The organism is Curtobacterium sp. ME26 (assembly GCF_903970945.1).
Taxonomy (GTDB): domain Bacteria; phylum Actinomycetota; class Actinomycetes; order Actinomycetales; family Microbacteriaceae; genus Curtobacterium; species Curtobacterium citri.
On sequence record NZ_CAJCKG010000008.1, the window covers coordinates 1 to 56,819 of the forward strand.

Consider the following 56,819-nt stretch of genomic DNA (forward strand, 5'->3'; position numbering starts at 1 on the left):
CCCCACGCGCCTCGCTCGCCGGCTCTCGCACGCCCGGGCGCCCGCCCCGCCGGGGCACCCGAGCCCCATGCCGCGGTCTGCTTCGGCTTCGCCAGGAACAGCGCCGCCACGATCGCCGCGACGAGCACGACGGCCGGCAGCACGAGCGACTGCCCCATGGCCGTGGCGAACGGCTGCTGCAGGAACGCGGGCAGTGCCCCGACCTGCTGCTCCGCGCCACCGCCGGAGGTGGAGCCCACACCGGACGGGAACTCCGCCGTGATCCGGGCCTCGATCAGCGCGGCGATGCCGGCCGAACCGAGCACGGCGCCGATCTGCCGCGTGGTGTTGTAGACGCCCGACCCCGCACCGGCGAGCGCCGGCGGCAGGTTGCGCGTCGCGGAGACCGAGAGCGGTCCCCACATGCAGGCGTTCGCGAGCCCGAGGAGCGCACTCGGCAGGAGCGTCCAGCCCCAGTCGGCACCCGACCAGAGGAGCGACCCGAACCAGAACAGCGCACCCGAGAAGCACGCGAGACCGAACGAGCCGACCCACCGCGGGTTCCACTTGTTCAGGTTCTTGCCGACGTACGGCGCGAGTCCCGCGGAGATGACCGCCTGCGGCACGAGCAGCAGGGCGGCCTGGGTCGGGCTGAAGCGCAGCACGTCCTGCGCCCAGAGCATGATCGGCAGCGCGAACGACGAGATCGCGACGCCGACGGCGGTGATGGCGATGTTCGCGAGCGTGAAGTTGCGGTCCTTGAACAGCCCGAGCGGCAGCAGCGGCTCGCCCTTCTGCACGCCCTGCCAGACGACGAACGCGGCGAGCACGACGATGCCGGTCACGATGAGCGACCAGACCGAGATCGGACCGGTGATGGTGCCCCAGTCGTAGGTCTCGCCCTCCTGGATGCCGAACACGAGCAGGAACATGCCGACGGCCGAGAGCACGATGCCGAGGTAGTCGAAGCGGTGTCCGTTGCGCTCGAACTGCGGCACGAAGCGCTGCGCGAGGACGAACGCGACGATGCCGACGGGGACGTTCACGAAGAAGATCCACTCCCAGCCGAACCCGTCGACGAGCAGCCCGCCGACGATCGGACCGACGAGCGAGGCGACACCGGCGACGGCGCCCCAGAGGCCCATCGCGGCACCGCGGTTCTGCGGCGGGAAGATCCGGGTGATGACCGCCATGGTCTGCGGCGTCATCATCGCGGCGCCGAGACCCTGCACGACGCGGGCGACGATGAGCACCTCGATCGACCCGGCGAGCCCGCACCACAGGCTCGCGAGCGTGAAGACGACGAGTCCGGCTTGGTACAGCACCTTCGGGCCGAAGCGGTCACCGAGACGGCCCGTGATGAGCAGCGGCACGGCGTACGCCAGCAGGTAGGCGCTCGTCACCCAGATGACGGCGTTGATGTCGGCGTCGAGGGCCTGGGCGATCGTCGGGGTGGCGACCGACACGATGGTCGAGTCGACGAGGATCATGAAGAAGCCGACGACGAGCGCCCAGAGCGCGGGCCACGGCTTCTTCCCGTGCTGCAGGTCGGTGGAGGGTGCGGTGGTCATCGAGTGGGGTCCTTGCTCGTGCTGGTCGGTTCGGTGTCGGTGGGGAGCGCCGGGCCGTCCCAGGGGACGTCCCCACGCTCGATGCGGTCCGCGGTCGCGGTGAGCCACTCGAGTTGCGCGGCGAGCATGGCACGGACGTACGACACGTCCAGCCAGTACCGAGGCGCCAACCCCTTGGCCTGGAGGCCCGTGGCGGCTTCGTCGTACTGCTCCAGTCGTGCGCGGATCGCCTCGGTGCGGGCGCGGAGGGCCGCGACGGCGTCCTGGTCGCTGAGGTTGTCGACGTGCGAGACCGCTAGGTGGAACTCGGGGTACTCGTCGGCGGGCTCCGCGACCATGCGCCGCAGCCCGGTCAGGAGCGCGTCGCGACCGGCGTCGGTGATGGCGTAGGTCGTGCGTTCGGGACGGTTGCCCTCGCGCGCGGTGCCGAGCTGTTCGGCGTACCCGAGGTCGACCAGGCGGCCGATCTGGTGGTACAGCGTGCCCGGACGGACCTTGACGTTCTCGTCCTCACGCCGTCGCAGCATGAGCTGGAACATCTCGTAGGGGTGCATCGGAGCCTCGGCCAGCAGACCGAGCGCGGCGTACGCGAGAGGCGTGAGCGACGTCATCCGCGCCTCCAGTCCGGTCTTCTGCTCCGACTATTCCAAATGGAATGTACGCCTTCGACCACTTCTCCACAACCGGCCCGGCGCGCCGTGCGCGCCACCTAGACTGGTCGCGTCCCACCCATCCCCGAAGTGCTGGAGTGAACACGTGCCAACGATCGTCGTCGAGGTCATGCCCAAGGCCGAGATCCTCGACCCGCAGGGCAAGGCGGTGGGCAACGCGCTCGCCCGTCTCGGCAAGGCCGACCTGACCAACGTCCGCATCGGCAAGCGCTTCGAGGTGACCGTCGACGGCCCTGTCGACGACGCGAAGCTGGCCGAGGTCCGCGAGATCGCGGCCGACGTATTCTCGAACGCCGTCATCGAGGACGTCGTGTCCGTGACGGTCGAGGGCGCGTGACCGCGATGCGGATCGGCGTCATCACGTTCCCGGGCTCGCTCGACGACCGCGACGCCCAGCGCGCCGTCCGTCTGGCCGGCGCCCAGCCCGTCGCCCTCTGGCACGGCGACCACGACCTGCAGGGCGTCGACGCGATCGTGCTCCCCGGCGGGTTCTCCTACGGCGACTACCTCCGCGCCGGGGCGATCGCGGCGAAGGCCCCGATCATGGCCGAGGTCATCGACGCCGCCGGCAAGGGCATGCCCGTGCTCGGCATCTGCAACGGCTTCCAGATGCTCGCCGAGGCACGCCTGGTGCCCGGTGCGCACACCCGGAACGCGCACCAGCAGTTCATCCGTCGCGACCAGAAGCTCCGCGTCGAGACCGCCGGTACCGCATGGACCTCCGGGTTCAGCGCCGGGCAGGAGATCACGATCCCGCTCAAGAACGCCGACGGACGCTTCGTGGCCGACGCCGACGAGATCAAGCGCATCGAGGACAACGGCCAGGTGGTGTTCCGCTACGTGGGCGTGAACCCGAACGGATCGATCGACGACATCGCCGGCGTCTCGAACGAGCGCGGCAACGTCGTCGGGCTCATGCCGCACCCCGAGCACGCGACGGAGGCGGGCTTCGGCCCGGACACCCCCGCCGCCATGGCCTCCGGCACGGACGGCCTCACCTTCTTCACCTCCGTGATCGAGTCGACGCTCGTCAAGTGACAGGGAACAACACCACCGTGACGACCTCCGTTCGCCCGAAGCCCGACACCGTCCAGGACGCCGCCGCCACGCCCGACAAGGAGCAGCCGTACGAGGCGCTCGGGCTCAAGGCGGACGAGTACGCGAAGATCCGCGAGATCCTCGGTCGCCGCCCCACCTCGGGCGAGCTCGCCATGTACTCCGTGATGTGGTCCGAGCACTGCTCGTACAAGTCGAGCAAGAACTACCTCCGGCAGTTCGGCAAGAAGGTGACGCCGGAGATGACGAAGAACCTCATGGTCGGCATGGGCGAGAACGCCGGTGTCGTCGACGTCGGCAACGGCTGGGCGGTGACCTTCAAGGTCGAGTCGCACAACCACCCGTCCTACGTCGAGCCCTACCAGGGCGCCGCGACCGGTGTCGGCGGGATCGTCCGCGACATCATCTCGATGGGCGCCCGTCCGGTCGCCGTGATGGACCAGCTCCGCTTCGGCGCGATCGACCACGAGGACACGCAGCGCGTCGTGCACGGCGTCGTCGGCGGCATCTCGTTCTACGGCAACTGCCTCGGCCTGCCGAACATCGGCGGCGAGACCTACTTCGACCCGGTGTACCAGGGCAACCCGCTGGTCAACGCCCTCGCGGTCGGCGTCCTGCGCCACGAGGACCTGCACCTCGCCAACGCCTCCGGCACCGGCAACAAGGTCGTGCTCTTCGGCGCCCGCACGGGTGGCGACGGCATCGGCGGGGCGTCGATCCTGGCGTCCGACACCTTCACCGAGGGCGGCCCGACCAAGCGCCCGGCCGTCCAGGTCGGGGACCCGTTCGCCGAGAAGGTCCTCATCGAGTGCTGCCTCGAGCTGTTCCGGGAGGACCTGGTCGAGGGCATCCAGGACCTCGGCGCCGCGGGCATCTCCTGCGCGACGAGCGAGCTCGCGAGCAACGGCGACGGCGGCATGCACATCTCGCTCGACGACGTCCTGCTGCGCGACCCCACGCTCACGGCGGAGGAGATCCTCATGTCGGAGAGCCAGGAGCGCATGATGGCGGTCGTCCGCCCCGAGAAGCTCGACGCGTTCCTCGCGGTGGTCGGCAAGTGGGAGGTCGAGACGAGCGTGCTCGGCGAGGTCACCGGCACCGGCCGTCTGGTCATCGACTGGCAGGGCCAGGAGATCGTCAACGTCGACCCGCGCACCGTCGCCGTCGACGGCCCGGTCTACGACCGCCCGGTCGCCTACCCGACGTGGATCGACGCCCTGCAGGCCGACGGCGCCGAGTCGCTCGAGCGCCCGGAGACGGGCCCGGCACTCAAGGCGCAGTTCCTGCAGCTGCTCGGCTCGCCGAACCTCGCGTCGAAGAACTGGGTGACGAACCAGTACGACACCTACGTGCTCGGCAACACGGCGCTGTCCTTCCCCGACGACGGCGGCATGATCCGCGTCGACGAGGAGACCGGCCTCGGCGTCACCGTCGCGACCGATGCGAACGGCCGCTACTGCCAGCTCGACCCGAAGCAGGGCGCCCGGCTGGCCCTGGCCGAGGCGTACCGGAACGTCGCCGTCACCGGTGCGGTCCCCGCCGCGGTCACCGACTGCCTGAACTTCGGCTCGCCGGAGAACCCCGAGGTCATGTGGCAGTTCTCCGAGGCCGTGGAGGGCCTCGCGGACGGCTGCATGGAGCTCGGCATCCCGGTGACGGGCGGCAACGTGTCCTTCTACAACCAGACCGGCACGACCCCGATCCACCCGACGCCCGTCGTCGGCGTGCTCGGGATCATCGACGACGTCGCGCTGCGCGTGCCCTCGGGTTGGCAGGACGACGGCCACAACGTGTACCTGCTCGGCACGACGAGCCTCGAGCTCGACGGGTCGGCGTGGGCCGGCACCGTGCACGGGCACCTCGGCGGTCGTCCGCCGGCGGTCGACCTCGCGCAGGAGAAGGCCCTGGCGGACCTGCTGCACGCGGCGTCCGGCGAGCAGCTGCTCACGAGCGCCCACGACCTGGCGGACGGCGGCCTCGGCCAGTCCCTCGCCGAGTCGGTCCTGCGCTTCGGCATCGGCGCCCGGGTGGTCCTCGACGAGCTCGAGGAGCGCGACGGCGTGGACACGGCGACCGCGCTGTTCTCCGAGTCGACCGGCCGCGTCATCGTGACCGTCCGGCGCGAGGACGACGTGCGGTTCCAGGGCCTGTGCGACGGCCGCGGCTTCCCGGTGCTGCGCATCGGCGTGACCGACGCCTCGTCGGGCACGCTCGAGGTGCAGGGCGCGTTCGAGGCGTCGATCGAGGAGCTGCGCGGCACGCACGCCGCCACGCTCCCGGCGCGCTTCGGCGACGTCATCGTCGAGGACGTCACCGAGGGCTACGTCGGGCGCGGGCCGCTCGACGACCACGGCTCGTTCTCGCCGCGCACCGACAGCTGACGCCGACCGCCCCGAGCGCCGGCACCGCAGGAAGGCACCGACCGCATGCCGATCGTCACCCTGCCCTTCGTCGAGCTCGTCGACCGCTTCGGCCCCGTGCCGGACGGCGTCGAGCTCGACGTCTGGGACGTCGAAGGCCCGTACGCCCGACCGGACGACGTGGCGATCACGCTGCTGCCGTTCTACTTCGCGGGCCGACACCGCTGGGAGTACGTGCACGACCTGCCGAACCTACGGCTCCTGCAGCTGCCGAGCGCCGGGTACGAGCACGCACTCCCGCACGCTCCGGCGCACGCGCAGGTCGCGAACGGCCGCGGCATCCACGACGACGAGACCGCCGAGCTCGCGGTCGGTCTGGCGCTGACCTCGCTCCGCGAGATCCACACGTTCCAGGCCGACCGCGCCGCCGGGGTGTGGGACGTCCGCACCACGCGGTCGCTCGCCGATCGTCGGGTGACGATCGTCGGGTACGGCGCGATCGGAGCCGCGATCGCCACGCGGTGCGAGGCCATGCGCTGCGACGTCACGGTGGTCGCGCGGACCGCCCGCAGCCAGGACGGCCGGCACGTGCACGCGTTCGGCGACCTGCCGACCCTGGCGGCGGACACGGACGTCCTCGTGCTCATCACCCCGCTCACCGAGGAGACCGAACACCTCGTCGACGCCGACCTGCTCGCCGCCCTGCCGGACGGCGCCCTCGTGGTGAACGTCGCCCGCGGACGGGTCGTCGACACCGACGCCCTGGTGGCGGAACTCCGGCGCGGTCGGCTGTCGGCGGCGCTCGACGTCACCGACCCCGAGCCGCTCCCGGCCGGGCACCCGCTGTGGACGACGCCGAACACCGTGCTGACCCCGCACGTCGGCGGGAACACGGACCTCAGCGTGCCGCGGACCCTCGAGCTCGTGCGCCGGCAGGTGGCCGCGCTGGCCGAGGGTCGCCCCTTCGCCAACGTCGTCCACGGCTGACCGCCCTCCCGGAACCGCTGCGCCGGAGCTGAGCCGCTGCGCCGGAACCGCTGCAGCGGACCCGGGTCCCGCGTCAACGCAGCGGCAACGCCATCCCCAGGCTCGGCGCGACGTCCTCGAACCCGAGCGACCGGTACAGCCGCTGCCCGGGCGGGTCCCCCACGAGCGTGACGTACGCCCCTTCCGGCGCGCGCGACCGGATGTCCGCGACCAGCCACTCGACGACCGCCCTCCCGAGGCCGCGGCGCTGGTGGCCCGGGTCGGTCGCGATGTCGGCGATGTGGAAGTACCAGCCGCCGTCCCCGATGACCCGGCCCATCGCGACGGGGACCCCCTCGGCGTCCACGACGTGCACCGCGGACCAGCTGCCCGCGACCGCACCGGCGCCCTGCTCGGTCGTCTTCGGCGACAGTCCCGAGTCCCGTCGAAGCCGCAGGTAGTCGTCGAGCGGCGGCGGCCCGACGACGAGTCGGTACCCCGCCGCGAGCGATGCCGACGTCGACGACCCGGCGGTCACGAGCGCGCGGGAGTCGGCACCGGGACGATGCACGTCGGCGTCCCGACGGCGATCTGCGTCACCGCCGCACCGGGCACGCCGTCGTCACCCACGGGCAGGACGGCGATCGCGTCCGACATCTGGTTCGCGACGAGCAGGTACCCAGGCACCTGCGCGAAGTGCCGCGGCCACGTCCCGCCGCACGACGCCGACCCGACGACCGCGAGCCCGTCGTCCGCGGTGTCGAGCACCACGATGACGTCCCGGCCCCGGACGGCGACCACGACCCGGCCGGCCGCGTCGACCTCGACGTGGCTGAGGAGGGACTCCCCCACCGGGCCCGCGAAGGCCGCCACGGAGGCGATCGGGCGGAGCGTCCCGGAGTCGTCGCGACGCAGGCGGTGCACGCGCCCGTCGAGCTCGCCGGCGACGACCAGGTCGGCCCCGGCACCGGCACCGTCGCCGCCACCGGCACCGAGCCACACCATGTGCCGCGGTCCGACCCCCGGTGCGAGGTGGTGTACGCGGACGAGGTCGATCGCGGGTGCGGCGGTCACACGGAACTCGTGGAGGGCGTCGCCGCCGAGGTCCGCGACGAGCACGGTGCCGTCGGGCGTCGCGATCGACTGGTGCGCGTGCGGCCCCTCCTGCCGGTCCTCGACGGGCCCCTCGACGTCGGGCAGCACGCCCGTGACGATCGCGGCCTCGGGGACGACCACGCGGTCGCCGCTCCCGTGCGTGCCGACGACGGCGTCGCTCGCCGTGACCGACGCGGCGTGCGACTCGGCGGCCTCCAGCGAGACCGCGGTCACGGTGCCGGACACGTAGTTCGCGACGACGAGCGCACCCGACGGGTCGACCCGCACGTGGCACGGGGCGTCGCCGCCGGCGTCGGCGTCCCAGCGGTGCTCGAGCGTGCCCCCGGCGTACCGGAAGGCGGAGACGCTGCCGTCGGCCACCTCGGACACTGCGTAGACCCGGTCGCCCGAGGCGGCGAGGAACGACGGGTCGTCCATCACCGCGGCGGTGTGCGCGGTGGTGCCGTGCACGACCGAGATGCCGGTGGCGTTCCCGCCGCCGGTGGCCGTGTAGGACCCGACGAGCAGGTGCAGGTCGTCCAGCGCGGCATTCACTCGGCACCACCGGCGATGCGCTCGTGGTGGTGGATGACCTCGGCGACGATGAAGTTCAGGAACTTCTCCGCGAACGCCGGGTCGAGGTGCGACTCCGCCGCGAGCTGACGCAGGCGGGCGACCTGGACCTGCTCACGACCGGGGTCGGCCGCGGGCATGCCCGCCGCGGCCTTCAGGTAGCCGACGCGCTGGGTGTACTTGAAGCGCTCGGCGAGCATGTGGATCACGGCGGCGTCGATGTTGTCGATGCTCTGCCGGATGCTCGCCAGCTCGGCGACCGCATCGTCGTGGACGGGCGTGGACTCGTCGGCACTCATGTCCCGAGCCTATCCGCGCACCCGGTCGACGAGCACTGGTGTGACGGACCCGGGTCGGCGCCGTCCCTGGGCGGGACCTGAGCACCACCCAGGGGCTGCGAGAATGGGGACCATGTCGGTCCTGCTCGTGATCTCGGGTGTGTGTGCGGTCCTCGCGGGCCTCGTGCACGTGTACATCTTCTTCCTCGAGTCCGTGGCGTGGACCAGTCCGCGTGTCCGCCGGATCTTCGGTCTCGCCTCGGAGTCCGAAGCGCTGGCCACCCGCTCCCTCGCGTTCAACCAGGGCTTCTACAACCTGTTCCTCGCGATCGGGGCGATCCTCGGTGTCGTCCTGGTCCTCGCGGGCAACGGTGCGACGGGCTGGACGCTCGTCGTGTTCTCGACCGCGAGCATGCTCGGCGCCGCGGTCGTCCTCGCCGGCACGGGCCGCCGCTACCTCAACTCGGCGTTCGTGCAGGGCTCGCTCCCCCTGATCACCCTGCTCTTCGCCTTCATCGGCTCCACCTTCTCCGCCGCGTAGCCCGTGCCGTCCGCACTTCCGACGGCCGTTGGTCGTCCTGAGATCGCCATGGCCGCGAGGAGCCCGAGGTAGAGCATCGACGGCCTGTCGGCCTCGATCCAGTTGAAGCCACCGACGGCGACACAGAGCGCGGCGAGGGCGCCGACGGCGGCCCCGGCACGACGTTGCAGTCCCAGGCAGAGAACGGTCGCGATGAGCCCGACGAACAGCGACAGTCCCGGAAGACCGAGGCTCAGGAGCAGTTGGTAGTAGGAGTTCTCGACGATCTCCGGCGTCCCGAGGGCCTGGAGGAGACCGTTGGACGTGCCGGGTCCGGACCCGAGCCAGTGCATCGACGCCGCGGCGCGGAGGACGACCGGTCCGATCTCACCACGCTGTTGCGCAGAAGCGATGCCGCTCCACGATTGCTGACGCTCCTGGAACTCGGGGCTCGCGAGGATCATCAGGCCGCCCGCCACGAGGGTGAGGAGGCCCAGGGCACGACGACGTGACGTACCGTGTCCGCTTCTTCCGACGTCCTCACGGGTCGACGGCGCCGACAGGACCACCGCAGCCCCCACGGCAACGGCGATGAGTCCGCCTCGGCTCACCGTGAGCAGCAGACCGACCAGTCCGAACGCGGCTCCCAAGAGCGATCGACGGCTTCCCTCGTGGACGTAGCGCCCGAGCGCCAGGGTGACGCCGATCGCGAAGAACAGCGAGTTGGACAGCGGGTGCCCGAGCGTCGTCGTGATCCGGTAGGAGCTCCAGTGCTGGAGGATCGGGTACTCGCCGCTCAGGAACAGGGTGCCGTAGAGGGGATTCGACTCGAGCAACCGTTCCACGACGCCGAACCCCGTGAGTCCGACGACCAGCACGATCCAGGTCGTCGTGGTCCTCCGGACCTCCCGTTCGGAGAGCGACCTGCTGAGGAGCGGTACGAGCACGAGCACGACGAGCGAGGTGCTCCATCCGGCGGACCGGACGAGTGAGATGCTCGTGATGGCCCCGACCGTCAGCCACACGAGCAACGCCAGGGCCAGGACCACCACGAGCTTCGGGACGCCGGACTGCCGCGGCCCGCCCCGCACCGCCCACACGAGCACGACGACCGCTCCGGGACTGCCGACGGTGACTACTTCGGGAAGACCAGTCCAGCCGATCGGTACGAGCGCGGTCACCGCGAGCCCGATCGGGAGCAGCAGATCGACCCGCACGAGCAGGAGCAGGACGACGAAGAGGACCGCCGCGGTCATCAGCAGGATCGCGGTCATCGCGTGTTCGTCATCTCGGGAGTCACGTCAGACCGGTTCGGCGCGCGGTGGGGCGCACGGAGCGCGACCCACCACGCCAGCGCCGCAGCCGCGGTCGCTCCTGCCGCTCCGTCGGCGCCCAGCCATGCGGTCGCCACCGGCGTGCACACCGCAGTCATCACCGCGGCGAGGACGCTCGCGAACACGATCCGCTGGTGTCGCCGGACCAGGAACAGTCGCTGGATCTCGGCGGCGCTCATCATCGTGCAGAAGTACGCGGGAACCAGCGCCATCGCGACCACGACGTCGAGGTCGTGCCCCGGCCCGAGGAGCACAGGAAGCGCCCACGGTGCGACGAGCAGCACCACGAGGGTCGCTGCGCCGAACGAGGTCGCGAGCAGACCGACCACCCGCACCGGCACCTGCGGGCGGGACAGGTCGACAGCACGACGACTCGCCACGAACTGGTAGCCGACGCCGACCGCGGTGATCGCCTCGCACACCCGAGCCGTCGGGACGAACCTCCCGGTGGCCGGGTCGCCGAGGAAAGCGCTCAGGGACAGCGGCGCCGCCTGACCCACGAGCGTGAACGCGATCGCGACGCCGACCCCGGCAACCAGGGCGAGCGGTGACGGCGCGACGATCGGCCCGCCGGTCTCGGGTTTCCGGTGGCCGCTCGGGCGGTCGCACCAGACGACAGCGCAGGAGAGCAGGGCGCAAGCGATCGCCGCCCACAGGAGCGCCGTGAGGACACGTCGCAGGTCACCGCCACCGCTCGCTGCCAGGACCACCACTGCTCCCAGCCGGACGACGGGCGACACGACGAACGCGAGGCAGGCCCCGAGTCCGGGACGTCCTGATCCGCGGAGGAGGTGCATGACGATGAACGGTGCCAGTCCCGTCGTCGCGAGCAGCGCGGTGGTGAGCCAGACCGCGACGTCACCACGGACCAGAGCGACGCAGACTGCACCGACGAGCCCCGATGCAGCCAGCGCTGCGGTGCACAGTGCGGTTCGTCGCCAGGTCCGGACCGGGTGCAGGACGGCGCCGCTCGCGACGAGGTCGGCGATGGCCGAACCCACCACGCCGCCTACGGAACCCGACACTCCGATGACGAGGACGAACGCGCCGAAGTCACCGACGTTCAGGCACCGGGCCGCGGGGACGAGCACGGCGAGCGCCAGGAACCGCGACACGAGTGACGACCCCGCGACGACGGCGCCCGTGGTCAGCGCGCGACGTGCGGCGGGAACCCGAGCAACCACACCGCTCACGGTGTGCACCCCAGGACGCCCCAGACCGCATCACGGAACTTCCGCTGGTTGCGGATCGCCGACGCACGAGCGGTCCGTACCGCCGCCAGGCGTTCCTCCGGATCACGTCGGTCCTCCGCTTCGAGGGCGGCGAGCAGCGACGTCGGGTGGGTGAGCGCGGTCGCCCGGCCAGCCACGTGCAGGTGCCTCGCGAACCGCATCTGGTGGTCGTCCACGTGCTCTCCGGCAGCTCGACTCCGGCCCGCGACGATCGGCCACGTGCCGGCGTCGAGTGCGCCGAAGACGTTGCCCGGGCTGGCCTGGGAGACGAGGACGTCCGCCCACTCGAGGTGACGCCGCATCGAAGGGGCGTCGAAGTACCGTTCTGCAGTGAGGACGCCGGGTACGTCGTCGGGGAACGAGCCCACCCCGTACTGCACGACCCACTGGTCGGAGGACCGGAGCCGTCCGGCGCGAGCGACTTCGTCGAGCAGACGTTGGAACGTCTGCTCGTGTGTCCCGACGGACACCATGATCTTCATCGGCTCGGGCTCACTTCCGTGCGGCGGGGGAACTCGACGAGCTGCTCCGGCCACTGCGCGACGAACGTGTGCGTCACCGGCCGGACCAGGCGAGCGGTCAGCGTCGGGTTGTCGAGTCGGTCGATGCACTCGATGAAGACGTTGCGCGTCCGGAACAGGAGGCGCCCCACCCAGAAGAACGGGACGGCGCCGGCAGCACCGCTGCTCACGATGATGTCGGGTCGCTCGGTCCTGAGCACCCGGAGCGCGATGCGCAGGTTCTTGAACAGTGCCGTGACGCTCCGGTTGGTCGGCCAGTGGAGCCCGTGGACACGGAATCCCTCGAGCTTCGCCACCGCGTCAGGCTTGAGGAAGGTCGCGACGGCGACTTCGACGCCCTCCGGCGGGGGGACGAGTGCCAGCAGTTGGTCCAGGTGACCCCCACTGCTGCAGACGAAGAGCACCCGCTTCACCGCGAGACCTCCGCCCATGCGGCGGAGCGCTGCTCCCACTGGACGACGGCCGCGTCCACACTGAAGGGCGCCACGTACGCGGCACAGTCCTCGGGCGTGGGACGCGGACTGTCGAGTCGGGTCTGCAGGATCCGTGCGAGGTCCCCGACCCTGCCGACCGGGTACAACTCGAGCAGGTCAGGCCGCACACCGAGACGGGACCGCATCTCGACGGGCCCGATCGTGTCGGAGGCGACCACCGGTGTACCGATGGCGAGTGCTTCGAGCACCACGGCACCCCAGGCCTCGCTCCGCGAGCTGTGGACGAGGAGGTCGGCTTCCCGGACGAAGCGGTGCGGGTCCCGCACGCCACCCGTGAGACGGACGGTCAGCCGGCCGGTCGGGTCGTGGAAGCCGGCGAGCTCCGCGGCCAGGGGCCCGTCGCCCACGACGGTCCACCGTACGGGCCGATCGAGCGTCCGCAGGGCTGCGAGCGTGACGTCGAGCCCCTTCAGCGGGACGAGGCTGCCGACCGAGACCACCTCGGCTCGACCGGTCTGCCGGGCTGCTCGGTCGAGGAGTGGTTCGTCTCGCAGGGCCGGGTCGACCACGACGGGGGTGACCACGGGGCGCCGTGCGAGGCGGTAGGTCCGCTGCATCCGCTCCGCGACCGGGCTCGAGTTGGCGACGACGTACTGCCTGGAGCGGAAGACGGCACCGACCACGTGTCGCTTCAGCCGCCCGAGAGGGATGAATTCGTGGTGTGCGGTGGGGTCGAGGTCTTCGCAGTAGACGAAGGTGTGTCGGACGGCACGTGCCCGCCGGTCGATGAGGGCACACGTCAGCACAGCGGACCACAACTTCACGATGACGAGGGCCGGCGGGAGGTCGGCGAGGATGCGTTCGAGGCGGAACGCGACCTGGAGCGTGCGGACGTGGCGCTCGATACCGAGCACGTGCAGGCCGATGCGTTCGTCGAGGTCAGCGGCGAGGCCGCCGCCGGATCCGAAGAGGACGACGTCGACCTCGTGCCCTCTGCTGACGAGCGCGTTCGCGACGATGACGGTCTGTCGTTCCGCGCCGCCGAAGCGCAGATGTGGTTGGACGAAGATGAACCGGGACATACCCCTCCTGACGTGTCGTATTTCAATACTACACGTCAGGAATATCGCCCTGGGCGGGAGGCGCATTGCCGGCCCGCACCGCGCCTCCCGTCCGTCAGCGGCACCACGGGACGACCGCACACAGCAGGAGACGCCGGGCCGCCATCGCGACCCGGCGTCTCCTGCGCACTCCTCCTGCGGTCGGCGTCAGCCGACCTTCTTCGCGAACTCCTCCGGCAGCCGGTCGAGCGCCCACTCGATCGCGGCGGTCGTACCGAGCGAGAACGCGGCGGACACGTCCGGGTCGTCGACGACGATCGAGTGCCCCGCCTGCACGGACGGCACCTTCTGGAACAACGGGTCGGACTCGGCCTTCGACGCCTCGACGTAGATCGGCAGGATCACCGTGAGGTCGGCGTCGAGCAGGTCGAGGTTCTCCTCGGACAGGCTCACCGAGAACGCGTCGCCGGCCTGCTGGTCGATCGCCTTCGGGATGGTGAAGCCGAGCTGCTGCATGAACGTCGAGCGACTGTCCTTCGAGGCGTACGCACCGAAGCCGTCGGCCGTGTAGGCACCGACGACGGCGGTCTTGCCGTCGAACTCGGGGTGCGCCTTCCGCGCGGCGGCGTAGGCGTCGTCGAGGTCGATGAGCAGCTTCTTGCCCTCGGACTCCTTGCCGAGCGCCTTCGCGACGAGGTCGACCTGCTGCTCGGTGGTGGTGAGGTAGTTCTCGCCGCCCTTCGGGATCGCCACCGTGGGGGCGATCGCCGAGAGCTTGGCGTAGCGGTCCTTGTCACCCGAGCTCTTGGTGTCGAGGATCAGGTCCGGCTTGAGCTTCAGGATCTGCTCGTAGCTCGGCTCGAGCGTCTGGATGATCGCCGGCTTCTTCGTGTACGCGTCCTCGAGCCACGGCCCGACGCCGTCGCCACCGAAGGCGAGCCAGTCGCTCGCACCGACGGGCTGCACGCCGAGCTCGAGCGCCGTCTCGGCGTCACCCCAGCCGAGGGCGACGACGCGCTTCGGCTGCGACGGGATCTCGGTCGTGCCCAGGGCGGTCTGGATCGACACGGGGAACGCGCCGCCCGAGCCGGACGCGTCGTCGGAGGCCGCAGGCGAGGACGAGCCGGAGCTGCAGCCGGCGAGGACGAGGGACGCGGCGACGACGGCACCGGCGGCCGCGAGCACGCGGCGGACGCGGCGCGCAGAGGGGGAGGTTCGGATCACGCAGGTAAGGCTACCCTAAGCAGGGCTCCCGCGGAGGGTGGGCCGCTAGGCTCCGGACCCGTGGAGTACACCGACACCGACCGCACCCGGCTGACCGTCCTCGGCTCCCCCGTCGCGCACTCGCTCTCCCCCACGCTGCACAGCGCGGCCTACGACGTGCTCGGGGTCCCGTTCTCGTACGGGAGGCACGAGGTCGCCTCCGGCGGGCTCGACGCGTTCGTCGCGGGGCTGGGCCCCGACTGGCGCGGACTCAGCCTGACGATGCCGCTCAAGCGCGAGGTCCTCCCGATGCTCGACCGCACGACCTCGCTCGTCGACGAGCTCGGGGTCGCGAACACCGTCGCGTTCCGGCAGGAGGGCGACCGGGTCGTCACCGCCGGTGCGAACACCGACGTCGAGGGGATCGTCCGTCCGGTCGAGGCCCTCGGGCACCTGCCGGGCGAGGCCTCGATCCTCGGCGGCGGCGCCACCGCGGCGAGCGCCCTCGCGGCGGCGGTTCGGCTCGGGGCCGTCGACGTGCGCGTGTTCCTCCGCGACACCGCGAAGGCCGGGCCGCTGGTCGACCTGGCCGTCCGGCTCGGGGTCACGCTCGAGGTCCTGCCGTTGGACACCCTGCCGGGGACGCGGCACGGGTTCCTCGTGTCGACCCTGCCCGGCGGCGCGGCCGACGAGCTCGAGCTGCTGCCGTCGGGGTCCGACGCGGTGCTCTTCGACGTCGCGTACGAGCCGTGGCCGACCGCGGCGGCGAGCCGGTGGAGGACAGCGGGCGGGCGCGTGCTCAACGGGCTCGACATGCTGACGGAGCAGGCGATCGGGCAGATCCGCTTCTTCCTGACCGGTGACGATGCCGAGATGCTGCCGGACGAGGCCGCGGTCCGCCGGGCGATGCGGCTGTCGGTCGGGCTGCCGGAGACCATCGGCGTGTGAGCGGATGACGGTCCGGCGTATCTAGAATTCTGGATGTGTACTCCCGTCCTCGCCGTCGTCGCCGACTCCGTCGCGTCCGTACCGTCCTCCTCGCGCTCCTCGCCGTCGGCGCACTCGTCCTGACCGGAACGGTCACGTGGCGGCTCGCTGGTCCCTACCCCTCCGGGTCGTGGGCGTCGCTCGACGACACCGACCGGACGATGTTCCGGCAGCTCTCCGAGCAGTTCGAGCGGGCGCAGCGCGACCCGACGGGGATGTGGACCGAGGACTACCACTACGAGGAGCAGCCGTTCGTGCTGCTCCGCACGTCGGGCCCGTGGAAGCTCGACTGGTCGTACGCGTACCTCGTGAACATGAGCGACCGGACCGACGTCTCCGGGATGCGCCGCGTCGAGCTGCCCGGGATGCCGCTCCTCGACGACGTCCGCGTCAGCAAGCGCTTCGCGTTCTCCGAGCCGTGGCTCCACGTGAAGTCGCAGTTCGGGAACATCGAGGTGGACGGGAACCGCGTCCTGGCGTTCAAGTTCCACCCCGGGATGTTCGGCGACGACGTCCCGACCGACGAGGACTTCCGGCACTTCGGCGCCCACGAGCACTTCCACGTGGCCGTGCAGGGCATCGAGCCCGGAGACCCCGGCTACTGGGACTACGACGACGGCGGTCGGCTCGAAGTGCCTGCCTCGTCGGAGCACCGGCGGCTGCTCCGCGCCGAGATGGCCGCCCTGACCGCGGCGACGGCCACCGACGACCCGGCGGCAGTCCGCCGCGCGGCGACCGACGCGGCACGGCTGCGGCTCGCCCGGTACGAGCGGTGGCCGGGGCTCCGGCGGCAGGACGGCATCGAGACCGTCGAGGGCACGGCGGTGTACTTCGAGGAGGCGGTGAACGACGATGCTGCGACGGCCGACGCCCCGACCCTGCTCGACGTCTTCGACGAGTACGCCGACGTCATGGTCGACCGGGACCTCTACTACTCCAGCGGACTCGCCGTCGGATGGGCGCTCGACGTCCTCTCTCCCGGGTGGCGGGCCGAGCTGAGCGAGCGGGCGCCGACCGACCACCCGACCCTGTTCGACCTGCTGACGGACGCGCTCGGCGGCCGGCCGGCCATCCCGGGTGCCGCCGAGTGCGACGAGCTGGTCGCGCGCTACACCTGACCGTCGACCGACGACCGGCGGCCCTGCTCGCGCCGCGGTCAGCCGCGGGAGCGGGCCTCGGCGTCGAGCAGCGCCACCGAGACGTCCCAGAGCCGGTCGGCAGCGACCGGGTCGAGCGCCCACGGCAGCACCCCGTGCAGACCGTCGACGATCCGGTCGACCACGTCGGCTTCGTGGCAGTCCTCGAAGTAGCGGCCGGTCACGCCCGCGAGCTCCGGCGCGGTCGCGAGCAGCACGGACGTGGCCGCGCCCTGCTCCGGCGTCTTCACGACGTCGGCAGCGGACTCCATCGTCGCGGCCAGGACCTCCGGGTCCCAGTGCTTCTGCAACCCCGTCCAGATCCCGCCCGGCATGCAGGCGTTCGCCGTGATGCCGTCGTCGGCCCACCGCTGCCCGACCCCGACGGCGAAGAGCACGTTCGCGGTCTTCGACTGCGCGTAGGCGAGCCCGGGCTCGTACCGGCGACGGCGGAAGAACAGGTCCTCGAAGACGACGGGCGAGCTGCCGTGGCCGCTCGACGACACCGAGACGATCCGTGCGTCGTCGGCGGCGGCGAGTGCGTCGTGGAGTCCGAGGGCCAGGGCGAAGTGCCCCAGGTGGTTCGTGGCGAACTGCGACTCCCACCCGGCCGGGGTCGACGACTGCGGGCTGTCCATCACGCCCGCGTTCGCGACGAGGACGTGCAGCGGACCGGACCAACGGTCGGCGAAGGCCTCGACCGATGCCGGGACGTCGAGGTGCAGCGCCTCGACCGCGGGGGCCGGACGGCCGGTGGTCCCCGCGATGTCCTCGGCGGTCCGGGCGCCGGCGGCGGTGTCCCGCACGGCGAGGGTGACGGTCGCGCCGGCTCCGACGAGGGCCCGGGCGGTCTCGACGCCGATGCCGGAGGACGCCCCGGTGACGATCACCGTGCGGCCGGTCAGGTCGATGCCGTGCAGGACCTGCTCGGCGGTGGAGTGCGCGCCGAATGCGGCGAGGTCACGGTCGGTCACCCGTCCGAGTCTGCTCCGTGGAGGCAGTCGCCGTCAGGCGACGACGCCGTCGACGTAGAGCCAGCGGCCCTGCTCGCGCACGAACTCGCTGGTCTCCTCGAGCGTGCCGCGCTCGTCGTCGGAACGCCACCACGCACGGAAGGCGACCGTGCCTCGGGTGTCGAACGGGCCTCCCGACCGGGTCGACACGATGTCCAGCCGCGTCCACCGCTGCGTCGGGTCGAGCGTCAGCTCGTCCGGGCGGGCGCTCGGGTGCCAGGTCAGCAGCAGGTACTCGGGCAGTCCGAGGGCGAACGCGGTGAAGCGGGAGCGCATGAGGCGCTCGGCGGTCGGCGCCGCGGCACCGGCGTGCAGGGGGCCGCAGCACTCGCCGTAGGGGTTGCCGCTCAGGCAGGGGCAGCGCTGGTCGTGGTCGGGGAGCACCTCGGCACGGTAGCAGCGGCGGACGCCCGCAGACCCGGCGAGTACAAGTGACAGGTGTTCATGCTCGGCTGGCGGGTCTTCCGCGCGCTCCTCGGCGACGTCGTCGACCCTGCGCGAGCACGGCGAGCCGCGTGGATCGCCGGCGCCGTCGCGGTGGTCGTGCTCGTGGTGTCCGTCGTGACTGATCGCGCCACCGGCTGGGCCGGGTCCGGTGGCGTACGCCCGGTGCTCACGGTCTCCTTCGTGACGATCGGGGCCTTGGCGCTCGTGTTCGCGTGCTTCCCGACCGCTCGCGCGGCTGGTCCCGACCTCCGCATCAACGGGCGGCAGGTCCGACCTGACCAGCAGCTCTCCGCACGGTCGACCGTGCAGCCGTACCTGTCCCGCCGGCAGCGTCCCGTGGCGCCGGAGGACCGCGCGATCGTGCTCAACGACGTGCCGCTCTTACAGCGCGGGCTGGTCTGGCGGCTGTCACGGCTCACGCCCCTGCTCGTCGGCCTGGCTTGCGGCAGTGCAGCGGTGCTCGTCTCCGGAGAGCGGCAGCCCCTCGTCTTCCTCTGGCCGTTCTTCTACCTGTTCCTGCTGCCGGACCTGGTGGTCCGCATCGGCCGGGCCGAGCGTGCCCGCCTCGCGGCGCTGGCAGCGGACCCGGCCCCGACGACGACGGAGGCAACCCCGTGAGCCGATCGGCGTACGAACTCGGGTGGCGGGTGTTCCGCGACCGCTTCGACACCGACGTCCCGCCGGACCGCCTGCGACGCGCGGTCGGGATCGGGATCCTCGTCGGGGTCGCGACCCTGGTCGTCCTCGTCGTCGTGGGGCTGTCGGTCGGCTGGCCGGACCTCGCCGGTCCCGCGGGGTGGATCGGTGCTGTGCTCCTCGCGGTGGGGATCGGCGGCTTCGCCGTCGCGTGCGTCCCGCTCGTGCCGCGGCCGCCCGACGCGACGAAGCTCTTCTGGTCGGGTTCGGTCATGCAGGCCCCGGAGCGCACCGAGCGGTACTTCGGCGGAGGACCGGCACCGACGATCGCGCCCGCCGATCGCGACGAGGTCCTGCGGGACGCCGAACTCGTCCAGTCGGGACAGGTGCCGGACACCTTCCGCGGCTTCGTCGTGACGGTCGCCGGTCTGCTGGCGGCGGTGTCCCTCCTGGTCCTCGACACACACGTCCAGCTCTTCAGCTTCGTCTCCCTGTTCCTGGTCGTCCGGCTCGTCCTCGGGCTGGTCCGGCTCGGGCGGATCGAACGGGCCCGCATCCTGGCAGCGTCGCTGCCGGAAGTGCCACCGGCGCCCTCGCCGGGCGGCACTGCCGGGAGCCGGCGGACACACCGTCCGGCACCTCGCGGCTCGAAGCTCGGCCTGCCCGACGACTGACCCGGCCCGGCCGTCCCCGGCCCGCTGTCGGCCCCGCCGGGCACACTGGTCGCATGTGTGGAAGGTTCGTCGTCTCCGACACCACGGCCGATCTGCTGCCCGAGCTCGTGGGTGAGCTCGCTGCGCGCACCGAGCACGTCGACGAGGACACCGGTGAGGTCCACGCCGGCCTCCCCCCGAGCTGGAACGTCGCTCCGACCGACCCCGTGTACGCGGTCCGGCAGCGCCACGGGCAGCGCGAGCTCCCGCAGATCAGCTGGGGCTTCGTGCCGAGCTGGGCGAAGGACTTCCGGAAGCAGCGTCCGAAGCCGATCAACGCCCGCATCGAGACGGTCGCCACGAGCGGCATGTTCAAGCGGGCGTTCGCGACGAACCGCTGCATCGTCCCGGCGCTCGGCTACTACGAGTGGGTCGTCCGCGAGGACGGCAAGGAACCCCACTTCGTGCACGAGCCCGGCGGTGCGCTCGCGATGGCGGGCATCGTGAGTGCCTGGCCCGACCCGACCAAGCCCGAGGACGACCCGGACAAGTGGCTGCTGTCGCTGGCGATCATCACGCGGGACGCCCACGTCGCGCCGGGCGAGGTGCACGACCGCATGCCGGCGTTCCTCACCCCGGACGGCTACGACGACTGGCTGGACGGCGGCCTGGGCTCGGACGACCTGCTCGCGCTGCTCGACCACGAGTCGATCGCGGTCGCTGCCGGACTCGAACAGTACGAGGTCTCGCGCGCGGTCAACAGCGTGCGGAACGACGGCCCGCAGCTCATCGAACCTGTCGGGTGAGCCCCATCGGGTGAGCGCGCCGCGCCACCGGCCATGGACGACGGACGGGAGGCCCGGATCACGTGCGCCTGTCGGCTGACGTGATCCGGGCCTCCCGTCCGGTGCGCGGGCTGGGCCGCTCAGGACCTCAGTCCTGCGAGCGTCGACGCACCCCCGTCGCCACGGCGACGTCGTCGCCGTTCCGGCGACGGACCACCAGGAACGCACCGGCGAGGACCATCGCGAGGGCCGAGAGCCCGAGCCCGACGAGCCCGGTGGTGCCGGTGAAGGCCAGCTTGGCGATGTGCGTGGCGGCGGCGAGCCCGGTCGGGTAGTAGACCTCGAGCGTGGCGCGGACCACCTGCGCCGCGGTGTCGGCGACCGTGTAGTCGATCGACGTGCGGGCTGCCCAGCCGTGCTCCGGGGTGAAGACGACCTGCCCGCGCTCGACCTGCCAGGTGCCCATCCCCCGCACGACGACCCGGTCGGTCTGGGCGCCGGTGGTGGGGTCGACCAGGTGCAGCGTCGACGGCACGAAGTGCGCTCCGCCGCTGGCGTGGTCGTTGTCGATCGGACGGATGGTGACGGCGTGGTCGACCTTGCCCGTTGCCGAGTCGTCGGTGGCGGTGGCCGCCGCGACGACGGTCATGGTGGCGGTCGCGGTCGTCGTCTGCCCGGAGGCGTCGGTCACCGTGTAGGTGAACCGGTCGGTCCCGGTGAAGCCCTCGGCGGGCGTGTAGACGTACGAGCCGTCGCGCTGCACCGTGACCGTGCCGTGGGCGGGCTTCCGGTCGAGTGCGGCGGTCAGGCCGGTGCCGCCGTCGTTGCCGAGCAGGCCGTGCCGGGCGTCGCGGGCGACCGCGGTGCCGGCGACGGTGCGGGCGCTGTCGGCCACCGCGTCGATGCCGACCGTGACGGTGACGACTGCCTCGGCGTGCTGGCCCTCGGCGTCGACCACGTCGTAGGTGACGGTGTCGACCCCGGAGAAGCCGGCGGCCGGGGTGTAGACGAAGGTGCCGTCTGCGGCGATCCGCACGGTGCCGTGCTGGGCACGACCGACCGAGGCGACGCGGAGCGCCGAGCCGTGGTCGTTGCCGAGCACGCCCGGCCCCGCGACCGTGACCGACTTGCCGGCCGTCGTGCGGGCGGCGTCCGCGCCGGCGGTCGGCGTCACCGTGATGGTGACGATCCCGGTCGCGGTCGAGCCCTCGGCGTCGGTGGCGGTGTACGTGAACGTGTCGGTGCCGGAGAACCCGTCGGCCGGCGTGTACACGTACGAGCCGTCTGCCGCGAGCTCCACGGTGCCGTGCTGCGGCTTCCGGTCGAGCTCCGCCCGGAGACCCGCGCCCGAGTCGTCGGCCAGGACGCCGGACGAGGCGGGCACCCGGAGCGTGCCGTTCGTCGTCGTCGCACCGCGGTCGGCGGTCGCGACGGCACCGACCAGCACCGTGACCGTGGCGGTCGCGGTCTGCCCGGAGGCGTCGGTGACGGTGTAGGTGAAGGTGTCTCGGCCGGACCAGCCCGCGGTGGGCGTGTAGACCAGCGAGCCGTCGGCTGCCTGCGTGACCGTGCCGTGGCGCGGCGCCGTCGTGCCGGTGACGGTCAGGCCCGAGCCCGCGTCGTTGCCGGTGAGGGTCCCCGCGGCGATCGGCAGCGGGGTGCCCGAGGCGGTCTGCAGGACGTCGTCGGCGGCGGTCGGGGCGACGCGGACCGTGACGGTCGCCGTGGCGGTCGAGCCGGCACCGTCGGTCACCGTGTAGGTGAAGGTGTCCGTGCCGGACCACCCCGCGGCCGGCGTGTAGGTCACGCCGGCGTCGGTGACGCGCACCGACCCGTTCGCGGCCGCGCCGACGCCGGTGACCCGGAGCGCGGTGCCCTTGTCGTTCGCGAGGACGGGGACGTCGACGGGGGTGTCCGTCGTGGTCGTCACGGCGTCGTCGACGGCCTTCGGTGCGACGGTGATCGTCACGGTCCCGGTCGTGGTGGTGCCGGAGCCGTCGGTGATCGTCACCTCGAAGCCGTCCTTGCCCGAGAAGTCGGGTGCGGGCGTGTAGGTGTACGAGCCGTCCTTCCCGACCTCGACGGTGCCGTGCTGCGGCTGCGTGTTGTCGGTGACCGACAGGTCGGTCCCGGTGGCACCGGCGAGCGGGCCGCGGTCGGCGGGGACCACGAGGGTGCCGTCGGCCGTGGCGTCGGCGTCGGACGCGGCGACCACGGGGGTGATCGTCACGGTGACCGTGCCGGTCGCCGTGTTGCCGTTGGCGCCGGTGACCTGGTAGTCGAACGTCGCGCGGCCCGAGGTGCCGGGCGCCGGGGTGTACGTCACGGTGCCGTCGACGTTGCGGACGACGGTGCCGGCGCTCGGGTTCCCGACCGCGGTGACGGTGAGACCGGTGCCGTGGTCGTTGCCCGTGAGGTCCGCCGAGGTGACGGTGACGGGCTGACCGGCCGCGGTGCGGATCCGGTCGTCCTCCGTGCGGGGCGTGACCGTGATGGTCACGAGGCCGGTGGTCTTCGCGCCCGATGCGTCCGTCGCCGTGTAGGTGAAGCGGTCCGAGCCGGACCAGTCAGCGGTCGGCGTGTACGAGTACGAGCCGTCGGCGGCCAGGTCGACCGTGCCGTGCAGCGGCGGCTCGTCGAGCTCCGCGGTCAGGCCGGTGCCGGAGTCGTTCGCGAGCACGCCCCGGTCGACCGGGACGGTCAGCGTCGTCGAGGCCGGGACGGTCGCGCGGTCGTCGGCTGCGCGCGGTCCGACCACGACGACCACCCAGGTGGAGTCGGTGCGGCCCGCCGCGTCGCGGACGTCGTACCAGAAGGTGCCGCTGCCCGAGAAGCCGTCGGCGGGGGTGAAGACGGCGTTGCCGTCCGCGTCGAGCGCGACCGAGCCGTCCGTCGCCCGGCTGACGCCGGTCACGGCGAGCCCGGTGCCGGAGTCGTTGGCCGTCAGGTCCGCCGCCGCGACGGTCACCGGCGTGCCGGCCGACGTCGAGGTGGTGTCCGGACGGGCGCGCGGCGAGACCGCGACCGTGACGGTCGCCGGCTTCGACGTGCGTCCGGCGCCGTCGGTCACCGTGTAGGTGAAGGTGTCCGTGCCGGACCAGTCGCGGGCCGGGGTGTACGCCAGCGTGCCGTCGTCGTTCCGCACCACGGTGCCGTGGGCCGGAGCGGTCGCCACCGCGGCGGTCAGGCCCGAGCCGGTGTCGTTGCGCAGGACGTCGACCGCGACGGGGGCGTCCGCGCCGGTGGCGGCGCGGTCGTCGGCCGCCGTGGGCACGACCACCACGGTGACGGTGCCGCTGACGACCGTCCCGGTGCCGTCGGTCGCCTGGTAGGTGAAGGTGTCGGTGCCGGAGAAGCCGGTGGCGGGCACGTAGGTGTACGTGCCGTCGGGGTTCAGCGTCAGCGTGCCGTGGTCGGGCTGGCTGTTGGACCGGACCGTCAGGTCGGTGCCGCGGTCGTTGCCGAGGACGCCGTCCGCGCGGGTCGTCGCCGTGGCGGTGCTGCCGGCGGGCAGGGTGATCGTGTCGTCGACCGCCGCGGGCCGCACGAGGACGGTCACGGTGACGGTGTCGCTCTTCCCGTTCGCGTCGGTGACGGTGTAGTCGAACGAGTCCCCGCCCGAGTACCCGTCGGCCGGCGTGTACGCGTAGGAGCCGTCCTTCCCGACGGTGACGGTGCCGTGCGACGGCTGGGTCGACCCCGTGACGGCGAGGCCGCTGCCCTGGTCGTTGCCGAGCAGGCCCGGTGCGGCGCCGGTGGCGGGGCCGCCGGCGTCGACGGTGATCGAGTCCGCGCCCGCTGCGGTCAGGACCGTCACGGTGACCGTGGCGGTCGTGGTCGTCCCGTTGCTGTCCCGGGCCGTGTAGGTGAAGGAGTCGGGGCCGGAGTAGCCGGCTGCCGGCGTGTACGAGTACGAGCCGTCCTTGCCGAGCACGAGGGTGCCGTGCGACGGGTCGGTGTGGTCGGTGATGGTCAGGTCGCTGCCGCCGTCGTTGGCCAGGAGGCCCGTGGCTGCGTCCGCCGTGGCGGTCTGGCCCGCGCGGGCGGTCACCGTGTCGTCCGCCGCGGACGGCTTCACGGTCACGGTGACGGTGCTCGTCGAGGTCTGCCCCGAGGAGTCCTTCGCCGTGTAGGTGAACGAGTCGGTCCCGGAGAACCCGGCGGCCGGGGTGTACGTGTACGAACCGTCGGCCGCGACGCTCGCGGTGCCGTGCGCGGGCTGCGTGTTCGAGACGACGCTGACGCCGGTGCCGCTGTCGTTCGCGAGCACGCCGTCCGAGGCGCCCTTCGTGACGGCGGTCCCCGTGGTGGTCGTGGCGGTGTCCGGGGCGGTCGCGACGTGCGTGGCCCGCACGGTGTTCGCGAAGGTCACGACGACGTCGGTGCCGTCCGCGCTCGTGGCGCTCGGGAAGTCGAAGCTCGCCGTGTTGCCATCGCCCTGGGCGATGACCGCGCCGGAATTGACGTTCTCGGCGCGCCAGGTGGTCGCGTAGTTCGCCAGGTCGGTCGTGCCGGCGGCGGTCTGGGTGACGGTGTACTTCGTCTTCGGAGTCGTCAGGATCGCACCGGCGCGCTTGGCCTGCACTCCGTCGGCGGTGCCGTCGGTGATCGTGCTGTTGCCCTCGGTGGCCTCTCCGACCGCGCCGGTCTTCGGGTCGACGGCGGCGGCCTTCAGGGCGAACTGGTCGCCCGACGCCCAGCGGTGGTCGACGCTCGACTGCGCCGCGAGCGTGTTGGCGTAGTTGCACGAGGCGAGGTCGCTCGGCGTGTAGCCGCCCGCGATCGGGATCGTCGTCCCGACCTGGTTGCCGGTCGCGGGGTCGACCTTGTAGACCGACGAGCCCACCGACGCGAAGAGGTAGCCGTCGGCGGAGAAGGCGATGCCGGGGCTGCCGGCGGCGTTGGCGTCGATCGGCAGCGTCGACACCAGGGTGGTCTTGAGCGCGGCCGTGCCTGCGGTCGCCGGGACCGTCTCGACGCGGCGGATCTGGTTGCCCGTCACGACGAAGAGCAACCCGCCGGTGCTGAACGCCATGTCACCGTTCTTGCCGGCCAGCAGGCCGTCGATGGTGCCGACCTGACCGATCTTCGTCCCGGTCTTCGTGTCGTACGCGCCGAGGTACGCGGGGGTCGCACCGCTGGCGTAGTAGTAGATGCCGGTCGCCGGGTTGATCGCACCGCGGAGCAGCTGGCGGTTGCCGCCCGGGTCGGCGTTCGTGACGTCGGCCGTGCGCGCCCCGTTGACGGCGTCGTACCCGGTGATGGTGTTGCCGCCGTTCACGGCGGCGTAGGCGGCGACACCGTTGCGGGCGACCGCGAGGGCGTTGTTCGCCGGGTCCATCGTCGCGATGTTCGTGACCGCACCGGTCGTCGCGTCGATCGCCGCGAGCTGGTTCTGCGTCGTGTTGATCGCGTAGAGCGTGTTCTGGTCGCAGGACAGCGCGGACGCGGCGACGGCCGGGTCCGCCACGACGGCCTGCGTCACGCCGACGGCGCCGAGCAGGGCGACGCCGAGCATGGCGACGGAACGGATGCCGGGACGGCGGCGCGCGCGAGAGCGCGCGGGCACGGCGGTGCCCTGGTGCACAGGCAGCATGAGTCACTTTCGGGTCGAGACGATGCCGACGCCGCTTGCATGACGGTCCGTGCAGAAGGACGGTCGCTGACGTCCCCTCGATCCTGACAGGAACGGGCGTTCTCATGGGGTCACTTCCGGTCCCCAGTAGGGGGGACCACTCGTTCTGGGGGTGGGCCCGTACCGGTCCGAGGGGGGCCACGCACGAAACGGGAGGCCCGGATCACGTCCGCCGTGTGGCGGAGGTGATCCGGGCCTCCCGTTTCGTGGATGTCGCGGTGTCAGTCGAGCGTGCGCCGCACCGACGGCAGCAACTGGTGCAGCCGCTCGGCGAGGCGGTCCTGTGCCTCGTCCAGCGAGCGGAAGTCACCGACGTACGAGCCGTAGGTGTCGGACACGAAGAAGTGCGTGCCCTGCTGGTCGATCACGCCGCCGTAGTAGCCGCCGTAGTTGGCGGCCCAGAGCCCCGTGTCGGCCTCGGACCAGACGACGTGCGCCCGGGCCGGTGCGTCGGGGGACACGACGCCGGCAGCGATGCCGGTGATGACCTCGATGGTCGCCGTGTCCACGGTCACCTCGGCCTGGTGGCTGCTGGTGACGATGCTGCTCATGGTGTTGCTCCTCGTGCTGCTCTGGTACTCGGCGGTGCTGGTGGTGCCTGCGGTGCTGGTGGTGCGGGCAGTGCTGGTGGCCGTGCGGCCGGGATGGTCGTCGGGCACTACGCGACCGGACGGATGACGGACGGCAGCATCACGTGGAGCTGGTCCGAGAGCTTGGCCTGGGCCTCCTCGAGGGTGGCGAAGTCGCCGACCACGAGGCCGAAGGTGTCGGAGGCGACGTAGCGGCCGTCGCGCTTGTCGACGCTGCCGCCGAAGTAGCCGCCGTAGTTGGCGATCCACTCGCCGTCGTCCTCCTGCGTCCACGTGGTCTTGGCACGTGCTGCGCGGCCGGACTGCTCGGCTTCTGCCTCGAGGATCGCGATGACGTCGACCGTCTCGGTGTCGAGGGTGACCTCGCGGGTGTCGGTGGTGACCGTGGTGCTCATGTCGCTCTCCTTCGCGATCCGGGGTACAGCTGCTGACGAGACGAATCTACGAGAGCGTCCCCCGACCGCGCCACCGATGCCCGTCGATTCACGGTTTCCGTGCATACGGATCGGGGTACACCCCCGGAAACCCGGGGGTACGCGACTTCAGAACGGGGTACAGGGGTACGAACGGGGTACTCGTTTCGTGGATGAACTGTTCCGTCGCGTCCTGCGGGCACTCCGGCGAACTCTCCCGGCCGGGAGGCGCGCCCCGCTAGCGTCGGTTCCCGTGACCACCGCGACCAGGACCGCGATCGTGCGGATCGTGCTGTCCGTCGCGGTCGTGATGGTGGTCGCGGTGCTCCTGGTGCCCGGCCTGGCGGACCGGCTGCGGTCCGGCGTGGTGGCCGGGGTGGGCGCGCTGCGCGCGCTCGGACACGGCACGCTCGCGCTCGGTGACGGGTTCGTGCTGGCGATGGGGGTGACGGTGGCGACCGCCCTGCTGCCGGTGCTGCTGGCGGGGGCGTCCCGTGCCTCCCGTCCGGATGCGATCCGACGTCGTTCCGTCGCGAGCGGTGTCGTCGTCCTCCTGCTCGCGGTGGCCGCGGCCCTGCCCGCGGCGTACCCGGGCGACCGGTTCCGCTCGGTGGCGCTCGCGGGGCTCGTCGGGGTGGGTATCGGCGCGCTCGCGGATGCGGCCTGGCACGCCCGTGCACGAGCGGCTCATGCTTCGGGGCGGACCCGGCGGGTGGCGTGGACGCTGGCGGCCGCCTACGGCCTGGTGGTGGTGCTGGTGGCGACGGCCGGGTCGCCCGTCGACGGCGGCGCGTACCCGACGCTGGTGCGGGCCATCGCGGCCGGGCAGCGCCTCGGAGCACCGGGGTGGCTCGGGTACGACGCGGTCGAGTTCACCGCGAACGTGCTCTTCTTCGTGCCGTTCGGGTTCTTCGTGCTGCTGCTCTTCGGGGCGCGGGCGTGGTGGGTCGGCATGCTCGGCGGCTTCGTGGCGAGCTGCGCGATCGAGACGGTGCAGGCGCTGTTCCTGCCGGCGCGGTTCGCATCCGTGGACGACGTGCTGGCGAACACCTCGGGGGCGGTGCTCGGGGTGCTGGTGGGGGTCGTGGTGCTCGGGCGGGCGCGACGGTCCTGAGCGGACTCGCTCCTCGTTCGCCCGGCTCCCCCAGGCGTGTGGCCGTACGGTCAGCGCATGGCCCGACCCGAACGCCGCCGGTACCGTCCGCCCTCGATGTTCCCGTGGTGGTTGTGGATCGCCGCGCCGCTCGCCGTCGTCGCCGTCGTCGCGATCGCGTTGATCGTGACCTGACGTCCCCCTTCCCCCTCGTACGACGAGAACGACCCCCGGCACCGAGGTGCCGAGGGTCGTTCTTCAGGAGTGCTGTGCTCAGGCGGCGTCGCGCTGACGACGGACCGACTTGCGGACGACCAGCAGGCCGCCACCGAGGACGAGCGCGCCACCGGCAGCCCAGAGGCCGAGGGTGGAGATGGTGCCACCGGTGAAGGCGAGCTCACCGGGGGTGCCGGTGCCACCGGTCGAGCCGACCGTGGTGCCGGTGCCGCCGGCGGCAGCCGGGACGATCGAGAAGAAGCCGGTACCGGTCTGGCCCGAGGTGGCGCCGGTCGCGGTCAGGTTGTAGGTGCCCGAGCCGCCGGCCGGGAAGGTGACGCGCACCGACAGCGAGCCGTCGGCGTTCGACGTGTAGTCCTTCGAGACCGTGGTGATCGGCAGCGCTCCGAGCGTGACGGCACCGGCACCGGTGACCTGCACGCGGACGGGCTCGTTCGGCGCGAAGACGTCCGCGGCGAAGTTGGCGGAGACGGTGCCACCGGCGACCGGGGCGCCCGTGACCGTACCGGCCGACTCCGGGGCGTACCCGGCGGCGTTGGCGGCGGTCGGGACCGCGACGAAGGCTGCGCCCGCGATGAGGGCAGCGGCGATGAGCTTCTTCATGAAGTGTTTCCCCTAGTGATCTGATCCTGCAGACCCTGAAACCCAAGGCCCGGCACCACGCCCCTGATCCCGACCACGGAGGAGCAAGCGGTCGCTATGGCGAAGTTCCCTCAATCTAGCGGGATCTCCCAGGGTGTTGCCACGATCTGTGCAACATTCGTGTGAACTTTCCTCGTCGTCGCGCCGCGCGGACAGCGTGAGGGCACCTCTGGTTCAGCTCTCGGAGTTCGCTTTTCCCTGGTGAGCGGTAGAATTCGCTCGTTCTCGGACTCGCTGAGCGCCCGCTCTGCACAGTGATCCCGTCCGTACAGGAACGGCACTGACCCCCCGGTCTGGGGTAACACGGGAACGCCCTCCGAGCCGACACGGGGTGCGTGATGAGGATGCCGGGGTGCCGCAGCCCTACACTCCGCGCTGCTCTCCGCCCCTCAGTGCCGTTCTCAGGCCCGTCAGTTCGGGATCGGAGTGGCGCAGTCGAAGGACAGGGCCTCGGCCTTCGTCTGCTGGACGCCCGGGGTCGACAGTGCCTCCACGCCCGCGCGAGCGTGGTCCGCATCACCGAGGAAGGCGACCCGGAACGTCGTGCTCTGGCCCGGCGCGAGCAGCGTCTGCAGCTGCGCGACCGGGTGGTCGCCGTCCATGACGGTCTGCACGCCGACCTGCTTGCCGTCCTGCGACGAGCCGAGGTAGATCGAGTCGGCCGGCGCGTACACCGCGACCAGCGTCTTCACCTTGCCGGGCTCGGTGCCGGCGAAGCCGCCACCGGTGACGTACTCCGGCAGACTCGTCGCCGCGTCCGCCGGCGCGGTGTTCTTGAGCGTCACCTCGATCACCGACGTCGGGCGTCCGTCCGCCCGGCAGACCGACGACCCGACCGACACCGCCTTGCTCAGGTAGTAGTCCATCTTCGACGCGGTCCCGTCGTTCAGGTAGACGCCGAACTGCCGGGTCTCGCTGCTCGCCGTCGGGAGCTCGCCCGCGAGCGGCGTGCCCGCGATCTGCTCCTGCTCGTTCTTCTCCGCGCTCCACAGACGCAGGCGCCCCTCGTCGGTCCCCTGCGTCAGCGCACCGATGAACTCCTTGGCGTCGAACGACCCGCTCGCGACCTTGTCGAAGACCGCCTTGGCCGCCGACGCGAAGAACAGGTCCTGCACCGCCGGGTCCGGGTACTTGGCGTAGACCTCGCTGAGGAGCAACGGCACGGCGTTGTCCGAGGTCAGGGTGTCCCCGGTCGGCAGCTGCACCGGTCCGGTGGCGCGCAGGAGGTAGCTCAGCGTCACCGGGTCCATCGCGAGCACGCCGTCGACCCGCTGGCCGAACTTCTGCTGCCACATCGCCTGCGCGAGCTTCGCGGACACGTCGAAGCGTGGCGTCAAGGTCACGTCCTGCATGTACCGTCCGGTGATCTCCCCGTACAGGCTGCTGGTGCCGGCGTCGAGCGGGAGCACGGACTTCGCGTAGGGGCCGAAGGTCGAGCCTGCCGCCTGGTTCTCGAGCGCGATCGACCCGTCCTGCACCTTGAGCAGGGCGACCGCCCCCGGGATGCCACCGCCGGCACGGAGCTCGGCGTTGTTCTGGAAGAGCAGCACGTAGTCGCGCTCGCCGTCGTGACCGAGCATGGCGGGAGCGATCTGCACGAAGCGGTCAGCGGTCGCCACCTGCTGGTACGCCGAGAGCACGGCGTTCCGCAACTGGTTCACCGCCGACGTGATCGGCGAGAGCGTGTCGCTCGTGTCGATCGCCTGCACGTCCCGGTCCGCCCGCTGCAGCGTCGTCGCTGCCTGCGCCACCGCGGGCTGCGCCTTGACGAGCGGCTCGAGGTCGACCTTGCCGTCCTTCGGCGCGAAGGACTCGGCGCTGAGACCACCGATCGCCCCGGCGACCGGACTGACCGCGCCCGTCGCGATGTCGTCCGCTACCACGGAGATCTGCCGGACGGCGCGGAGGTTGGTGCCGAAGAACGGCACGTGCTGCGCGGCACTCCAGACTGGGTCGCCGGTGAGCGACCGCGCGGACGCGGCTTCGTCCTCCAGGCGCTGCGCCGTCCGCTGCGCTGCCGTCGTGTCCGCGTCGCCGAGCTGCGAACGGAGCGTGCTCACGTCGGCCACCGCACGCTCGAGGTGCCCGCGAGCGAGCACACCACGCGCGCCGACCCACACGACGGCGAAGATCAGCAGGAGGACGACGGCCAGGACGACCCACAGGACGACGCGGGCCCTGGACCCCCGGGGTGCTGCAGTGCGTCGCGACTCGGGCTGGTCGGACATGAGGGCAATCTTACGGTCCCTCATGTCCAATCAGCATCACTGGCGGATCGAGTCCACGTGCTCGCGGTACCACTCGATCGTGCTGCGGAGGCCGTCCTCGAGACCGATCTGCGCGGTCCATCCCGCATCGGCGAGCTTCGACACGTCGAGGAGCTTCTGCGGCGTCCCATCAGGCTTCGAAGTGTCCCAGATGGTCTCACCCTCGAACCCGACGACCTTCGCGATCGTCTCGGCGATCTCGCGGATCGTGACGTCCGAGCCGGTACCCACGTTGACCTGGTCCGGACCGTCGTAGTGCTCGATCAAGTGGAAGACCGCGGCCGCCATGTCGTCGACGTGCAGGAACTCGCGACGCGGCAAACCGGTTCCCCAGTTCTCCACGCGATCGACGCCCTGCTGCACCGCCTCGTCGTACCGACGGATGAACGCCGGCAGCACGTGCGACCCCTTCGGCGAGAAGTTGTCGCCGGGGCCGTACAGGTTCGTCGGCATCGCCGAGATCCAGGGCAGCCCGTGCTGCCGGCGGACCGCCTGGACCTGCAGGATGCCGGCGATCTTCGCGATCGCGTACGCGTCGTTGGTCGGCTCGAGGTGACCGGTGAGGAGCGAGTCCTCGTGGATCGGCTGCTCGGCCAGCTTCGGGTAGATGCAGGACGACCCGAGGAACACCAGGCGCTCCACGCCGTGCGCGACCGCAGCGTCCATCACGTTCACCTGGATCTGCAGGTTATCGCTGAGGAAGTCGTGCGGGTACGTGTCGTTCGCCAGGATGCCGCCGACCTTCGCCGCCGCGAGGACGACGTGCTTCGGCCGCTCCTGCGCGAAGAAGTCGAAGACCGCGCCGCGGTCCTTCAGGTCGAGTTCCGACGAGGTCCGTCCGACCAGGTCGGTGAAGCCCTCTGCCTCGAACTTCCGCTGCACGGCCGAGCCGACCAACCCGCGGTGGCCGGCGATGTAGACCCGGTCGTCGCGATCGAGCGGCGCGGGGGTGAAGTCGACGGCCATCAGGACTCCCAGCTCGCGAGCTTGACCGTGTCGATCCACGGCCGGCCCTCGTACTCGAGCGCCTCGACGTCCGCGTCGACCATGATGCGGGCGAGTTCCGCGGTGTCGACCGTGGCCTCCCACCCGAGCTTCTCCTTGGCCTTCGACGCGTCGCCGACGAGCGCGTCTACCTCGCTCGGACGCAGGTACCGCTCGTCGAACCGCACGTGGTCCTCCCAGTTCAGACCCACGTGCGAGAACGCCGTTTCGAGGAAGTCACGCACCGTGAAGTTCCCGCCGGTCGCCAGGACGAAGTCGTCGGGCTCGTCGGCCTGCAGCATCCGCCACATGCCCTCGACGTACTCCGCGGCGTAGCCCCAGTCGCGCACCGAGTCGAGGTTGCCGAGGTACACGTGGTCCTCGAGGCCCGCCTTGATGCGAGCGACCGCACGGGTGATCTTGCGCGTGACGAACGTCTCTCCGCGGCGGGGAGACTCGTGATTGAACAGGATCCCGTTCACGGCGAACATGTCGTACGCCTCGCGGTAGTTCCGCGTGACCCAGTAGCTGTAGACCTTCGCGGCGCCGTAGGGCGAGCGCGGCCAGAACGGGGTCTCTTCGTTCTGCGGCGGCGGGGTTGCGCCGAACATCTCGGACGACGACGCCTGGTAGAAGCGCGTGTGGATGCCCGACATGCGGACAGCCTCGAGCATGCGCATCGAGCCGACACCGGTGACGTCACCAGTGTGCTCGGGCTCGTCGAAGGACACACGCACGTGCGACTGCGCGGCGAGGTTGTAGACCTCGTCCGGCTTCAGCTCCCCCAGGAGGCTGACCAACCGAGCTCCGTCACCGAGGTCGCCGTAGTGCAGGAAGAGCTTCGCGTCCGGGTTGTGCGGGTCGACGTACAGGTGGTCGATCCGCGAGGTGTTAAAGGTCGACGCGCGACGGATGACCCCGTGCACCTCGTACCCCTTGCGGAGGAGCAGCTCGGCCAGGTACGACCCGTCCTGTCCGGTGATCCCCGTGATCAAGGCTTTCTTGGGCAACTGGTTTCCGTCCTCACGTCGTTTCAATTCGACCGGGCAGCCGTGAGCCGCTCAGTCTTGATCTTGCTGCGGAGACCGGTGCTCGGCCCGGTCACGATCTTGCGGATGAAGAACTTGTCGGAGGTCGCTACTTCCAGCCAATCCTTCTCGGTGAACACCCGGATGAGAGTCGGATCGATGAGGTGGAGATTGGCGTAGCGCCAGTTCCCCGGGCCCACGTAGTCCTCGAATCCACTCGCCGGCGTCGCTGAAGCGAAGCGGGTGCGCATGATCAGGGACTGGTAGAACTTCTCCTCCGGGCAGAATATCGCCGCGAAGTAGCGTTCCACCTCCGGTGTCACCAGCGCTTCCATCTCGCGGAGACACGCCGCTGTCACCGCGAAGTGCGTCCCGCCGTGACCGATACGAAGCCCGTTCGGAGGAACCGGGGAGCGCTTCGTGCTCAGGGGGCCGTCGAGGAGTCGGATGATGCCGTTGCGAGCCTTGCGGAGGACTCGGTTGCCGGTCCGGGTCGACAGGAAACGCATGTCGCGGTGATGCCGTCGGTCGACCTGTCTGCGGTACTTCTCTTCGCTCGTGGAGATCTCGAACGCGCGGATGAACTGCGACCCCTGGTGCTCCTCGAGGTGGGCGACCAAGTCGTCGACTGCTCGGAGCGGGTAGTCCGAGCCGGAGAGCAGGACGAGGTAGTCGTCGTCGTTCGCGAACTCGAGTCCCTTCCGCACGAGGGCTCGGATTGCGCGGACCTGCGAGTAGCCGCCCCAATTGACCTGAACTCGGTCCTGCAGCATCCGGACGTTCGTGCAGTGCCCGACCGCGGCGGCGAACGGGGAAACATCGACCTTTGCGTCGACGTGGACGATCACTTCGTACGGTGCCAGCGCTTCGACGAGTTCCCGCAGGTGCGCGGCGTCCTGGAACGTGTAGACGAGGAAGATCGGTTGCACGGCCGCCCCTTCGTTGTTCAGGGGTCCGGACCGCAACACCCGCCCCCCTTGGCCCCTGATCGGCTGAATCTACCTTACGAGCGCCAGCGTGGTCAGCCGAATCGAGCCCGCTTGCGTCCTAGGGAGGTTTCGAGCCTCACGACAGCCTCTCGCCGCCTCCCCTGAGGATCCCGCGGCGACGGAGGACCTCCAGTGGAGGGAAGGATCGACGCGTCGCCCCCACCCACACGACGAGGACGGCTAGGCCGACGAGGCCTGCGGCCACCCGGACCGGCCCGAAGCCGAAGTCGTGGAAGAGCACCACGAGTGAGCCGTAGAGCACCAGGGCGAACACCGCTGGCTGCGCGTACCCGAGGGCGAGTTGCCGGAGGCCGAGCGCACGGACTCGGTGTGCCTGGAGGATGTGCACCATGTGCCGACCGATCATCGCCGCAATGAGTGCGAGGAGGGCGAAGACGTACTGCTGATGGACCACGACCATCGCGACACCGACAGCGCTGAGGACGAAAGCGACGGCTTCGGACAGCCAGATCGCCTTGAAGAGCGCGGCGGCTTCAAGGGCACCGGCCAAGAGGATCATCAGCGGCTGCACGGCACCCAGCACTGCGAGCAGCGGCAGGATCTGGCCGGCAAGTCCCCAACCCGGCCCGAGCGCGAGGCGGACGACTTCCGGCCCCACGCCGGCGATCACGGCGCCGAGGGGCAGGGTGAGCCATGCGACGAGGGTCAGCATGTCCAGCCATGCGGCTCTCGCGGCGGACGTGCCCACCTCGTAGCGACGGAACTCCGGGTAGATCACCTGCATCAGCGCGTTCTGCAGCTGCGAGAACGGGATCGTCGACAGGACGTCAGCCCGGTTCCATGCGCCGAGCACGCCGGCTCCGACGAACTGGCTGACGCTCCATCGTGGGGCGTTGCCGGAGACGTACTGGAACACGGACACCACGACGAGCTTCGTGCTGAACCGGACGTTGTCCGACCGGAGGGCGAGCCGGCCGGGGAGCAGACCACCGCGGAGTCGGGTAATCGCCCAGACCAACGACCCCCACTGCCCGACGATCGCCGAGACGGCCAGGGACTCGGGGCTGCGAAGGACGAGTACTGCAGCCGCACCGACGATCATCCCGACGACGTTGGCGGCGAAGGTGGCGATCGCCATCTGGCGGAAGACCCCTTGACGGCGCAGCAGGCCGGTACTCAAGCTGAGGAACGGCATCACAAGCGCACTCGCTGCGAGGAGTCGCACAGCGCCGGAGGCCTGCGGTGCGCCCCAGAATGCACTCCAGAGATCGGCCGTGGCCAGGGTGAAGAGCGCCGCGGCCACTCCCAGGAGCAACGCGTAGGTGGCAAGAGGTCGTGTCGATGACCGCTCCGCGTCCGGCGCTCGAGCAGCCGTCTGCGACAGACCACCGGATCCCAGCAGGTTGACCAGCGCCGCGATCGACAGCGCGACGCTGTACGCGCCGAAGACCCCGGGTTCGGCGAGCCGTGACGTCAGCGCTGCGTACGCGAGTTGCACAACGACGGTCAGGAGTTGCAGCCCGTACACCCACGAGGCCCCGGCCATGAGGCGCCGACCGTTCGATGTCACGGAGCGGCACCGGAGATCAGGTCGTCGAGTCGGGCGACGTCTAGGCCTTGGCCCTCCTTGTACGCCAACCACCGACCCATGTCCGGGATGTGATGCCACCAGGGGACGCGGGCGATCACGGGGGCTCTCGACACGAGCGCGGCGAGGAACCCGAAGGAACTCGGAGCCGCCACGACGACCCGTGCGGCCGCGATCTCAACGAAGTCCTGGTCTCGCTCGCCGCCGTCGGAGATCGTGACCCCGATGTCGTTCAGGTCACGCAGGTCTGCTGCATCGCCCGAGGTGAAGAGCCTGACCGGCATGCGCGCGAGCGCGGGAACGGTCCTGATCTCGGCGATCAGCCGTTGGTAGTAAGCGAGACCGATCCAGCGATCAGGATGCGATTCCGGCCCGATGTCTCCACGTCGTGCGTGGACCGCGATGTAGTCCGCATTTGCCTCGATCTGCCTGAACTGTTCACCGAGGTACCCACCGAGGAGGGCTCGACGCAGCGGCTCGGCCGCCGGCGTCTGGTCCCAGCGACGCTGGTCCACCGCCAATCGTCCGACCCACGGTCGGCTGGAGCGGGAGGCGGCCCGACTCGTCGCCCGCTGGAGCGCAGGAAGAGCCCAGTCCTCGTACTCGAACCCAGTCGCTGCGATGCGGCGCTCGACCACAGTTCCAGAGGATGCACCGGCCGTCGACCGTGCCAGGTCAAAGAGCCCCTTCGTGTCCTTCGTCACGTCTCCACCGAGGTAGGGCACTCCAAGGTCCGCGGACCACAGGTAGCCGGCGATCCAGGTTGACAGCTGATGTCCGAGATCCGGGTACGGGTCCACACGGACCCGGAGTCCGAGCAGGTTCCGCGGCGGCACCCATCGGTCGGGTGGCGTCGCACGACCACTGCTGCGCTGCAGGTCTCGCGCGTTCATGCCCCGTTCGAACCGGAGGGATGCGCGCAGCGGAAGCGTCCTGATCGGCCCGATCCTCATGTGCGACCACCCCGCTCAGCGGCCCACACGGACCGAGCATCAGCCGGATCAATCCATTGCTTGCGCCAGTTCATCATCTGGACCATGAGGTCGTCCTGTCGGAAGTGCTCCGCTGCGAACTCACGCCCGGCTGCGATGGCCCCGAGGCGGTCTTCCGTCGTGGTGTCGGCCAGTACACGCTCGATGGAATCGACGAGCTCCTCAGGAGTCCGACCGCGCACAAGGAAACGGCGGGTTTGCGCTGGGAAGAGCTGGTCGTAGCCGGGGTGGTCGGTCGTTGCGTGGATGGATCCGGCGGCGAGCGAGATCGGCAACCGGTTGGAGAAATACGACGCTTCGGATGCGAAGTGGTCCCAGTTCGCACTGACCCAGCCCGAAGTGATCGCTTCGTCCTGTGCTTCGAAGGGCACGGGCCCCTTCGCTGTCGGGCCGTCCCAGCCTCTTCCGTACACAGCCAGCCGTTCTCCGAAGTGCTGCTGCATCAGTTCGACGAACCGGATCCGCTCGCGCCAGTCCGGCAGTCCCCTGAACCGAGGTCGGTTCCGGTTTGCGACGATGACGACGTCGTGAGGACGTTCCTGGCGAACGGGACGGTCGAAGTTCGAGGTCCTGGTCGGTTCGTAGGCCGACGGGATCCAGCGGACGTTCGTGCTCCCCGCTCGCCGGAAGTTGTCGCTGAACATGCCGCTGCCGACCGTGAAGACGACGTCCGCAACCCGTGCTGCAGCCCGCGCCTCGGGTGGGATGGGATGAAGGTGCCTCGAGTAGGGGTCCGCCTCGTGGTAGATGAAGTCCCGCGGGCAGGCCTGACGCAGCGATGCGAAGTGGTGTCGCCGCAGGCCGGTGTGGCCGAGGTGCTGCATGAGCAGGATGTCGGGCTGGAAGTCCGTCACGCGTCGGACGAGCTCCTTCCGATGGGCCTCGGCGTCGCCACCGTTCCGGATCGCGTCGAGAACGCTGAAGGTCCCGAGCTCGGCGACCTGACCGGCTCGTACCAGCGACTCCAACGGGTCACGGAAACCGAGCTGGCGGAAGCCCCCGAACTCGTTCGGCACGTAGAAGATCCGTGGGGAGGCGTCAGCCATCAGCCCCACCCATAAAGGGATGCTCGGCGAGCCGGACGCCCCGGCGGCGCAACTCGTCCCAGTGCAAGATCAGTTCTCCTTCGTCGAACCGCGGTCCGAGCGCTCGCGCCGGGTTCCCCGCGACGACGGTGTTCGGCGGCACGTCCCGAGTCACGACCGAACCAGCCGCGATGACCGAACTGTCGCCGACGGACACTCCGGACAGCACGATCGCGCCGAATCCGATCCAGACGTCACTGCCGATCATGGTGGCGGCGCTCAGGGCGGGGGTGTCTCCAACCCAGGGCGTCGCAGTGATCGGCACACCCACGACTGACATGTCGTGATCGCGTCGGCCGACGATCGCCGCTCGGTTCGCGATCAGGACACCGTCCCCGATGCTGCCGTCGACCTCGATGCGCACGTCTGAGCCGAGGTGGACGTCCGAGCCGATCGTCAGGGCTTTCGGAGCCCAGAGCCGCACCCGTGCGCCGAAGCGCAGGTCCTCTTCACAGGAGACGGTGTTCGGGAGGGAACTGAACCAACGCCGCCGTCTGGTCGATACAAGTGTCCGTCGGATCACTGCGCAGCCCTTCTTCGTCGAGTGGTGACGGCTCGGTAGACCTCGGCGTACTCGGATGTTCCCCTGGCCGCGCGGAAGTCGATCGTCGGAGCGCTTCCCGCCCCCGCTGACTCGCGGAGCCGTTCGGTCCACTCTGCCGGTTCCCGGCTCCCGAGCGCCGCGACGCTTCCCTGCCCGGCAGCCCACCGGAGTCCTGGGACGTCGGACACGACGGCGGGGAGGCCGACGACCAACGCTTCGGCGAGCGCGACCGGCATGCCCTCGTGACGGCTCGGCATCGCGAACACTCGTCCGGCGAGGAGTGCCGCTGCCGGATCGCCGACCCCACGACGGGCCAGGAGGCCCACCTGGTCGAGTCGCTCGAGGAGCTCCCGTTCCGCTGGTGACGCGTCGTCCTCGGAACCCACGTGCACGACGCTGAGGTTGCCGAGGAGCGCGGCCTCGAGGACGACTTCGTGGCTCTTGATCTTCGAGCAGTTCCCGACGATCACGATCGGAGCCGTGGACGGCACCGTCGCCTGCGCACGCTGTGCGGCGAGCTCGAAGAAGCGGTCTTCCACCCAGTTGTAGATTACTCGGACTCGGCGCCCGAAACGCGCTTCGTTCGCCGCCACGTCCGGGCTCGGCGCGATCAGCGCATCGACCAGACGATCGGCGATGAGCCCTTGCGCGGCACGCCGGAGGAACCATCGGCCGCGCGCGTCGAACACGTTGTGGATGGTCCGCACGACCGGCAGGCGGCTGTTCGACCTGCGGACCGCGAGCACGGTCTGCAGATATCGGCCTTCCGTGTGGATGTGCACGACGTGGGGGTCCACCTCGGCGAGGAGACGGTGCAGGACCTGTCGCCCCGCCGGGGTGTGCAACGCGCTGTCGGTGGTGTGCACGGAGTAGCCCGAATCTCTGATGGCACGCTCGAAGGGATGGTCGCGGCCAACGCCGAAGACATGGCCTTCGACGCCTGCCGAGTCGAAGCCGCTGGCCCCAGAGACGAGCATCCGTTCCATGCCGCTCGGCCGGAGTTCGCCGAGGACGTGCAGGACTCGTATCCCGGGCGTCATCCGTGCACCGGGAGGCGAAGGGAGCGGCCGTCCACGCGCGTCCTCGTCGAGATCGCCTCTGGGAAGTCGCGATCCAGGAACGCCAGTGCAAGCGGCAGACAAGTCCACCACTGCCACGAGTACGTCCATCCGTAGACCAGGAAGCACACGAGCACGCCGGTCACGAAGACGTCTCGGTTGGCCCGCAACCCGGTGAAGAAGCGTGGCAGGAAGATGATCAGCATCGCGCCGAGACCGACGAGCCCTTCTCGTAGGTACACCGTGACGTACCAGTTGTGCGGAGCGAAGACCACCCACCGGCCGACGCCCTCGAACCTGCCGTAACCATGGCCGAAGGGTGCTCCGAAGAGGACGGTCATCACGCCTTCACCCACCGATTGCACGATGAGGCCGATCCAACTCGTGAGACGGGCCGAGTACGTCCCCGTGTTCGATGCCGATCCGGCGAACTCGGCGACGATGCCACTCGACGACGACTGCGCTGCCGACACCAGGATTCCTCCGATCAGCAGCGTTCCGAAGAGCAGCACGAGCGTCTGACGAAGTGCACGCGGTCCACGCACGAACAGCAAGAAGGCGACCGCGAGGGCGGTGAGCCAGACCGTTCGTTGCTGGCTGACGATCACGAACACCATGAAGAGACCGAACAGCCAGACCCAGCGCGTCCGGGCGTCGCGCTGCCAGACCCGGAGAGCAAGGACCGCACAGATCGTGAGGAGCAGCGCCTGCCCCGACACCAACGGGCGCCCAGTCTGGCTGAGTTCTCCGCTGACGAGCACGAAGTCCGCGGTCCCACCCAGCCCGTACCGCGCGACGTGGTAAACGCCCACGACGCACAATCCGATGCCCTGGACGATGACGAAGAACTTCTCCGCGTAGACGATCTCGGCTTCTGGCCATGGACGGGTCACCGCCCAGAACAGGATACCGAGCACGTACAGGAACCCACGGGCTTCATTGACGGCTACGCCGAGCCCAAAGGTCGCGATGCCCTGCACGAGCGAGAGCGCGAGCACAGCAACGAGCGCTGCGACCGCGATGACTCCGACCGGCCGGAAGCGCCGGACCACAGCTCGAGCGTCGAGCAGTCCTGCGGCGATCAAGCTCACTGCGAGCCCGTCACCGAGCGTGATGGTCGTCCCGCCGAAGGTGCCGATCGTCCCGAAGTTCGGGTACTCCCAGGCGGTCACGGCATACAGGGACACGATCCAGTACACGACGCGCGGCTGCATCCGGACGAGCCCGACCGCCAAGACCAGGAAGATGGCCGCGACGACGAGGAACAGCAGGGTGGTCATCGGCGTCTCCCTCTACTCATCACGGCGCGACGAATGGCACGAATCCACCAGAGCGCGTAGGACGCGCCGTAGAAGAACCACCAGGACCGCGGGTTGTGCCGACGAAGGTACCGGCGGAGCGAACGAGGATTGCCGGCCCCCTTCTGCCCGGTGTACGAACGCCAGGCAGCGACGATGGACGGGTGTGACACGGGAAGGTTCCGGCTGCAGTACCCCGCCGTCCCCCCGATCACCAAGATGGGAACGCTCTTTGCGGTCGCGCGCATCCCGTAGTCGACATCCGCGTACGCGTGGCTGAAACCTCCGTCGATCGGACCTACCGTGCGAGCGACGTGGACGGGCATGAGCACGATGTTGCCGTTGAAGGCATCGACCCGCTCGGCTGCGCCGGCATCTTCTGGCGGTGAGACGAGTGCGAACGCCAACGGGTGGGGGCCCTCGCGTCGGAGTCCGCCGTACGTCAGCGCGCCCGACGCGGGGTCCACGGTGCTTCCGACGAGGATCCCCGCCTTCAGCTGCGGTGCCGCTTCGAACAGGGAGCGGAGAGCAGAGCGCTCGAGCAGGACGTCGTCGTTGAACCAGAGCAACCAATCGTCGTCCCGAACATCGTCACGAGCCAGCACCGCGGCCTCTGCCGTAGCCATGGACAGGGCCCAAAACGCTGAACCGTCGCCCCTCAGGACCGTCAACCGATCTACGACGGCGGTCACCCGCGCGATCGTGTCATCCGACGATCCGTCGTCGAACAACGTCACGTCGTACTCGACGCCCGCCTCGGAGATCGCCTCGTGGAGCGACCGTAGCGCGGACGCCGTGGTGTCGGCCCGGTTGTGGCTCGCCACGATCACGTGCAACTCACTCATCGTCGTCCTCGATCGCTGCGTTCAGACCGTCCTGGAAATGATGGGCCATTCTCTCGACGGAGTACTCCTCGGACACTCGGTGGCAACGCTCTTGCATGGTCACGAGCTCCTGCCGGTCGCGAATGAGCCGCACGACCGACCGCGCAGCGTCCTCGACGCCACCGGCCACGACGCAGGTCCGGCCGGGCTCGAGGTATGCGAACTCCGGGCCGTGGAGCGACGAGGCGAGTGTGACGATGGGTCGACCTGCGACGAGGCTGTCGAGCGCGACCAGTCCGACACGTCCGGGCAGCAGGAGCAGGTCGCTCTCGCGTAGCAGCACCGCCTTCGCTGCTCCGGCCACCGCACCGCGGTAGTCGAGCCACGCGAAACGGGCAGCCGCGGACTCGACCGCGGGGCGAAGCTGTCCGTCACCGCCGACCACGAGGCGGAAGTCCGGATCCGCCAAGTGCGCTGTCTCTCCGATCGCGAGCAGCTCGACGATCTTCTTGCTGTCGTCGAGGCCGCCGATGAAGGCCACCTGGCCCTCTGCATTCGTCGCATCGACGGTCGCGAGCTCCTCGCGGAGCTGCCGGACGTCGGTGCTGTTGTGCAGGACGGTGGTTCGCTGTGGGTCCCGGCCGATCGCGGCAGCCCACTCGGCACCTGCTGGCGTGTAGGCGAAGAACCATGCGGCCTTCCGCGTGATCAGGCGGCTGTACAACCGCTCGAAGCGCGACGGGACCTTGACGACATCGGCACCGTGGCCCCACAACGCTGTCTTCCGGGCTGTCCGGTTCCAGAGCAACAGCAGCGGGAGATCGAGGTTCCGTCGAGCTTGCTCCACGACGATCAGGTCCGCTCGCCACACATCGCGCGGCAGAAGGCGGAAGGTAAGCCGTTTCCCGAACAGCCGGAGCTCCCGCTGGCGGATTCTCCGCAGCCACGGCCGCTCCTGCACGCCGTCCCGTCGCTGAGCGAGCGCGCCAGCCGGGTGCCCGGCGAAGACGGTGAGCTCGTCGCCCGTTTCCGACAGCGCCTCGGCCAACCGGTCGAACAACGCTGCGCGGTACTCGGGGACGTACTCCTGCACGATCGCGAACATTCGTCCTGCCACGTCACGCACCCCGCTCGAGGAGTTCGGTCCATGCCGCGCTGTACCGGGCGAGCCCAAAACGTTCACGGAATGTCCTGAGGGCTCCTGCGGCGAGCCGGTCGCGGTCGTCTCGTGACGACAGGATGATCCGGCATCGCTCAGATGCCGCCTCCCAGTCACCGCTCCTGACGAGGAATCCGTTCACATCGTCGTCGATCACGTCGCGGAGGCCCCCGACATCGTAGGCGACGACCGGAACTCCCACCCGCATCGCTTCGAGGACGGTCAGCGGCTGCGCCTCGTAGCGGTAGGTGCTCGGGAACACGAGGACACTCGCCGTCGCGAGCAGGCCATCACGAGCCTCGTCGAAAATCGCGCCGATGAAGTCCACTCGGTCTCGCACCTCCGGGTCGAGGATCGCCCGCAGCCCCTCCGCGTAGCCGTCGGACGACGCTCGACCGATCACGATCGCTCGAGCGTCCGGTGCGTTGGTGAGGCACCGGTTCGCGATGCGCATGAAGTCCTCGGCACCCTTGCCCGGAATCAGGTTCGACAGGAAGGCAATCGTCGACGAGCCGCCGACGGCTGTCGCTCGCCGCTCCGGACCACCGACCGCGTTCGGGATGACACTGGGGGCTTCGTTGAACTGTTGCACGTCGCGGAGCATCGACTTTCCGAGGACCACCAGCGAAGTCGCGCCGCCGAGCAGGAGGGCCACTCCACCGCGATGGAGGGCCCCTCGTTCAGCCAACGCTCGATAGCCCGACGTGTGGACGTACGCGATGTACGGGCGGCGCAGCATCCGCAGCTCCACGCTCATCACGACGTCGACCCAAAACGACGGCGGCCGGTTCGTGGTGAAGAACACCACCGCCGCGTCGCGGTGATGTCGGAGCGTCGTTCCCAGCCGGAAGAGGAGCGAAATGCCGCTGAATACCTTCTTGATGCTCTTCGAGCCGATCTCGTCGACTGATCTGCTGAAGCGCCGGTCCACGAGGACTGGGCGGCGGCCAGAGCCGACGAGGACGTCCATGAAGGTCCTCGTCATGACCGTCGACCCGTGCACGGGTGGGGGCAGCTGACTGATCACGATGACGTCACCGTGCGCGTCAGCCACGTCGTCTCCTGACTGCGAGCACGAGGAACGTCAGGTTACCGAGCAGGTAGCGGCGCCAGAGGCGCCGTGGCTCGCGGAAGAATCGGTACATCCACTCGAGGCCGGTTCGGCGCCACAGCTTCGGTGCCTCGACGACGTCCTCGGACACAAAGTTGAAGGCCGCCCCGACAGCCAGGACGACTGCGGAGTGCAGCGCGGCGAGTCTGACGACTTCGTAGTCCTGCTTCGGTGTGCCGATGCCGACCCAGACGACGTTCGCCGCGGATTCCCGGATCAGCGAATCGATGTGATCTCGATCGCTCTCGTCGAACTCGGTGAAGGGTGGACTGAACGCACCCACCACGACCGCATCGGGGTAGTCCCGAACGATGGCCACCTCGAGACGGGCGAGCGACCCCTCGCTCCCACCGAGCAGGAAGTGTCGAAGACCGTAAGTCGGTTTCGACGAGAGGATCTCGCGGAATGCGTCGGGACCGCGCAGATGAGCGACCTCGCCATGTATCGAGCGCGCCATCCATGCCAGGGGCGTCCCGTCCGCGATGTTCACCCCGTCCGATTGGAACAGGCGCAGGTAGCGGGGGTCGGACGTCAAAGACACGGTGTACGCATTGACGAAATGAACGGGGATTCCCGGTCCGTCGAGGCGATCGGCGACGGACCGCAGCTGCTCGAGGACTTCCGAACCCGCGACCGCGACCAGAGGCACGCCCGCCGCACGGACCGTCGGGAGGGCGATCACTGCGTCGCGCATACCGGGCTCCGCCCCGTTTGGATTCCTGTGAGCGGTCATCTAGTACGCACCTCGGCTGTTCGCGATGGCCCTGAACGTCTTCCAGAGGATGAGGAGATCGGCCACGATCGACCAGTTCTCCACGTAGTACAGATCGAGCCGAACCGAGTCCTCCCAGGACAGGTCCGATCGCCCACTGACCTGCCATAGCCCGGTCATTCCCGGCTTCACCAAGAAGCGGCGATGCACGTGTTGGTCGTAGCGCTCGACTTCTCGGGCGAGCGGCGGACGGGGCCCGACGAGGGACATGTTGCCGATCAGCACGTTGAACAGTTGCGGCACTTCGTCGAGGCTGTACCGCCGCATGAACGCCCCGATGCGCGTCACGCGCGGATCGTTCTTCATCTTGAACAGCACCGCGTTGCCCTCGGCACGATCGAGCGCACTGAGCTCCTGCAGCCGCTGCTCCGCGTCGACGACCATTGAGCGGAACTTGATCATGTGGAACGTCGACCCGTTCAGCCCCACGCGCTCCTGCAGGAAGAACACCGGCCCCGGCGACGTCAGCTTGACCAGCAGGGCGAGCACGAGCAGGACCGGGGACAGGACGATGATGAGCGCCGCTGAGCCGACCATGTCGAACGCCCGCTTCGTGTAGAGCTTCCGCCCCGAGTAGGTCGGCGTCTCCACGTGGATGAGCGGCAGGCCCTGCACCGGTCGGGTGTGGATGCGCGGGCCGCCGATGTCCGTCAGGCTCGGCGCGACGACCAGGTGCTGCCGTCCGGGCTCGAGCGACCAGCTGAGCTGACGGACGCGCTCCGGGGGAAGGTCGTCGGAGCTGGTGATCACGACGGTGTCCGCGCCGGTGGCGACGAGCGCTGCGGCGACGTCGTCGAGACCGCCGTGGCTCTCGACGGTCGACCCCGGCAGGAGTCCGCGACTGCCGTCCGCCACGGCGGCGCCGACCACGCGGTAGCCGGCCTCGGGCGACCGGGCGAGCTCGCGCGCGATGTGGAGGACGCTCGGGGTCGAGCCGACCAGGAGCACCTTGGCGGAGTACCCGCCGTGCTTCCGCTCGGCGACGAGCCACTGCCGCCAGATCCAGCGCGAGAGCAGCAGGACCAGGATGCCGATCGGGAAGGCGATCAGGACGTACCCGCGGGCCAGGTCGACGTGCAGCAGGAACGCGACGATCGCGAGCAGGCCGAAGACACGGACGCTCGAGTCGGCGACGAGCCGGTACTCGGTGCTGCCCACGCCGATGACGCGACTGCCGCGGGTGTCGTAGAGCGCGAGGGCGGCCATCCACACGATGATCACCACGAGCGAGATCCCGGTGTAGCTGAGCCGAAGATCCGCGGTGTTCGTCGCCAGGTTCGAGTCGATGCCGAGCCACGCGATCTGCACGCCGAAGACGACCCAGATCAGTGCGAGCAGATCCGTCACCAGGACGCGGCGCGAGTAGGTGCGGCTCCACTCCTGCGTGCTGCCGGTCGCCACACCGGGCCGGACGGCCTCGGCCGTCACGACCGGGACTCGCTCCACGTCGCCCCGCCGTCCGACGACACGTCGACCCGGTCCCCGGCCCACATCCACACGTCCTGACCCGAGCGGTCGAGCGCGATCGGCACGTCCGTCGGCACGTCGTTGCAGCCGATCGGCGTCGTCTCCGTCGCGGCCGTCACGCCGGACGCCGGCATGGTCTCGATCTGCACGCCGTCGCACGTCGCCGTGCCGACGCGGGCGAGCGTGTACTCGCCGCCGTCGACCGCGATCGCACGGACACCGTCGACGGGCACGTCCACCCATGCGCCGGTGCCGGAACGCCAGTCCACCTTGTCCGTGCAGGCCACGAGCGTCGTGGTGGTGCCGCGGAACGCGTCCGACGGGTCCTCGCACGGCGACGGCACGAGGGCGTCGCCGAGCACGAGGCCCTGCTCGGTGATGCCGGCTCCGGCCGCGCCGGGCTCCCCCGGCGTCCAGGTGGCACCGTCGTCGGTGCTGGTGCGGACCTCGGTCGCGCACTCGTCACCGACCCCGACGAGCACGGAGACGCCGTCGGAGGTCGCCCGGAGCGCGTCGATGGTGCGGACGTCGCCACCGAGCTCGACGGCCTGCCAGTCCCCACCAGCGTCGGTGGTGCGCTCCAGCACCACCTGCGAGGCGTCACACGACGTACTGGAGGCGCGCCATGCCTCCCGTCCGTCGACTGCGGACAGCAGGTGGCTGGCGGAGTCCGCACCGGCGGTCGCCGATGCGGACGGGCGCGGTGTCGCCGAGCTGGCCGCTCCCGTCCCGAAGGTGGGCGCCGGGCGCGGCTCGCCCGCGGCCTGCGGCGCGGTGTGCGCGAGTGCCAACGCGACCAGCACGACGTCGATGACGACGAGCACGACGACGACCGCGGCGAGACCGACCAGTGTCGACCGTGACAAGGAGGTGCCGAGACCCCGTGCCCCCCGGCGCTGACTCATCCCCCGACCGCCGTCACCGGTTCGCGCGACGCAGGACGCCGAGCTTTCCCTGGGCCTTACCCGACGGCTGGGACGGACGCTGCGTCGGCTGCTCCTCGTCGAGGCCGTACCCGTAGCCGTACCCGTAGCGGCCGTAGCCGTAGGCGCCCGGACCCTTGAGCGGCATCATCGTGATGACGAAGCCCGCGATGGGGGCGCCGACGTTCTCGAGCGAGGCGACGGCGGCGGCGAGCTGGCCCTTGTGCGTCTTGCCCGAGGCGACCGCGAGGATGGCGCCGGACGCCTTCTTCGACAGGATCGCCGCGTCGGTGACGGGGAGCAGGGGCGGTGCGTCGAACAGCACGTAGTCGAACTGCTCCTCGAGGGTGCCGATCAGGTCCTGCATCGCCTTCGAGCCGAGGAGCTCGGACGGGTTCGGCGGGATCTGCCCGGCGGGCAGGACCACGAGGTTGCCGCGGCCCCACGGGTGCGCCACGTCCTCCAGGCCGGCACGGCCGATGAGCACGTCGGTCAGACCGGCGGAGCCGTCGACGTCCATGTACTCGCTCACGCGCGGGCGACGGAGGTCGGCGTCGATGAGGATCACCTTGAAGCCGGCGCTGTCGAGCGCGATCGCGAGGTTCGCGACCGTGGTGCTCTTGCCCTCGGACTGCATCGACGACGTCATCACGAAGGTGCGGGAGCCGGTGCCGATGTCGAGGAACTGCAGGTTCGTGCGGAGCGTGCGGAAGGACTCGGCACGCGGGCTCCGCGGGTCGACCTGCACGATGAGCGGTCGCTCCGACGCCTTGCTGTCGTAGGCGATGCCGCCGACCACGGGCTTGTCGCTGATCTTCTCGACGTCCGTCTCGGTGCGCACGCGGTTGTCGAGCGTCTCGCGGAGCACCGCGATGCCGACGCCGAGCGCCAGGCCGACCAGGAGCCCGAGGGCGATGTTGACGGGGACGTTCGGGCTGACCGGCGTCTGCGGCACGTCGGCCTGCTTGACGCGGGTGAGCTTGACCGTGCTCGTGCCGTTCGCGTCCGTCGCCTCGATGTTCTGCACGACGTTCGTCAGGCTCTGCGAGGTCGCGTTCGCGATCTCGGTGGCCTGCACGGCGTTCGTGCCGTTCACGGTGATCGTGATCAGGGTCGTGCTCGTCGGCGCGGTCGCGGACACCATCGTCGCGAGCTGGTCGGCGTTCATGTCGAGCTTCAGCGACGAGATCACGGGCAGGAGCACGATCGGCGTCTGCACGAGGTTCGAGTACGTCAGGACCCGCTGCTGCGTGAACGTGTTGCCCTGCGCCAGGTCGCTCGCGCTCCCGGACGTCTCGGTGGACACGAACACCTGTGCCGAGGCGGAGTACACGGGCTTCTTCAGCAGGGAGAACCCTGCGGCAGCCGCGACGCCCACCAGGGCGAGCACCACGATGAGCACCCACCCCTTCCGGAGCACAGTGATGTAGTCGCGCAGTTCCACGCGGCCCGCCTTCCCCGATCCTCGCCGTTCCTGTGGTCCCGACACAGGTCTGCGGAGGTTGTCCCAGCAGACGGCATTCAAATAGTGCCACACGGATGAGTCACGCTCGGGAGTTGTTCCCGATCCGTGACGGCCGTCCTCTACGCTCGCCCCATGACGACCCAGCCGGAAGCGGCCCCCGCCGAGCCGTCCACCGCTCGCCAACGCGACCTCGTCGCCCTGCTCGCCGCCCTGGCGCTGGCGGTCGTGCTCGCCCGGATCGTGAGCACGCTGACGCTCCGCGGCGCGGTTCCGGGTCCGGTACTGCAGGTGCTGGTGGGCGACGTCGCGGTGTGGGTACCGCTCGTGTTCGGCATCGTGTGGGTCGTCCGGCGGACGGGGCGCGACCTGTTCGGCCGGTTCCGCGTCGAGCTCGGCGACCTGGTGTTCGCGCTCGGGATCGTCATCCTGACCCGGGTGTTCGACGCGGTCCTCGCGCTGGCTTTCACCGGTACGACCGGGCTCGTCCCCCCGCCGTCACTCGGCACCCCGGACGTCGGCCTGCTGCTCGTGTCGGCGATCGGCATCGTGCTGGTGAGCCCCGTGCTCGAGGAGACGTTCTTCCGCGGGTTGTTCCAGCGCCTGCTCGCCACCGAGCTCACGCCGCGGACGCGGTGGCTCGCGGTGCTCCTGACCGCGTTCCTGTTCGCGCTGGCGCACCTGTTCCTCGGGTCGGCGACGACGACGCTCGGTGGGTTCCAGGTGTTCCTGACGACGTTCGTGCTCGGCGTGCTGACCGGCACCCTGGTCGCGATGACGAACCGGGTCGGTGGGGCGATCGTCGCGCACGTGCTGTTCAACCTGGTGGCGGTCGTCGCGACCTGGCCGCGCTGAGTCCGACGGGCCGCACGTGCCGGGCGGTCAGACGGCGGCCGGTCGACGGTGGCGCTGCGTCCACCAGCGCACGGCGACCGCGCCGACCACGCCGATGACGACCGCGACCACCACCGGCAGCAGGGTCGCGCCGGCCGGTCCCATCGCCATGACGAAGACGGTCGCGCCCGCCGAGACCATCTCGACCGGGTAGGGAAGGAGGACGCGCGAGCCGAGCGCGTAGGACACGGCGGTGACGAGGGCCGCCCCCGTCCACAGGATCCCGAGTGCGACCACCGCAACGATCCCCTGCCCGATCGTCCGGAGCCCGGTCCACGCGATCGCCGCCCCGACCGCCACGGCAGGGAGCCACCGCAGCACCGCGAGCACCGGGGCCGCGCCCGCACCGACGGCCTCCACGGGCGGCACCACGAGTGCATCGGCCCAGACGCCGAGCGCGACGGCGGCGAGCGCGAGTGCGACGAGTGCGCCGGCCGGCGCAGCCCGGGCGACCAGCGCCGCCGTCACCGCCGCGACCGCGACGCAGACGAGCGACCCGACGGTGAGCGCCACGACGTACAGCTGCGACGCGCTGATCTCCCCACCCGTGCCGGGCGTCCCGTCCATGCGCATCCCGGCTCCCGTGACGACCGCGGTCTCGACGACGGCGACGACCTGCAGCCCGACGAGCCCGCCGAGCGCGGCGAGCGACCCGCTCCGGCCGAGGGCCCCGCGCCCGCGCAGCACCCGGACGACGATGCCGGTGACGGCGCCGCCGACGAGCAGCACGGCGGCGATCGTCGTCACCGCGTACTGGCTGAAGGGCAGCAGGGCGATCGGCATGTCCGACGGGTCGGTGGTCGGCGTCGCCCAGGTGTTCTGCAGCGGCAGTCGCATCCCGGTGACGATCCACGGCAGCAGGCCGACGACTGCGGAGCCGACACCCGCTCCGGTTCCGATGACGACCTGCTGCGCGCCGCTGTGCTCTCCCCCGTGCATCCGGACACCGTACCGACCGGGACCCGTCCGCTCCGGCCCACCACCGCCCGGTGTGCCGGAGGGCACATCCCGGTCCGGTCCTCGGGACGCGCCGCGCCCCCGCGGCCGACTCCGCCGTCCCTGTGGTGAGGTGATGGCATGACCAGCGATCTCGTACCGTGGTTGGTCGCCGGGGGGCTCGCGGTCGTCGTGGTCGTCCTGGTGATCGTCCTGCGCCGGAACCAGTCCTCGAGCCGTACCGCCCTCGCCGACGCCGAGACCCGGTCGGACCACCGGATCGGCACGCTCGAACGGGAGCAGCGCGAGCGCGCCGCAGCCACCGAGGCCGAGCACGCACGTCGACTCGCCGACGCGGACGCCGCACAGCAGCAGGCCCGCACCGAGGCCGAGCACGCGCGCGACCTCGCCCGGACGGGCATGCGGTGGGAGGAGGCCTCGCAGCGCACCATCCTGGCGGCCTGCAAGGCGGCCGACGTCAACGGTGCGCTCTGCACCAACGTCGTCTTCGTCCCGGTGGCCCAGGGCGAGCGGGCGCACGACCGCAGCTTCGCGGCACAGGTCGACCACGTGCTCGTGCTCGAGTCCGGGCACGTGCTCGTCATCGAGAACAAGCGGTGGAACGGCATCGTGTTCGACGGCCGGAAGCCGAGCTCGGTGCACCACGCCTTCCGGAACCTGCTCGACGAGTCGTCGCTGACCGGGTCCTTCGCGATCCAGGTCCGGAGCCGGCGCGTGCTCGACACCGCGGACGAGGTCGAGCACTGGTGGCAGGTGCGGGTGCAGGCGGGTGGCACCGCCCCCACCCGTCAGGTGCGGCAGCAGGCTCGCCGTCTGCAGCGCTTCCTGACCGACGCGGACGGCAACGGCCCGCAGTGGATCGACTCGTGCGTGTTCTACTCGGGCGACGCCGCCGCGTACGTGAACCCCGAGGACCGCAGCTCGAGCACGACCCCGACCGGCCGCTCGGCCACGACCGCGGTGGTCACGGACGAGAACGAGCTCCGCGTCCTCGTGACGGACCTGGCGCGGAAGCACGCCGTGCCGAACCGGGCGCGCACCGACGCGGTCGTGCGGAAGCTGGCGGGCCAGGGCGCGCACACGATCACGATCGGCACGTACCGGCTGCCCGAGGCCTGACCGGCTCGGGCGCGCTCAGGGCAGGGCGCGCTCAGCGCAGGGCGCGCAGCGCGTCCGCGATCGGGGTGAGCGCCGCGTCGATCTCGTCGGCGACCCGCACGTGCGTGGACTCCGACCGACGGTAGGGGTCGTCCACGTCGTCGTCCGCCGGGTCGGCGGGCGGCGGCACCGTTCCCCGCAGGCGGGCGACCCGCTCCACGAGGTCCTGCGCCGTCTCGATGCCGGCGAGGTCGCCCGGCTCGAGCCCGTCGAGCACCCGCGCGAACTGCTTGATCGTGAACGCCCGCTTGGCGGCCCGCGGCGCGAGCGACACGACCGCCGCCCGGTGCGAGCGCTCCGCCGTCAGCACGAGGTCGGCGGACGCGGCGATCTGCTCGGTCAGGTACCGAGACCGGTGCGCCGAGGGGTCGCCCCCGAGGCGCGAGGACTGCGCGGCCGCGGTGTCGTCCATCGCCGCGCCGTCGTCGGCGATGGTGCCGGCCGACTCGACGACGAAGGCCGACGCGTCGGAGCCGAGCCGGGCCTCCAGGACCTGTGCGCCGAGCGGTGACCGGCAGATGTTGCCGCTGCAGACGAAGAGGATCCGCATGCTCACGCAGCGGCCTCGCCGGTGCCGAGCAGGTCGTGCCGGACGACGATCGCGTCACGGCCGGGGCCGACGCCGATGGCCGAGATCCGGGCACCGGACATCGCCTCGATCGCCAGGACGTAGTCCTGCGCGTTCTTCGGCAGGTCGTCGAACGAGCGGGCGCCGGTGATGTCCTCGGTCCAGCCGGGGAAGTCCTCGTAGATCGGCTTCGCGTGGTGGAAGTCCGACTGGTTGACCGGGACCTCGTCCACGCGGACGCCGTCGACCTCGTACGCGACGCAGACCGGGATGGTCTCGAGGCCCGTCAGGACGTCGAGCTTCGTGAGCACGAAGTCGGTCACGCCGTTGATGCGTGCGGTGTAGCGGGCGATCGGGGCGTCGTACCAGCCGCAGCGACGCGGGCGACCGGTCGTGGTGCCGAACTCGAAGCCGTTGGCGCGGAGGAACTCCCCCGACTCGTCGAACAGCTCGGTCGGGAACGGACCGGCGCCGACGCGGGTCGTGTACGCCTTGACGATGCCGATGATGCGCTCCAGCTTGCCCGGGCCGATGCCGGAGCCGGTGGCCGCACCGCCGGCCGTGGCCGACGAGGACGTCACGAACGGGTAGGTGCCGTGGTCGACGTCGAGCATCGTGGCCTGTCCGGCCTCGAACAGGACCGTCTCGCCCCGCTCGAGCGCCCGGTGGATCTCGAGCGCCGTGTCGGCGACCATCGGACGCAGGCGGTCGGCGTAGGACAGCAGCGACTCGACGACCTCGTCGACGTCGATCGCGCGACGGTTGAAGACCTTCACGAGCAGGTGGTTCTTCTGGTCGAGCGCGGCCTCGACCTTCTGCCGCAGGATGTTCTCGTCGAAGATGTCCTGGATGCGGATGCCGACACGGTTGATCTTGTCGGCGTAGCTCGGTCCGATGCCGCGACCGGTGGTGCCGATCTGGCGCTTGCCGAGGAACCGCTCCGTCACCTTGTCGATGGTGCGGTGGTAGTGCGTGATGACGTGCGCGTTCGCGGACACCAGCAGCTTCGAGACGTCCACACCGCGGGCGCGGAGGGCGTCGAGCTCGTGGAACAGGACCTCGAGGTCGACGACGACGCCGTTGCCGATGATCGGGGTCACGCCGGGCGTCAGGATGCCGGACGGCAGCAGGTGCAGCGCGTACTTCTCGCCGCCGACGACGACGGTGTGACCGGCGTTGTTGCCGCCGTTGAACTTCACGACGTAGTCGATGCGCGAGCCGAGGAGGTCGGTTGCCTTCCCCTTGCCCTCGTCACCCCACTGGGCACCGATGATGACTGCTGCGGGCATGGAGGTTCTCCTCACGTTGGCGGAGGACCGCACCGGCGGGCTGGGCCGATGGTCCACCCGAGTCTATCGGACGGTCACCCCGACGGGGTGGTGGGGGACGTTCCTGTGGAATCGCCGTTGCCGGGGGACAACTGCTCAGTTTCGGTGTCGAATGATCTTCACGAAGACGTACGCTGCACCAGTGCGGTTCCCTGACCGCACACCCGGGTTCCCTGCCCGGTCCTGCGTCCGTGAGATCCACGGACCGCGTCCGTCGTCGTGCGCGCACGTCGACCGCATCCGAGACGTGCCCTCATGCAGCACGAGATTGAGTTCGACGATGAACAAGGCTCTCTGGAGCAAGAAGGCGCTCGCCCTGCCGGCGTGCGCAGCCATCCTGGTCGGGGGCATCACCCTGACCGCAGCCCCTGCCAACGCCGACCCGGCAGACCTGTCGATCACCGGCCAGACGGTCTCCGGCCGTGTGCTGACGGTGTCGGGCACCGGTACGCCCGGCGAGTACATCCAGCTCGACGAGGACTTCCGCGGCACCCGGCAGATCATCGCCGACAGCGGCAAGTGGACCATCACCTACACGATCCCCGGTACCGGCTACGAGTCGAACACCTACACGATCGAGCAGCTCCGCACGGGCGGCTTCGCCCAGGACGGCTCGAAGCAGTTCACCGCCGCTGCACAGGCGCCGCAGGCCGACTTCGCCGTCACGAGCCCGGCCAACAACTCCGACGTCTCGTCGCGCACCGTCACCTTCACCGGCACCGGCCGTCAGGGCGACACGATCAACCTCCTCGACACCCAGGACAACCGGCTGACCGGCCCCGTGGTCGTGGGCGCGGACCAGACCTGGTCCGCCACGATCACGTTCCCGAACACCGCGGCGCGCTCGCAGGCCGTCCGCGTCACCGACGTCCGCGGCGCCAGCGGTGCCGGCGACACGACGGTGAACATCACGCTCCCGGCGGTCGCCCCGGCGGACCAGTTCTCGCTGACCAGCCCGAAGAGCGGCTCGACCGTCGACTCGCGCACGGTCACGTTCACCGGTACCGGCACCCCCGGCGACCTGGTGAACACGCTGGACGCCGACGGCAACCGGGTCGCCCCGCAGGTCCTCGTCGCCGCCGACGGCACGTGGACGACCACGGGCACCTTCAGCGACTCGGCTGCCGTCGTGCAGAACCTGTCGGTGAACCAGATCGGTGGCGCGCAGGGCCAGGGTGAGGTCAACTTCACCATCAACCTGCCCGCAGTCACCACGCCCCCGGCCGCGACGCCGCTGACGCTCATCACCCCGAAGGACGGCTCGACGGTCGACTCCCGCACCGTCACCTTCTCGGGCAAGGGCACCCCCGGTGACGCGATCGCCGTGGTGAACGCCGAGGGTGACGTCGTCGCACCGGCGACCATCGTCGAGGCGGACGGCACGTGGACCACCACGGGCACGTTCTCCGACTCGGCCGCGCGGACGCAGGACCTGACCGTGGGCGAGGTGGACAGCAACCTCGACGTCGTGGACACGATCGACTTCACGATCACGCTCCCGGCCGTGAGCACCGGCACCGGCACCACCACCCCGGGTGCGGGCACGGGCACCACCACCCCGGGTGCGGCCACCGGCACGGGCGCCCGTCCGACCGGTAGCCTCCCGGTCGTGGCCGGCTAGTCGTCACACCAGATCAGCAGACGGGGGCACGACCATCGGTCGTGCCCCCGTCCCTGTTCCACCGGAGGAACCCCCGCATGACCCGCACCCGCACCGTCCGGGCGACGAGCACCACGCTCGCGGCCGCGCTGCTCCTGACGCTCGGGCTCACGGCCTGCACGGCACAGGACACCACGACGAGCACGAAGCCCTCGGCATCGTCGTCCGCCACGGCCACAGCCGACCCGTACGCAGCTCCGAGCGCCGCCCAGGTCGCGATCCTGCCCGAGGCCCGGTACAACGCCGTCATCGGCGGCCTGCTCCCCTACTACGGGTCGACCGTCCCGAAGGTGGCCGACGAGTCGTACACGATCAGCGCTGACGCCCCCCTCTACGGCGATGACCGCTCGAAGCCGGTCGCACGGCTCGCGGCGAAGAACTTCCTCGACCAGCCGACCGTCGTGGTCCCGGTGCAGGTCTCCGGCGACTGGGCGATGGTCCTGACACCCGCGCGACAGGCGCTGCCCTCGGCCACGAAGGGCGGTGCCGCCGCACAGAGCGCCGCGTGGATCCGCCGTGACCTGCTGCGGAAGAGCGGCGCGCTGCCGGACCACGTCGTCATCGCGGTGGGCAAGCAGACGGTCTCGATCGTCGGCTCGGACGGGAAGACCGTGCACGAGTTCCCCGCGGGGGTCGGCGCCGGTGGCACCCCGACCCCGACCGGCGTGATCGGCTACATCCAGGCCCGCTACCTCGACCCGGCGCAGGACCAGACGGTGCACCCGATCCAGTTGACGACGCTGCACTCGGCCGCCGCGGACGAACCCTACGGCGGGAAGGACGGCGGCCTGATCGGCGTCCACTACCAGTCGGTCGCGCGCGGGGCGGTCTCGCACGGGTGCGTCCGGCTCGACGGCGACGCGGTCGACGCGGTGAACGCCCTGCCGCTCGGCACCGTCGTGCAGATCGTCGCCTGACGCGTCCGCCCCGCGGCCCGGCAACGCCTGGCCCGGGAACGCGCGGTCTGGGAACGCTTGCGGCGCGGACGGCGCAGGGTCGGACGTGCCACATCCGACGAGAGCAAGGAGCACCACATGAGTGACCTCGGCGACAAGGCCAAGGACTTCGCGGACAGCGACAAGGGCGAGCAGGCCACCGACGCCGGCCTCGGCAAGGCCGCGGACGCGGCCGACAAGGCCACTGGCGGCGCCCACGGCGGCCAGATCGACAAGGCCGAGCAGGCCGCGGACGACAAGATCGGTCAGTAGTCCGCACCACGGAACGGACGGGAGGCGCGGTGCCAGCTGGCACCGCGCCTCCCGTCCGTCGTGTGGTGGCGTTCCGCGGTCAGCCGCGGAAGAAGTCCTGGTACGAGGGATCGCCGACGATCGGCGAGTGGCCCGGCTGGGCGAGGCGTTCCTCGACCATGGCCCGGAGGGCGTCCGGCGGGGTGAGCCCTCGGCGTCGCCACTCCATCGGGTTGGCCCGGAGCTGCATCAGGGTGCTCTGCGTTCGCATGTCGCAATGCTCGCACCCACTGCCTAGTTTGCCTAACTACATGTCCCCTTGACGCACACCGCTCGCCGGTCCGCGCACCGGACACGACGAGAGCGGGCGGCCCGCGAAGGACCACCCGCTCCCGTGGTGGTGCTACTTGGTGATCGTCCCCGTCTGCGCGGAG

At 70.6% G+C, this 56,819-nt stretch carries 56 protein-coding genes (1 of these 56 running past the window's edge); 17 read left to right on the forward strand and 39 right to left on the reverse strand.

The window, feature by feature from the left end; genetic code table 11:
- The coding region (locus tag H7A69_RS04820; RefSeq protein ID WP_182046107.1) for a DHA2 family efflux MFS transporter permease subunit at positions 1-1,526 on the reverse strand (1,526 nt) is incomplete at its 3' end.
- 20 nt (positions 1,527-1,546) lie between these two features.
- Complete coding sequence (locus H7A69_RS04825) at positions 1,547-2,161, reverse strand: PadR family transcriptional regulator (protein ID WP_069712426.1); 615 nt, start codon at positions 2,159-2,161, stop codon at positions 1,547-1,549.
- A 145-nt stretch (positions 2,162-2,306) separates the two neighbouring features.
- Between H7A69_RS04825 and purS the strand changes: the two genes are divergently transcribed.
- Genes purS through H7A69_RS04845 form a run of 4 tightly spaced genes read left to right on the forward strand, consistent with a single transcriptional unit; the run spans position 2,307 to position 6,624 of the window.
- Entirely contained in the window at positions 2,307-2,558 is a 252-nt protein-coding gene (gene purS, locus H7A69_RS04830; RefSeq protein WP_069712425.1) for a phosphoribosylformylglycinamidine synthase subunit PurS, read from the forward strand.
- Between the two features lie 5 nt (positions 2,559-2,563).
- Positions 2,564-3,259 carry a phosphoribosylformylglycinamidine synthase subunit PurQ gene (gene purQ / locus H7A69_RS04835; RefSeq protein WP_182046108.1) on the forward strand — a complete coding sequence of 232 codons (696 nt, stop codon included), beginning with the start codon at positions 2,564-2,566 and terminating at the stop codon, positions 3,257-3,259.
- Positions 3,260-3,276: 17 nt separating this feature from the next.
- Entirely contained in the window at positions 3,277-5,658 is a 2,382-nt protein-coding gene (purL, locus tag H7A69_RS04840) for a phosphoribosylformylglycinamidine synthase subunit PurL (protein ID WP_259346086.1), read from the forward strand.
- Positions 5,659-5,703: 45 nt separating this feature from the next.
- Positions 5,704-6,624, forward strand: a complete 921-nt coding sequence (locus tag H7A69_RS04845) for a 2-hydroxyacid dehydrogenase (RefSeq protein ID WP_182046032.1) — start codon at positions 5,704-5,706, stop codon at positions 6,622-6,624.
- 73 nt (positions 6,625-6,697) lie between these two features.
- Here the strand turns inward: H7A69_RS04845 and H7A69_RS04850 are convergent, their stop codons facing one another.
- From H7A69_RS04850 to H7A69_RS04860, 3 genes are read right to left on the reverse strand one after another with little or no spacing between them, the layout of a single operon-like run.
- Positions 6,698-7,174, reverse strand: a complete 477-nt coding sequence (locus tag H7A69_RS04850; RefSeq protein ID WP_259346087.1) for a GNAT family N-acetyltransferase — start codon at positions 7,172-7,174, stop codon at positions 6,698-6,700.
- On the reverse strand, positions 7,138-8,253 hold the full coding sequence (locus H7A69_RS04855; RefSeq protein WP_182046033.1) for a lactonase family protein: 1,116 nt from the start codon (positions 8,251-8,253) through the stop codon (positions 7,138-7,140). Before H7A69_RS04855 ends, H7A69_RS04850 begins: the two co-directional genes overlap by 37 nt.
- Positions 8,250-8,570, reverse strand: a complete 321-nt coding sequence (locus H7A69_RS04860; RefSeq protein WP_069712421.1) for a chorismate mutase — start codon at positions 8,568-8,570, stop codon at positions 8,250-8,252. The genes H7A69_RS04855 and H7A69_RS04860 overlap by 4 nt, the downstream gene beginning before the upstream one ends.
- A gap of 112 nt (positions 8,571-8,682) precedes the next feature.
- Here H7A69_RS04860 and H7A69_RS04865 point away from each other — a divergent pair, with 112 nt between their 5' ends.
- Positions 8,683-9,090 (forward strand): DUF1304 domain-containing protein, encoded by a 408-nt coding sequence (locus H7A69_RS04865; RefSeq protein WP_182046034.1) that lies wholly within the window; start codon positions 8,683-8,685, stop codon positions 9,088-9,090.
- Here H7A69_RS04865 and H7A69_RS04870 read toward each other — a convergent pair.
- From H7A69_RS04870 to H7A69_RS04895, 6 genes are all read right to left on the reverse strand, one after another.
- On the reverse strand, positions 9,003-10,343 hold the full coding sequence (locus H7A69_RS04870) for an O-antigen ligase family protein (protein WP_182046035.1): 1,341 nt from the start codon (positions 10,341-10,343) through the stop codon (positions 9,003-9,005). The two genes, H7A69_RS04865 and H7A69_RS04870, sit on opposite strands and share 88 nt — an antisense overlap.
- Complete coding sequence (locus tag H7A69_RS04875) at positions 10,340-11,587, reverse strand: hypothetical protein (RefSeq protein ID WP_182046036.1); 1,248 nt, start codon at positions 11,585-11,587, stop codon at positions 10,340-10,342. Before H7A69_RS04875 ends, H7A69_RS04870 begins: the two co-directional genes overlap by 4 nt.
- A 5-nt stretch (positions 11,588-11,592) precedes the next feature.
- Positions 11,593-12,117 carry a glycosyltransferase gene (locus H7A69_RS04880; RefSeq protein ID WP_182046037.1) on the reverse strand — a complete coding sequence of 175 codons (525 nt, stop codon included), beginning with the start codon at positions 12,115-12,117 and terminating at the stop codon, positions 11,593-11,595.
- The gene (locus H7A69_RS04885; protein WP_220456192.1) at positions 12,114-12,587 is read right to left on the reverse strand and encodes a UDP-N-acetylglucosamine--LPS N-acetylglucosamine transferase; all 474 of its coding nucleotides are present in this window, start codon (positions 12,585-12,587) and stop codon (positions 12,114-12,116) included. The genes H7A69_RS04880 and H7A69_RS04885 overlap by 4 nt, the downstream gene beginning before the upstream one ends.
- Positions 12,566-13,672: a glycosyltransferase gene (locus H7A69_RS04890; RefSeq protein ID WP_182046038.1), complete on the reverse strand. Its 1,107-nt coding sequence runs from the start codon at positions 13,670-13,672 to the stop codon at positions 12,566-12,568. The genes H7A69_RS04885 and H7A69_RS04890 overlap by 22 nt, the downstream gene beginning before the upstream one ends.
- 186 nt (positions 13,673-13,858) lie before the next feature.
- Complete coding sequence (locus tag H7A69_RS04895) at positions 13,859-14,875, reverse strand: iron-siderophore ABC transporter substrate-binding protein (protein WP_259346088.1); 1,017 nt, start codon at positions 14,873-14,875, stop codon at positions 13,859-13,861.
- A 60-nt stretch (positions 14,876-14,935) separates the two neighbouring features.
- Between H7A69_RS04895 and H7A69_RS04900 the strand changes: the two genes are divergently transcribed.
- Complete coding sequence (locus H7A69_RS04900) at positions 14,936-15,802, forward strand: shikimate dehydrogenase family protein (RefSeq protein ID WP_182046039.1); 867 nt, start codon at positions 14,936-14,938, stop codon at positions 15,800-15,802.
- 35 nt (positions 15,803-15,837) lie between these two features.
- Entirely contained in the window at positions 15,838-16,959 is a 1,122-nt protein-coding gene (locus H7A69_RS04905) for a hypothetical protein (RefSeq protein ID WP_182046040.1), read from the forward strand.
- Between the two features lie 38 nt (positions 16,960-16,997).
- Here the strand turns inward: H7A69_RS04905 and H7A69_RS04910 are convergent, their stop codons facing one another.
- Positions 16,998-17,951, reverse strand: a complete 954-nt coding sequence (locus H7A69_RS04910; protein ID WP_182046041.1) for an SDR family NAD(P)-dependent oxidoreductase — start codon at positions 17,949-17,951, stop codon at positions 16,998-17,000.
- 33 nt (positions 17,952-17,984) lie between these two features.
- Entirely contained in the window at positions 17,985-18,374 is a 390-nt protein-coding gene (locus tag H7A69_RS04915) for a YchJ family protein (protein ID WP_182046042.1), read from the reverse strand.
- A gap of 54 nt (positions 18,375-18,428) precedes the next feature.
- Between H7A69_RS04915 and H7A69_RS04920 the strand changes: the two genes are divergently transcribed.
- From H7A69_RS04920 to H7A69_RS04930, 3 genes are read left to right on the forward strand one after another with little or no spacing between them, the layout of a single operon-like run.
- A complete protein-coding gene (locus H7A69_RS04920; protein WP_182046043.1) occupies positions 18,429-19,055 on the forward strand; it encodes a hypothetical protein in 627 nt (208 codons plus the stop codon).
- Positions 19,052-19,747: a hypothetical protein gene (locus tag H7A69_RS04925; RefSeq protein ID WP_182046044.1), complete on the forward strand. Its 696-nt coding sequence runs from the start codon at positions 19,052-19,054 to the stop codon at positions 19,745-19,747. The genes H7A69_RS04920 and H7A69_RS04925 overlap by 4 nt, the downstream gene beginning before the upstream one ends.
- Before the next feature lie 53 nt (positions 19,748-19,800).
- Entirely contained in the window at positions 19,801-20,532 is a 732-nt protein-coding gene (locus tag H7A69_RS04930; protein ID WP_182046045.1) for an SOS response-associated peptidase, read from the forward strand.
- 127 nt (positions 20,533-20,659) lie between these two features.
- On the opposite strand, the gene H7A69_RS04935 is transcribed toward H7A69_RS04930, so the two are convergent.
- A complete protein-coding gene (locus H7A69_RS04935; RefSeq protein WP_182046046.1) occupies positions 20,660-26,080 on the reverse strand; it encodes an Ig-like domain-containing protein in 5,421 nt (1,806 codons plus the stop codon).
- Between the two features lie 287 nt (positions 26,081-26,367).
- Positions 26,368-26,697 (reverse strand): hypothetical protein, encoded by a 330-nt coding sequence (locus tag H7A69_RS04940; protein WP_182046047.1) that lies wholly within the window; start codon positions 26,695-26,697, stop codon positions 26,368-26,370.
- On the opposite strand from H7A69_RS04940, the gene H7A69_RS17395 reads away from it, so the two are divergent.
- The gene (locus tag H7A69_RS17395) at positions 26,696-26,824 is read left to right on the forward strand and encodes a hypothetical protein (RefSeq protein WP_259346089.1); all 129 of its coding nucleotides are present in this window, start codon (positions 26,696-26,698) and stop codon (positions 26,822-26,824) included. The genes H7A69_RS04940 and H7A69_RS17395 overlap by 2 nt on opposite strands.
- Here the strand turns inward: H7A69_RS17395 and H7A69_RS04945 are convergent.
- A complete protein-coding gene (locus H7A69_RS04945; RefSeq protein WP_069712411.1) occupies positions 26,805-27,131 on the reverse strand; it encodes a hypothetical protein in 327 nt (108 codons plus the stop codon). The two genes, H7A69_RS17395 and H7A69_RS04945, sit on opposite strands and share 20 nt — an antisense overlap.
- A gap of 271 nt (positions 27,132-27,402) precedes the next feature.
- On the opposite strand from H7A69_RS04945, the gene H7A69_RS04950 reads away from it, so the two are divergent.
- Positions 27,403-28,263: a VanZ family protein gene (locus H7A69_RS04950; protein WP_182046048.1), complete on the forward strand. Its 861-nt coding sequence runs from the start codon at positions 27,403-27,405 to the stop codon at positions 28,261-28,263.
- Positions 28,264-28,515: 252 nt separating this feature from the next.
- On the opposite strand, the gene H7A69_RS04955 is transcribed toward H7A69_RS04950, so the two are convergent.
- The 18 genes from H7A69_RS04955 to H7A69_RS05035 form a co-directional block, all read right to left on the reverse strand.
- Positions 28,516-29,082 carry a hypothetical protein gene (locus H7A69_RS04955; protein WP_069712410.1) on the reverse strand — a complete coding sequence of 189 codons (567 nt, stop codon included), beginning with the start codon at positions 29,080-29,082 and terminating at the stop codon, positions 28,516-28,518.
- A 449-nt stretch (positions 29,083-29,531) separates the two neighbouring features.
- Positions 29,532-31,349: a DUF4012 domain-containing protein gene (locus tag H7A69_RS04960; protein WP_182046049.1), complete on the reverse strand. Its 1,818-nt coding sequence runs from the start codon at positions 31,347-31,349 to the stop codon at positions 29,532-29,534.
- A gap of 36 nt (positions 31,350-31,385) precedes the next feature.
- Positions 31,386-32,354, reverse strand: coding sequence for a GDP-L-fucose synthase family protein (locus H7A69_RS04965; protein WP_182046050.1), 969 nt, complete (start codon positions 32,352-32,354; stop codon positions 31,386-31,388).
- The gene (gene gmd / locus H7A69_RS04970) at positions 32,354-33,382 is read right to left on the reverse strand and encodes a GDP-mannose 4,6-dehydratase (RefSeq protein WP_182046051.1); all 1,029 of its coding nucleotides are present in this window, start codon (positions 33,380-33,382) and stop codon (positions 32,354-32,356) included. Before gmd ends, H7A69_RS04965 begins: the two co-directional genes overlap by 1 nt.
- A 23-nt stretch (positions 33,383-33,405) precedes the next feature.
- The gene (locus H7A69_RS04975; RefSeq protein ID WP_182046052.1) at positions 33,406-34,329 is read right to left on the reverse strand and encodes a beta-1,6-N-acetylglucosaminyltransferase; all 924 of its coding nucleotides are present in this window, start codon (positions 34,327-34,329) and stop codon (positions 33,406-33,408) included.
- A gap of 136 nt (positions 34,330-34,465) precedes the next feature.
- A complete protein-coding gene (locus tag H7A69_RS04980; protein ID WP_182046053.1) occupies positions 34,466-35,920 on the reverse strand; it encodes an oligosaccharide flippase family protein in 1,455 nt (484 codons plus the stop codon).
- Complete coding sequence (locus H7A69_RS04985) at positions 35,917-36,642, reverse strand: hypothetical protein (RefSeq protein ID WP_182046054.1); 726 nt, start codon at positions 36,640-36,642, stop codon at positions 35,917-35,919. The genes H7A69_RS04980 and H7A69_RS04985 overlap by 4 nt, the downstream gene beginning before the upstream one ends.
- Positions 36,643-36,887: 245 nt before the next feature.
- On the reverse strand, positions 36,888-37,976 hold the full coding sequence (locus tag H7A69_RS04990; RefSeq protein ID WP_182046055.1) for a glycosyltransferase: 1,089 nt from the start codon (positions 37,974-37,976) through the stop codon (positions 36,888-36,890).
- Positions 37,969-38,379 carry a DapH/DapD/GlmU-related protein gene (locus H7A69_RS17605; RefSeq protein ID WP_310648878.1) on the reverse strand — a complete coding sequence of 137 codons (411 nt, stop codon included), beginning with the start codon at positions 38,377-38,379 and terminating at the stop codon, positions 37,969-37,971. The genes H7A69_RS04990 and H7A69_RS17605 overlap by 8 nt, the downstream gene beginning before the upstream one ends.
- Positions 38,380-38,534: 155 nt before the next feature.
- Positions 38,535-39,710 (reverse strand): glycosyltransferase, encoded by a 1,176-nt coding sequence (locus H7A69_RS05000; protein ID WP_259346096.1) that lies wholly within the window; start codon positions 39,708-39,710, stop codon positions 38,535-38,537.
- On the reverse strand, positions 39,596-40,897 hold the full coding sequence (locus H7A69_RS17405; protein WP_259346090.1) for an O-antigen ligase family protein: 1,302 nt from the start codon (positions 40,895-40,897) through the stop codon (positions 39,596-39,598). Before H7A69_RS17405 ends, H7A69_RS05000 begins: the two co-directional genes overlap by 115 nt.
- Positions 40,894-41,760 carry a glycosyltransferase family 2 protein gene (locus H7A69_RS05005; RefSeq protein ID WP_182046057.1) on the reverse strand — a complete coding sequence of 289 codons (867 nt, stop codon included), beginning with the start codon at positions 41,758-41,760 and terminating at the stop codon, positions 40,894-40,896. The genes H7A69_RS17405 and H7A69_RS05005 overlap by 4 nt, the downstream gene beginning before the upstream one ends.
- The gene (locus tag H7A69_RS05010) at positions 41,753-42,844 is read right to left on the reverse strand and encodes a glycosyltransferase (RefSeq protein WP_182046058.1); all 1,092 of its coding nucleotides are present in this window, start codon (positions 42,842-42,844) and stop codon (positions 41,753-41,755) included. Before H7A69_RS05010 ends, H7A69_RS05005 begins: the two co-directional genes overlap by 8 nt.
- A gap of 13 nt (positions 42,845-42,857) precedes the next feature.
- Positions 42,858-43,952, reverse strand: a complete 1,095-nt coding sequence (locus tag H7A69_RS05015) for a glycosyltransferase family 4 protein (protein WP_182046059.1) — start codon at positions 43,950-43,952, stop codon at positions 42,858-42,860.
- Positions 43,945-44,703, reverse strand: a complete 759-nt coding sequence (locus H7A69_RS05020; protein WP_182046060.1) for a WecB/TagA/CpsF family glycosyltransferase — start codon at positions 44,701-44,703, stop codon at positions 43,945-43,947. The genes H7A69_RS05015 and H7A69_RS05020 overlap by 8 nt, the downstream gene beginning before the upstream one ends.
- Before the next feature lie 39 nt (positions 44,704-44,742).
- Positions 44,743-46,227, reverse strand: a complete 1,485-nt coding sequence (locus tag H7A69_RS05025) for a sugar transferase (RefSeq protein WP_259346091.1) — start codon at positions 46,225-46,227, stop codon at positions 44,743-44,745.
- Positions 46,206-47,114: a hypothetical protein gene (locus tag H7A69_RS05030; protein WP_182046062.1), complete on the reverse strand. Its 909-nt coding sequence runs from the start codon at positions 47,112-47,114 to the stop codon at positions 46,206-46,208. Before H7A69_RS05030 ends, H7A69_RS05025 begins: the two co-directional genes overlap by 22 nt.
- A gap of 52 nt (positions 47,115-47,166) precedes the next feature.
- Positions 47,167-48,615 (reverse strand): polysaccharide biosynthesis tyrosine autokinase, encoded by a 1,449-nt coding sequence (locus H7A69_RS05035; protein WP_182046063.1) that lies wholly within the window; start codon positions 48,613-48,615, stop codon positions 47,167-47,169.
- Between the two features lie 153 nt (positions 48,616-48,768).
- Here H7A69_RS05035 and H7A69_RS05040 point away from each other — a divergent pair, with 153 nt between their 5' ends.
- Entirely contained in the window at positions 48,769-49,488 is a 720-nt protein-coding gene (locus tag H7A69_RS05040) for a CPBP family intramembrane glutamic endopeptidase (RefSeq protein WP_182046064.1), read from the forward strand.
- 27 nt (positions 49,489-49,515) lie between these two features.
- On the opposite strand, the gene H7A69_RS05045 is transcribed toward H7A69_RS05040, so the two are convergent.
- Complete coding sequence (locus H7A69_RS05045; protein WP_182046065.1) at positions 49,516-50,466, reverse strand: hypothetical protein; 951 nt, start codon at positions 50,464-50,466, stop codon at positions 49,516-49,518.
- A gap of 138 nt (positions 50,467-50,604) precedes the next feature.
- Between H7A69_RS05045 and H7A69_RS05050 the strand changes: the two genes are divergently transcribed.
- Positions 50,605-51,603 carry a nuclease-related domain-containing protein gene (locus tag H7A69_RS05050; protein ID WP_182046066.1) on the forward strand — a complete coding sequence of 333 codons (999 nt, stop codon included), beginning with the start codon at positions 50,605-50,607 and terminating at the stop codon, positions 51,601-51,603.
- 31 nt (positions 51,604-51,634) lie between these two features.
- Here H7A69_RS05050 and H7A69_RS05055 read toward each other — a convergent pair whose 3' ends face one another.
- Together H7A69_RS05055 and H7A69_RS05060 are read right to left on the reverse strand one after the other, a co-directional pair.
- Positions 51,635-52,192: a low molecular weight phosphatase family protein gene (locus tag H7A69_RS05055; protein WP_259346097.1), complete on the reverse strand. Its 558-nt coding sequence runs from the start codon at positions 52,190-52,192 to the stop codon at positions 51,635-51,637.
- Positions 52,193-52,194: 2 nt separating this feature from the next.
- Positions 52,195-53,499, reverse strand: a complete 1,305-nt coding sequence (locus H7A69_RS05060) for an adenylosuccinate synthase (protein ID WP_182046068.1) — start codon at positions 53,497-53,499, stop codon at positions 52,195-52,197.
- Positions 53,500-53,818: 319 nt separating this feature from the next.
- Here H7A69_RS05060 and H7A69_RS05065 point away from each other — a divergent pair, with 319 nt between their 5' ends.
- The 3 genes from H7A69_RS05065 (at position 53,819) to H7A69_RS05075 (ending at position 56,406) form a co-directional block, all read left to right on the forward strand.
- Positions 53,819-55,159, forward strand: a complete 1,341-nt coding sequence (locus H7A69_RS05065) for a hypothetical protein (RefSeq protein ID WP_182046069.1) — start codon at positions 53,819-53,821, stop codon at positions 55,157-55,159.
- Positions 55,160-55,236: 77 nt separating this feature from the next.
- The gene (locus H7A69_RS05070; protein WP_182046070.1) at positions 55,237-56,115 is read left to right on the forward strand and encodes a L,D-transpeptidase; all 879 of its coding nucleotides are present in this window, start codon (positions 55,237-55,239) and stop codon (positions 56,113-56,115) included.
- A gap of 117 nt (positions 56,116-56,232) precedes the next feature.
- A complete protein-coding gene (locus H7A69_RS05075; RefSeq protein ID WP_182046071.1) occupies positions 56,233-56,406 on the forward strand; it encodes an Rv0909 family putative TA system antitoxin in 174 nt (57 codons plus the stop codon).
- Positions 56,407-56,485: 79 nt separating this feature from the next.
- Here H7A69_RS05075 and H7A69_RS05080 read toward each other — a convergent pair whose 3' ends face one another.
- Together H7A69_RS05080 and H7A69_RS05085 are read right to left on the reverse strand one after the other, a co-directional pair.
- On the reverse strand, positions 56,486-56,656 hold the full coding sequence (locus H7A69_RS05080) for a hypothetical protein (RefSeq protein ID WP_182046072.1): 171 nt from the start codon (positions 56,654-56,656) through the stop codon (positions 56,486-56,488).
- 132 nt (positions 56,657-56,788) lie between these two features.
- A protein-coding gene (locus H7A69_RS05085; protein WP_182046073.1) for a S8 family serine peptidase crosses the window boundary here: on the reverse strand, positions 56,789-56,819 show its 3' portion. Its footprint extends 3,653 nt past the window's final position; the window shows 31 of its 3,684 coding nt (coding positions 3,654-3,684); its start codon lies off the right edge, out of view; it ends in the stop codon at positions 56,789-56,791.

Bases quoted from the DNA above. Each gene is read 5' to 3' on its own strand.
- H7A69_RS04825 (WP_069712426.1), bottom strand. From the start codon at position 2,161: ATGACGTCGCTCACGCCTCTCGCGTACGCCGCGCTCGGTCTGCTGGCC.
- purQ (WP_182046108.1), top strand. From the start codon at position 2,564: ATGCGGATCGGCGTCATCACGTTCCCGGGCTCGCTCGACGACCGCGAC.
- H7A69_RS04845 (WP_182046032.1), top strand. From the start codon at position 5,704: ATGCCGATCGTCACCCTGCCCTTCGTCGAGCTCGTCGACCGCTTCGGC.
- H7A69_RS04860 (WP_069712421.1), bottom strand. From the start codon at position 8,570: ATGAGTGCCGACGAGTCCACGCCCGTCCACGACGATGCGGTCGCCGAG.
- H7A69_RS04865 (WP_182046034.1), top strand. From the start codon at position 8,683: ATGTCGGTCCTGCTCGTGATCTCGGGTGTGTGTGCGGTCCTCGCGGGC.
- H7A69_RS04870 (WP_182046035.1), bottom strand. From the start codon at position 10,343: ATGACCGCGATCCTGCTGATGACCGCGGCGGTCCTCTTCGTCGTCCTG.
- H7A69_RS04880 (WP_182046037.1), bottom strand. From the start codon at position 12,117: ATGAAGATCATGGTGTCCGTCGGGACACACGAGCAGACGTTCCAACGT.
- H7A69_RS04885 (WP_220456192.1), bottom strand. From the start codon at position 12,587: ATGGGCGGAGGTCTCGCGGTGAAGCGGGTGCTCTTCGTCTGCAGCAGT.
- H7A69_RS04890 (WP_182046038.1), bottom strand. From the start codon at position 13,672: ATGTCCCGGTTCATCTTCGTCCAACCACATCTGCGCTTCGGCGGCGCG.
- H7A69_RS04930 (WP_182046045.1), top strand. From the start codon at position 19,801: ATGTGTGGAAGGTTCGTCGTCTCCGACACCACGGCCGATCTGCTGCCC.
- H7A69_RS17395 (WP_259346089.1), top strand. From the start codon at position 26,696: ATGGTGTTGCTCCTCGTGCTGCTCTGGTACTCGGCGGTGCTGGTGGTG.
- H7A69_RS04940 (WP_182046047.1), bottom strand. From the start codon at position 26,697: ATGAGCAGCATCGTCACCAGCAGCCACCAGGCCGAGGTGACCGTGGAC.
- H7A69_RS04945 (WP_069712411.1), bottom strand. From the start codon at position 27,131: ATGAGCACCACGGTCACCACCGACACCCGCGAGGTCACCCTCGACACC.
- H7A69_RS04955 (WP_069712410.1), bottom strand. From the start codon at position 29,082: ATGAAGAAGCTCATCGCCGCTGCCCTCATCGCGGGCGCAGCCTTCGTC.
- H7A69_RS04960 (WP_182046049.1), bottom strand. From the start codon at position 31,349: ATGTCCGACCAGCCCGAGTCGCGACGCACTGCAGCACCCCGGGGGTCC.
- H7A69_RS04965 (WP_182046050.1), bottom strand. From the start codon at position 32,354: ATGGCCGTCGACTTCACCCCCGCGCCGCTCGATCGCGACGACCGGGTC.
- H7A69_RS04990 (WP_182046055.1), bottom strand. From the start codon at position 37,976: ATGGCTGACGCCTCCCCACGGATCTTCTACGTGCCGAACGAGTTCGGG.
- H7A69_RS17405 (WP_259346090.1), bottom strand. From the start codon at position 40,897: ATGACCACCCTGCTGTTCCTCGTCGTCGCGGCCATCTTCCTGGTCTTG.
- H7A69_RS05005 (WP_182046057.1), bottom strand. From the start codon at position 41,760: ATGAGTGAGTTGCACGTGATCGTGGCGAGCCACAACCGGGCCGACACC.
- H7A69_RS05010 (WP_182046058.1), bottom strand. From the start codon at position 42,844: ATGTTCGCGATCGTGCAGGAGTACGTCCCCGAGTACCGCGCAGCGTTG.
- H7A69_RS05020 (WP_182046060.1), bottom strand. From the start codon at position 44,703: ATGCGCGACGCAGTGATCGCCCTCCCGACGGTCCGTGCGGCGGGCGTG.
- H7A69_RS05040 (WP_182046064.1), top strand. From the start codon at position 48,769: ATGACGACCCAGCCGGAAGCGGCCCCCGCCGAGCCGTCCACCGCTCGC.
- H7A69_RS05045 (WP_182046065.1), bottom strand. From the start codon at position 50,466: ATGCACGGGGGAGAGCACAGCGGCGCGCAGCAGGTCGTCATCGGAACC.
- H7A69_RS05050 (WP_182046066.1), top strand. From the start codon at position 50,605: ATGACCAGCGATCTCGTACCGTGGTTGGTCGCCGGGGGGCTCGCGGTC.
- H7A69_RS05055 (WP_259346097.1), bottom strand. From the start codon at position 52,192: ATGCGGATCCTCTTCGTCTGCAGCGGCAACATCTGCCGGTCACCGCTC.
- H7A69_RS05060 (WP_182046068.1), bottom strand. From the start codon at position 53,499: ATGCCCGCAGCAGTCATCATCGGTGCCCAGTGGGGTGACGAGGGCAAG.
- H7A69_RS05065 (WP_182046069.1), top strand. From the start codon at position 53,819: ATGAACAAGGCTCTCTGGAGCAAGAAGGCGCTCGCCCTGCCGGCGTGC.
- H7A69_RS05070 (WP_182046070.1), top strand. From the start codon at position 55,237: ATGACCCGCACCCGCACCGTCCGGGCGACGAGCACCACGCTCGCGGCC.
- H7A69_RS05075 (WP_182046071.1), top strand. From the start codon at position 56,233: ATGAGTGACCTCGGCGACAAGGCCAAGGACTTCGCGGACAGCGACAAG.
- H7A69_RS05080 (WP_182046072.1), bottom strand. From the start codon at position 56,656: ATGCGAACGCAGAGCACCCTGATGCAGCTCCGGGCCAACCCGATGGAG.